The organism is Pseudosulfitobacter pseudonitzschiae (assembly GCF_002222635.1).
Classification (GTDB): Bacteria; Pseudomonadota; Alphaproteobacteria; order Rhodobacterales; family Rhodobacteraceae; genus Pseudosulfitobacter; species Pseudosulfitobacter pseudonitzschiae_A.
This window is the reverse complement of record NZ_CP022415.1, coordinates 2,193,199-2,249,462: the sequence shown is the minus strand read 5'-3', so window position 1 is coordinate 2,249,462 and position 56,264 is coordinate 2,193,199. Positions and strand designations below refer to the sequence as shown.

The window sequence follows — 56,264 nt, the reverse complement described above, 5'->3', positions numbered from 1 at the left end:
GGCGATGGTGATTGCCGCCAGCATTCAGACCATTGTGGCCACGTTGCTGGTTGTGTTCCGTCATCCGCTTGTCGATATGGCGGGGGCCACGGGGGAAACCGCCGACCTTGCGGCGCGGTATCTGGCGATTACGGTTCCGTCGCTGGTGCCGATGGCGGTTTCGCTGGTGGGGTCGGGTGTGCTGCGCGCCGAAGGATATGGTGCCAAAGCCATGTATGTTACGCTGTTCTCGGGCGTTCTGGCGATGTTCATCGATCCGCTTTTGATATTCTACTATGGTATTGACGGGGCGGCGATCGGGCTGGTGGTGTTCCGGATCAGCCTGCTGCTGCTGGCGATTTACTACGCCATCATCCGGATGAAGCTGGTAGAGCGGCCCGACCGTGCGATGGTTCTGCGCATCTTCAAACCCTTTATGCTGGTGGCGCTGCCTGCCATTGCCACCCAGATGAGCACCCCTGCGGGCAACTATTTCCTGACCATGATCATGGCCCGCTTTGGCGACGATGCGGTTGCCGCATGGGCCGTGGTCGGGCGGCTGACCGTGCTGGTCTTTGGCGGTATTTTTGCGCTGTCGGGGGCCATCGGCGGCATCTTTGGCCAGAATTTTGGTGCAGGGTATTATGACCGGCTGCGCAGCACCTATCGCGACGCGCTGGTGTTTTGCGCGATCTATACGCTGGTGGCGTGGGCGCTGCTGTGGACGGCGATCCCTTATGTCAGTCTGATGTTCGGTCTGACCGGACAGGGGGCCGAAGTGCTGCATGCCTTTGCCGGTGTGGGCGTGGGGGCCTTTATGTTTGTGGGGGCGCTGTTCGTGTCGAACGCGGCCTTTAACAATCTGGGCAAGCCGGGACGCTCGACTCTGGTGAACTGGATGAAGGACGGCGTGCTAAGCTGGCCTGCGGCGATCCTGCTTGCGGGCAGCTTTGGCGCGGCGGGTGTGATTTACGGTCAGGCGCTGGCGGGGGCCGTTATGGGGGTGCTGGCGGCAAGTTGGGGCTGGCACTATGTTGCGCGTCTGGGGCCGCAATCGGACATTGACCCCGCGCCGCCGCGCCCCTATCCGAATCTGGACCGCTTTCGGAGACGTTGAATGCCCACATTTACAGCCCTGACCACATTGACCGGAAAAACCGCAGCCGAGGCGCTGGGCGCCGCGATGGAGCGGCTGGAGCCAGAACCCACGGGCATTGGCGTGTTCGAAGTCGAAGACGGCTCGGGCTTGTGGGAAGTGGGCGGCTATTTCTCGGACCGTCCCGATGACACTGCACTGGCCCTGCTGGCCACGGCGATGGACGCGAAACCCTTTGTGATCTCGGAACTGCCCGAAACCGATTGGGTGGCCCATGTGCGCCGCGAACTGGCACCGGTCGAGGCGGGGCGGTTCTTTGTCTTTGGCAGTCATGATGCCGACAAGGTGCCCGAAGGCAGCGTGCCGCTGCTGATCGAGGCGGCGATGGCGTTCGGGACCGGACATCACGGCACCACGCTGGGCTGTTTGCGCGCGCTGGACCGTCTGGCCGCTGCGGGCTGGAGCGCTGCCCGCGTGGCCGACATCGGCTGTGGCACTGCCGTTCTGGCGATGGCTGCGGCGCGGATCTGGCAGGGCGAGGTGATTGCCAGCGACATCGACGAGGTGGCAGTGGACGTGGCCGAGGCCAATCTGGCGGCCAATGACATGGCGGGCGCGGTCAAATGCGTCGAGGCCGCAGGGTTCGACCACCCCGATCTTCGGGCGCTGGCACCCTATGATCTGATCTTTGCGAATATCCTCAAGGGGCCGCTTGTGGCCCTTGCCCCCGATATTGCGGCCAATCTGCGCCCCGAAGGGGTGGCGATTCTGTCGGGTATTCTCAACGAGCAGGCCGACGACGTTCTGGCCCACTATCTCGAATCTGGACACAGTCTTGATCACCGCGAGATGATTGGTGACTGGACGACACTTACTGTCCGTAAAAAGCCGTGAGTTGTGCCGTCTTTTAACCGCATTTGGGCGATTTGCCCAGATTCCGCCACATTTGAGCGGCATATTAAGCGGGCATTTCGGTGGGGGCCGAACCGCTAGAGGCTGCCATGGTTGAGACCAAGCAACACTTTGAATCCCGCCTGCGTCAGGTGACACGCAAGCACCGTCGTATGTCCAACGGATACACCACCCGTCTGCGCGGTGATGGTCTGATTGTGGTCAAGCCCAGACGTCGCAGGATGCAGTTTCCGCTGAGGGGGGCCATGCTGGTTGCGCTGGGCTTTTTCGCCTTCAAGGCATTTATGCTGGTCTCGCTGGGCGAACGCACCTATGCCGACCGTCTGACCGAGTTGCAGGAGGGCACAATCCTTGAGCAGGGCGGCGCATGGGTGATGCAGGCCGATCCGGTCACGCAGGTGATGGTGGATTTTGCCAGAACCAATCTGCTCTGACCTGAAATTTGATTGTTTTTAGAAGTACCAGCCGCTTCGACATATGTCGGAGCGGCATTTTACATTGGGCTGTGGGCCGGGTTGCAAGGCGCAAAAAAACCGCCCACCCGTGACGGGAAGGCGGTTTTTAGTATCCGGACAAGAGCGCCTGATGAGGGAGGGTCAGAGGCGCCCGAAGGCCGGATTAGCGGCGGAAGGATGCCGCGTCGATGTCGCCACGGCTCAGGCCGATGTCTTGCAGTTCACGGTCGCTGAGAGCGGACAGGGCTTTGCGGGTGACGCGTGCGTCATTCCATGCCATGACCGATGCGATGACGTTGAAAATAGTGCGTGTGATGCGGCCTGCAACAATAGCAGAGCCGTAAGTGGTGCGGGTTGTGTCGAAAGCAGACATTGGTGCAGTCCTCTGGTTTGATTTGCGTTGTATCGTCGTTGTGAAGCGCACATAGTCTGCCCAATTTAACGCCACAAGTCGCCAAGTTTGCATGTGTGATATGCGAAATTTACATGGGTCGAAAAATTATGCGGATTTTTCTTGACATGGCGCGACCGGACCCTGCAGGAAGCGTCGCTTTCCTGCTTGGAAGGGGCGGTTTCTGGCAGTTTTGGGTCCAGTCGAGCCAAAACCTTCTTGTGCGTTAGCACTTGGCGGATGTTCGCGTTTCGTGCTACTTGATGTCCAAAGTGGCAAAAACGCTACAACACAGGCCGGGCGGGGCGCGACACATGACACGAATTTTGGGCATCGACCCGGGGCTGCGCAATCTTGGCTGGGGCATAATCGACATGACCGGATCACGTCTGACCCATGTGGCGAACGGCGTGTGCCAGTCGCTTCCGGGTGATCTGGCGGACCGGCTGTTGTCGCTGCACGCGCAACTGACTGCAATTGTCAGGCAATATGCGCCCGATGCAGCAGCGGTCGAGCAGACCTTTGTGAACAAGGACGGTGCCGGCACCCTGAAACTGGGCCAGGCGCGCGGGATCGCGATGCTGGTGCCTGCGCAGGCGGGGTTGAAGGTGGGCGAATATTCCCCCAACACCGTAAAAAAGACCGTCGTAGGCGTGGGCCACGCGGCCAAGGTGCAGGTGTTACACATGGTGCAAATGCAATTGCCCGGCGCGGTGATTGCAGGGCCGGATGCGGCGGACGCACTGGCGATTGCGATTTGTCATGCGCACCACGGCCCCACGGGCGGGCTTGCCGCGGCAGTAGAACGGGCACGCGCATGATCGGCAAAATCACCGGACGGATCGACTATCGCGCACTGGATCATGTGCTGATCGACGTGAACGGCGTGGGCTATCTTGTCTATTGCTCGGACCGGACGTTGGCGGCTTTGCCCGCAACGGGGCAGATCGCGGCGCTGTATACAGACCTTGTAGTGCGCGAAGACCTGATGCAACTGTTCGGCTTTCTGACCTTGGTGGAAAAGGAATGGCACCGCCTGCTGGTGTCGGTGCAAGGCGTGGGGGCCAAGGCCTCGTTGGCCATTCTGGGCGCGCTTGGCCCCGACGGCGTGGGCCGGGCCATTGCCTTGGGCGACTGGAACGCGGTGAAGGCGGCGAAGGGCGTCGGCCCCAAGATCGCGCAGCGCGTGGTGCTGGACCTGAAAGACAAGGCGCCCGGCCTGATGGCCATGGGTGGCAGCGTGGCACAGGCGACGGGTGATGCGATGGTAGAGGTGGCGGGCGAAGCGATCGAAACGCCTGCACGGCCCGTGGCACCTGCACCCACACCCACAGCTCAGGCCGACGCGCTGTCGGCCTTGGGCAACCTTGGCTATGGCCCCGGCGATGCGGCGGGCGCTGTGGCGCAGGCCGCGCGCGATGACCCGCAAGCCGACACACCCACCCTGATCCGTGCCGCGCTGAAGCTGCTGGCACCGAAGGGGTAAGGCATGAGCGATATTGACCCCACTGTGCGGCCTGACCCAATGCCCGAAGACGGCTTTGATCGCGCTCTGCGCCCCCAGATGCTGGACGATTTCGTGGGGCAGGCCGAAGCACGGGCAAATCTTCGGGTGTTCATCCAGTCGGCCCGCCAGCGTGGCGAGGCGATGGATCACACGCTGTTTCACGGCCCCCCCGGGCTGGGCAAAACCACGCTGGCGCAGATCATGTCGCGCGAGTTGGGCGTGAACTTTCGCATGACCTCGGGGCCGGTGCTGGCCAAAGCTGGGGATCTGGCGGCGATCCTGACCAATCTGGAAGCACGCGATGTGCTGTTTATCGACGAAATCCACCGCCTGAATCCGGTCGTCGAAGAAGTGCTGTATCCGGCACTGGAAGATTTCGAGTTGGATCTGGTGATTGGTGAAGGGCCAGCGGCGCGCACCGTGCGGATTGAATTGCAGCCCTTTACGTTGGTGGGGGCCACCACGCGGATGGGCCTGCTGACCACGCCGTTGCGCGACCGCTTTGGCATTCCGACGCGGTTGAATTTCTACACCGAAGACGAGTTGTTCCAGATTGTCACCGGTAACGCCCGCAAGCTGGGCGCCCCGGCAGACGAGGGCGGCGCCCGCGAGATTGCACGCCGCGCGCGCGGCACGCCACGGATCGCGGGGCGGCTGTTGCGGCGGGTCGTGGATTTTGCCGTGGTCGAAGGCGACGGGCGGGTGACCAAGGAACTGGCCGACAGCGCGCTGACGCGGCTGGGTGTGGATCATCTGGGGCTGGACGGGGCCGACCGGCGCTATTTGCGCCTGATCGCTGAAAACTATGGCGGCGGGCCGGTGGGGATTGAAACACTGAGTGCGGCGCTGAGCGAAAGCCGTGACTCACTTGAGGATGTGATCGAACCGTTCATGCTGCAACAGGGGCTGATCCAGCGCACCCCGCGTGGCCGGATGCTGGCCTCCAAGGCTTGGGCGCATCTGGGGCTTGACGCGCCGCGCGGCCCTGATGATTTGTTTGGTTGAGACCGCCCGCCAGACCTTTTATGTCTGTCGCGAGGATATTTGCGGCCAAAAGAACATATGACACCTGACCAGATCGAAGCCTTGTTCACCCGCGCTGACGGATCTTATGCCTTTGCGCGCTGGGGGCGCCCCATCGCGCCGATTGCTTTTGGCGTTCAGGATGAAACCCTAGGCGTGATCAAAGGCGCGATCGAGGCGGTTTGCACGCTTGCGGGCCACGAGACCACGGACATGGACCCCGAGTTGGGCAGCAATTTCATGTGGTTCTTTTTTCGTGACTGGGACGAGCTGCCGCAGGTGCCGGGGCTGGACCGCATGGTGCCGGATCTCGGGCCGCTGGTGGCGCGGTTGAAAGCGGCGGATGCCAATCAGTACCGCGCATTCCGCTTTGATGAGGCGGGCGGCATTCAGGCCTGTTTCGTGTTTTTGCGCATGGACGACGCGCTGGACGCATTGCCTGCTGATACGCTGGTGTTGGGGCAGGTGGCACAGGCGATCGTGCTGTGGTCGGATCTGGCCTTTGTGGCCAGCTCGCCTCTGGCGGTTGTCGGGCAGACCACGGTGTTGCGCCCCGACATCGCCGATGTGATCCGTGCGGCCTATGATCCGGTGATGCCGGTGGCGGCACGCGACCAGACACATGCGCTGCGACTGGCGGCGCGATTGGAGGTTTCGGGTGGCACATGAGTTTTCTGTTACAGTTTATTACGAAGACACCGACATGGCGGGCATCGTTTATTATGCCAACTATCTGCGGTTCATCGAACGCGCGCGGTCGGAAATTGTCGAGCAGTTGGGCGTCGACCAGCGCGCCATGCGCGCCGAAGGCATTGTTTTTGCGGTGACGCGCATCGAGGCGGATTACGTCGGATCGGCCCGTCTGGGTGACCGTTTGACGGTTGTGACCACGCATCAGCCCGTTGGCGCCGTGCGCTGGGTGTTCGATCAGCAGGTGCGTTTGGGTGACAAGACCATTTTTCGCGCCAAGGTCACGGCGGCGTGCATGTCAACCGAGGGGCGTCCGACGCGGCTTCCAGCGAAAATACGCGCATTGGGCGGGGTCTGAGGGCCAGTTGCCGCCATTGTGATAGCTTTCCGCTTGGTCTTTGGATAGATTCCGACCAAAGAAGGCTGAACATAACAGCCGCAAACAAAAGAGCAGGCAGATGGAAGCAGAAACGCTGGCTTTGGCGCAGGGGATAGATTTCTCGCTGTGGAGCCTTTTCGCACGCGCCACATTCGCAGTTAAACTTGTCATGATCATTCTGATCTTCGCGTCGTTCTGGGCGTGGTCGATCATTGTGCAAAAACTGATCCGCTATCGCGCGGCGCGGGCCGAGGCTGCGCGTTTTGACGATAAATTCTGGTCAGGCGAACCGCTGGACGAATTGTTCGACACAATCGGGCCGGAACCGCGTGGCAGTGCCGAGAAGATATTCGCCGCCGGTATGACCGAATGGCGCCGCTCGCACCGCGATGACGGCGGATTGATCGCAGGCGCCACCGCACGGATCGACCGCAGCATGGACGTAGCGATCAACAAAGAGGCTGAAAAGCTGCAAAAGGGCCTGTCGGTGCTGGCCACTGTCGGTTCGACCGCGCCGTTTATCGGCCTGTTCGGGACGGTTGTGGGTATCATGAACTCGTTTATCGAGATTGCAGAGCAACAAAATACCAGCCTTGCCGTTGTGGCACCCGGTATTGCCGAGGCGTTGCTGGCCACCGGTCTGGGCCTGCTGGCTGCGATTCCCGCAGTTATCTTTTACAACAAGCTGTCATCGGACAGCGACCGCATCATTGCAGGCTACGAGGCATTCTCGGACGAGTTTGCAACCATCCTGTCACGCCAGTTGGACAGCTGAGCCATGGGTGCAGGTGTCATGCAAAACGACGGAGGTGGTGGACGGCGGCGCAAGCGCAGCCGCGCGCGTCCCATGGCCGAGATCAACGTCACGCCCTTTGTGGACGTGATGTTGGTGCTTTTGATCATCTTTATGGTGGCGGCCCCCTTGCTGACGGTTGGCGTGCCGGTGGAACTGCCCAAGACCGCCGCAGGCGCGTTGACCGCCGATCAGGAAGAGCCGCTGACCGTGACGATCACCGCCGAAGGGGCGATCCAGATCCAGACCACCGAAACGTCGCGTGATCAACTGGTGGCCAAACTGCGTGCGATTGCAGCTGAGCGTGAAGGCGACCGTGTGTTTTTGCGTGCGGACGGGGCCGTGCCCTATAGCGACGTGATGCAGATCATGGGCGCGCTAAACGCGGGCGGATTCTCCAACATCGGTCTGGTGACGGACACCGGCGGTCCTGCGCTGGACGGCACGGACATATCGGGCGGGTAAGCCACAGTGGACGCAGGGCAAGTCATATCAGGTGCGGGCCATATCGGCCTGATCGGCTGGTTGCTGTTTGGCGGCACCTTCCAGACTGAACCTTTGCCGTTTCAGACGACGGATGTATCGGTGATCTCGACCGAAGCGTACGAGGCTATTGTCGCGGCGCAGCAGCCACCGCAATCGGGCACCGAGGTGGCCCAACCGCAGCCGCCTGCCACCGAAGACACAGCCGCCACGCCGCCACCTGCCGAAACCGAGGTGACGCCGCAGCCTGCGCCCGAAACCACACAAGCACCCGAGCCGGAAACCGTGCCCGAGGTGCCGCAGCCCGCACCACCCGTGGCCGAAGTCGAAGACACAGCTCCTGTGCAGCCCAGCCCGCCCGCAGATGTGGCCGTTGTCGTGCCCGAAATCAGCGACCGCCCCGTGCCGCGCCCCGTCGAACGCGTGGCCCCCGAAGCAGTGGCACCGCCCCCGCCCGAGGCCGAACCCGATCCGGTCCAGCAAGATGCCGTAGAACAGGCCGAGACAGGCGAAACCGTGCAGGAATCGCAGCAGGCCACAGCCCCCGAAGAGGCTGCGACCGAAATTGTGACCGAGGCGGAAAAACCCAGCGCCGCGCCCAACGCGTCGCCGCGACCACCTGCGCGGCCCACGCCGCCGGTGCGCACTGCCACCGCCGAACCGGAACCCGATCCAACACCGGAAACGCCGCCCGCGACCAGCAGCAGCACCAAAGATGCTGTGGATGCAGCCCTTGCCGAAGCGCTTGGCGGCGCCACATCTGAACCAGCGGCCCCCACTGGCCCACCGATGTCCGCGGGCGAAAAAGACGCGCTGCGGGTGGCGGTTTCAAGCTGCTGGAACGTCGGTTCCTTGTCGTCCGAGGCATTGCGCACCACAGTGGTGGTCAGTGTGTCGATGACACCGGATGCGCGGCCTGTCATCTCGTCGATCCGGATGACCAGCAGTTCTGGTGGGTCTGGCGACGCTGCTGCACAGGCCTTTGAGGCGGCGCGCCGTGCGATCGTGCGCTGCGGGGCCAAAGGATATAATCTGCCGCCCGAAAAATACGGGCAGTGGCAAGAGATAGAAATGACGTTCAATCCCGAAAGGATGCGCATCAAATGATTTGGCGAATTCTCGTGTGCATGATGGCCGTTCTGGCCTGGACCGCCCCCACAGTGCAGGCCCAGCAGGGGCCACTGCGGATCGTGATCGACGAAGGTGTGATCGAACCCTTGCCCTTTGCCGTACCGGCCTTTGTGCCGGAAAACGGTGAAAGTGCGCAGATGGGGCAACAGCTGGCGCAACTGGTGGCGGCCGATCTGATCGGCACCGGCCTGTTTCGCGAGGTGCCTGCCAGCGCCTATATCAGCGGGGTCAGCGACTTTAACGCCGCGATCCAATATGCCGACTGGAAGGCCGTGAATGCGCAGGCTCTGGTCACCGGCGCGGTTGCCGTGTCGGGCGATCAGTTGACGGTAAAATTCCGTCTGTATGATGTGTTTTCGGGGGCCGAACTGGGCAACGGATTGCAATTTGCAGGCACCACCGCAGGCTGGCGGCGCATGGGTCACAAGGTGGCCGACGCCGTTTACAGCCGCATCACCGGCGAAAGCGGCTATTTCGACAGCCGCGTGGTGTTTGTTTCGGAAACCGGCGGCAAGGCCGACCGTCAAAAGCGTTTGGCAGTGATGGATTACGATGGTGCCAATGTGCAGTATCTGACCGGCAGCGAAAGCATCGTTCTGGCACCACGGTTCTCAAAGTCCGGCGATCGGGTGCTTTACACCAGCTATGAAACCGGATTTCCGCGGATTTTTGTGCTGGACGTGGGCAGTGTACAGCGTCGGGTTCTGGAAAGTCAGGAAGGCACCATGAGCTTTGCGCCACGCTTTCACCCGAATGGTCAGACGGTGGTTTATTCGCTGAGCCAAGGGGCCAATACCGATATCTATACGTTGGACATAAACTCGGGGCAGAGCACGCGACTGACCTCGGCGCCGTCGATCGAAACCGCCCCCAGCTATTCGCCAGATGGCAGCCAGATCGTATTTGAAAGCGACCGCTCGGGGGCTCCGCAATTGTATGTGATGTCCGCCAGCGGCGGAGAGCCTACACGCATTTCCTTTGGCGAGGGGCGTTATGGCACGCCGGTCTGGTCGCCGCGCGGCGATCTGGTGGCCTTTACCAAGCAGTCCAAGGGGCGTTTTCACATCGGCGTGATGCGGCTGGATGGCAGTGAAGAACGCCTGCTGACCGCGTCGTTTCTTGACGAAGGGCCGACATGGGCGCCCAACGGGCGGGTGATTATGTTCACCCGCGAAACCCAAGGTGAATCAGGGCGTTCGACGTTGTATTCGGTGGATATTACGGGCCGCAACCTGCGTCCTGTGCGCACCCCCGAAGGCGGATCGGACCCCAGTTGGGGGCCGTTGCAGAATTAAGCCGCACGATTCCCCTTTGCGGGTAAGCGTGCTAGACTGAACCGAACGCGAGACATAGAACTCAATTCAAAAGGCTTTAAGCATGAAACTTTCGACGAAAATCGTAATGCTGGTGGGCGCGCTGGTGTTGGCGGCTTGTACAAATCCCGACCGCTTTGGTGCAGATGGTGCCAATGGCATGGGCAACGGCATGGCCGGCGGCGCCGTTCCTGGCAGTGCAAGTGATCCTACCTCGGTGGCATACTTCCAACAGGCGGTCGGTGACCGCGTGTTGTTTATGGTCGATCAGTCGACCCTGACAGCAGAAGGCCGCGCCACATTGGACGGACAGGCCGCATGGCTGAGCCAGAACGGCGATTACACCGCCATCATCGAAGGCCACGCCGACGAACAGGGCACACGCGAATACAACCTTGCATTGGGCGCGCGTCGTGCGGATGCCGCACGTGCCTATCTGGTCAGTCAGGGCGTGCCCTCGGCCCGTCTGCGGACGATCAGCTACGGCAAGGAACGGCCAATTGAAGTGTGCAGCAACGAAGCATGCTATGCAAAGAACCGCCGTGCTGTGACAGTGCTGGCCGGTGGATTGACGGGGTAAGGTGATGCGGCGTTTCGCGGTTCTGGTAACGGTTCTGGTTCTTATGGGGCCAACCACGGGTATGGCGCAGTCGGCAGATGGCAGCACGTTGGCTGATATCCGGCAAGAGCTGACCATATTGAACGTAGAGATCCAGAAGCTGCGGCGCGAGCTTTCGACGACAGGCACGGCTTCGGTGGATGTGGGTCAGGGCAGTACGTTGGAGCGGCTGAACACCATCGAAGCCGAGCTTCAGCGCGTGACCGCCAAGACCGAACAGCTTGAGTTTCGGGTGGGCCGCGTGATCGAAGACGGCACCAACCGGATCGGCGACCTTGAATTCCGTCTGGTCGAACTTGAGGGCGGCGATCTGGGTGCGCTTGGCGATACGCCGGTGCTGGGTGGAGATACGGGCGACAACAGCACGACGCTGCCCGGTCCGGTGACAACACCGCCCCAGAACGAGGCGCAACTGGCAACACAGGAACAGGCTGATTTTACGCGGGCGTCGGAGGCGCTCGCATCCGGTGACTTTCGCAGCGCCGCAGATCAGTTTGCGGCCTTCAATCAGACCTATCCGGGTGGTCCGCTAGCCGCCGCTGCCGAACTGGGCCGCGGCAAGGCGCTGGAAGCCTTGGGTGACACCCGCGAGGCCGCGCGTGCCTATCTTGCGTCCTTCTCGGCGGATCAGACCGGCCAGACAGCGCCCGACGCGCTGTTGCTGTTGGGGGTATCTCTGGGCCGACTGGGCAAATCCGGCGAGGCCTGCGTGACACTGGGCGAAGTTCCGGTGCGTTTTGGCGAAACCGAGGCGGCCACGCGGGCGCAAACCGAGATGAGCGCCCTTGGCTGCAGCTGATCATGGATGATGCAGCGCTGATTGCAGCCATCGAGGCGCAACTGCTGCCAAACCTACCTGAAAAGATCGGCGTCGCTGTGTCTGGCGGCGGCGATTCGATGGCCTTGCTGTCTTTGGTCGCTCGTGTGGCACAGCCGCGGGGCATTCAGGTGCAAGTTGTCAGCGTCAATCATGGCCTGCGGTCTGGCGTGCAAGACGAACTGGCGCTTGTTTCCAACCTGTGTGCCACGCTGGAATTGCCGCATCACGTCGAGAACTGGCAGGGCTGGGGCGGCGCAGGTAACTTGCAGGGCGCCGCCCGCGCCGCTCGTTATGATCTGATCGACCGCTGGGCCGAGGGCGCAGGGCTGGACATTGTCCTGTTGGGCCATACCGCCGATGATCAGGCAGAAACCCTGATGATGCGTCTGGCGCGCGGCGCAGGCGTTGACGGGCTGTCGGCAATGGCGCCACGACGGCAGCGCGGTGGCGTAACCTATGTGCGTCCCTTGCTGGACATCACCCGCGCCGAATTGCGTGCCTATCTCAAGCGTAACAATATTGTCTGGGCAGATGATCCCAGCAATGACGACACCCGCTTTGCGCGCGTGGCAATGCGTCGGGCACTGACGCAACTGGAACCGCTGGGGTTGACGGCCAAGACACTGGCCGGTGTCGCGCGGAACATGCGCCAGGCCCGCGAGGCTTTGGACTGGCAAACCTTTCTGGCAGCCCGCGAGGTTGCTGCCGTGCATCTGGGTGCGGTGCGGCTGGATGTCGGGCGGTTTCACGCCCTGCCGTCGGAAATTTCCCGCAGGTTGCTGGTTCATGCTATACTGTGGATCAACGGAGGTGACTATCCGCCCCGTCGCGGAGGCATAACGGCCGTGCAGGCCGCCATCGCAGAAGGTCGCACCACCACGCTGGACGGCTGTCAGCTGACATTTTCCGGCGATTTCCTGTGGGTTTTTCGCGAGCTGAATGCAGTGCGCGACATCCGCTGCAGTGTCGGAGACCTGTGGGACAATCGCTGGCGCATTTCGGGACCAAAGCACGACCCGATGCTGCAAGTCGGCCCGATGGGCGATGCCGCGTTGGCAGAGCGGCCTGATTGGCGTGATCTGGACCTGCCACGGGGGGCGTTGCTGTCGATGCCCGCTGTCTGGAAGGGGCAGACTTTACTGGCGACACCGGTTTTTGACGACGCTGACGGATGGTCTGCCGAGGTGACCGGGGGGCATGATGCCTTTTTTGCCGCACTTCTATCCCGTCGATGATGCTGTTATCGCATTGAACTGACGGACAGCATGTCTATCTTATGCGGGTGACTATGGCACACTGCCATCTGGTCCCGAGAATTTTTGGGAGAGTATCCTTGGGTAATGCACGCAATATCGCGTTCTGGGTTGTCCTGCTTGTATTGATCGTTTCGCTGTTCAATTTGTTCAGCGGTACAGGCAGCAATTTGCAGAGCCGCGAAATCAGCTATTCCGAATTCGTTCAGTCGGTTGAGACCGGCAAGGTCACCAGCGTGACACTGGACGGAGAGCAGGTACGCTTTCGCGAAGGCGAGATCGACTATGTGACCATCAAACCGGCAGACGCCGAGGTCACGAATTTGTTGATTTCGAACAATGTGCCGGTGAAAGCCGAGCAACAACAGCAATCGGGGCTTCAGTCATTCCTGATGACGCTGCTGCCGTTCCTGCTGCTGATCGGTGTCTGGATTTATTTCATGAACCGGATGCAGGGTGGCGGCAAAGGCGGGGCGATGGGCTTTGGCAAGTCCAAGGCCAAGATGCTGACCGAAAAGTCGGGTCGCGTCACCTTTGACGATGTCGCAGGCATCGACGAGGCCAAGGAAGAACTGGAAGAGATCGTGGAGTTCCTGCGCAACCCGCAGAAATTCAGCCGTTTGGGTGGCAAGATTCCTAAAGGTGCGTTGTTGGTGGGCCCTCCGGGCACGGGTAAAACACTGCTGGCGCGCGCGATTGCGGGCGAGGCGGGTGTGCCGTTCTTCACCATATCCGGTTCGGACTTTGTTGAAATGTTCGTCGGCGTCGGCGCAAGCCGTGTGCGTGACATGTTTGAACAGGCCAAGAAAAACGCGCCTTGCATCGTGTTCATCGACGAAATCGATGCCGTGGGTCGTCATCGTGGTGCCGGTTATGGCGGTGGCAATGACGAACGCGAACAGACGTTGAACCAGTTGCTGGTTGAAATGGACGGTTTCGAGGCGAACGAAGGCGTTATCATTCTGGCCGCGACCAACCGCCGCGACGTGCTGGACCCAGCGCTGCTGCGTCCGGGTCGTTTTGACCGTCAGGTAACCGTGCCCAACCCCGACATCAAAGGTCGCGAGAAAATCCTGAACGTTCATGCGCGCAAGACGCCGCTGGGGCCTGATGTCGATCTGCGTATCATCGCACGCGGCACCCCCGGTTTCTCGGGTGCGGATCTGGCGAACCTTGTGAACGAAGCGGCGCTGATGGCCGCCCGTGTGGGCCGCCGGTTCGTGACCATGATCGATTTCGAATCTGCCAAGGACAAAGTCATGATGGGCCCGGAGCGACGCAGCATGGTGATGACGCCCGAGCAAAAGGAAATGACCGCCTATCACGAGGCCGGTCACGCGCTGGTGGGGATGACCCTGCCCAAGTGCGACCCGGTCTATAAGGCCACGATCATTCCGCGCGGCGGTGCGCTTGGTATGGTGATGAGCCTGCCCGAAATGGACCGTCTGAATATGTTCAAGGACGAGTGCAAACAGCGTCTGGCGATGACAATGGCGGGCAAAGCCGCCGAGATCATCAAATACGGCGAGGAATCGGTGTCGAACGGGCCCGCAGGCGACATTCAGCAGGCCAGTGCGCTGGCCCGTGCGATGGTGCTGCAATGGGGCATGTCGGACAAGGTCGGCAACATCGATTATTCCGAAGCGGCCCAGGGCTACCAAGGTGCAACCGCAGGCTTCTCGGTCTCGGCCAACACCAAGGAAACCGTCGAACAGGAAGTGCGCACGTTCATTCAGGACGGCTATGACTGGGCGGCCAAGATCATCAAGGAAAAGAACGTTGAATTCGAACGTCTGGCCCAAGGTTTGCTGGAATATGAAACGCTGACCGGTGATGAAATCAAACGTGTGATGAACGGTGATCCGCCCGTACCGGGTAGTGATGACGAAGGCGGGTCTGCCGCTGTGGAAGAGAAACCCAGCCTGACCGCCATTCCCAAGGCCAAGGCGAAGAAAAAAACACCTTCGTCCGAGGGTGGCATGGAGCCGGAACCGACCTGATCCAAGACGGTCAGGGCAAGGCAGAACAAAACTTAAGGCCCCGCACCGGCGGGGCTTTTTGCTGTAAGGCGACCGTGGAATTGCGCCAGAACATGACATCAAGGAACCAGACAGATGACGATTACAAAACAGGGCGAACTTGAGGGCCTGAAAGCAATCGGCAGGATCGTCGCTGACACCCTGCAGGCAATGGCAAAGGCGATCGAGCCGGGCATGACAACGCGTGAACTGGATGACATTGGCCGCGTCTTTCTTGAGCACGCGGGGGCCGTATCTGCTCCGCAGGCGTGCTATGACTTTCCGGGAACAACCTGCATCAGCGTGAACGAAGAAATAGCCCACGGTATCCCTTCTGCGCGAGCCATTGCGGCGGGAGATCTGGTTAACATCGACGTGTCGGCATCAAAGAACGGATTTTTTGCGGATACAGGCGCAAGCTTTCAGGTGCCACCTGTCAAAAGTGATCTGACCCGCCTGTGCCGCGACGGCAGGCGCGCCATGCAGATCGGCATTGCGCAAGTGGGCAGCAACAAGCCGCTGGCAGGCATCGGCAACGCCATCGGGCGCTTTGCCTCGGGGCGCGGCTATACGCTGATCCGCAATCTTGCCAGTCACGGCGTGGGCCGGTCCTTGCACGAATACCCCGAAGAGATCGCCACATGGCCCAATCGCCATGACAAACGCCGGATCAACAAGGGGCTTGTACTGACGGTCGAGCCGTTCCTGTCCACTGGCGGCCAGTGGGCCGATGACGGCGACGACGGATGGACGCTTTACAGTGCGCCGCGTGCGCCGGTGGTGCAGTACGAACATACGGTGGTTGCAACTGATCGCGGTGCGATCATCGTGACAATGCCAAGCGGATAAATAGCAACTGACGGGTCTTTTCTTTTGTCCGCTTGCGGGCCAGATTGCGCCCGAACCCGCCAGCCGTCGCCAGCAAAAAGGCCATCCGCTTATGCCCGCGCTTATACCTACGTCGTTCACCGCCCGCATCACATGGTTGGGGCGTAATACAAACCCCGCAGACAGCAGCATTGCAGGGGCCCTACGTTCGGAGCCGCTGGAAAGCGTGGCCGTCACGCTGGAGGGTTTCGAAGGCGAGGTTCACAGCGGCTTTTCCCGCCCGTCATGCAGCCGTGTGACATCGCAGCACCCCAAGGGCACCGAGATTGGCAATGCACGTCAGGTGACGATTCTGTCGGCCGAGGAACTGGCGCAGATCGCGCAAAAGATGGGCGTGGACGCGATTGACCCCGCGCTGCTGGGTGCGTCGATGATCGTCGAAGGCATCCCCGATTTCAGCCATATCCCGCCGTCTTCACGCTTGCAGGGGCCAAGCGGTGCGACGCTGGTGGTGGATATGGAAAACCGCCCCTGCATCCTGCCAGGCCGCGAGATCGAGACGCAGATGCCGGGATTCGGTAAACGGTTCAAACCCGCCGCGCGCAACTTGCGCGGGGTGACAGGTTGGGTCGAGCGTGCAGGTTCCTTTGCGGTGGGTGACACATTGGTGCTGCATATTCCCGACCAGCCGGTCTGGAAGCATCTGGCCGAGGCCCGCCGCTAGGTCTTTGGTTTCCGAAAAGAAACGATTGAGGCGCATCTGGACGGTGCAGGTGCGCAAAATGTCGGAAACGCCCCGTTGCGGGGGCTGGTCCGGCCTGTATGCATTAGGGCAATACCGCAGCACCCGCTGCGTGGTCGCGCTCGGGAGGAGACATTCATGGCCCATAAAACCGACATTCAGATTGCACGCGAGGCCAGCAAACTGAAAATTCAGGAGATTGGCGCCGTTCTGGGCATCCCGCCCGACGATTTGCTGCCCTATGGCCACGACAAGGCAAAGGTCAGCCAAAGTTTTATCGACGGTGTGCAGGACCGCGCCAATGGTAAGCTGATCCTTGTGACCGCGATCAATCCCACGCCAGCGGGCGAGGGCAAGACCACGACGACCGTGGGGCTGGGCGACGGTCTGAACCGCATCGGCAAGAATGCCTGCATCTGCATCCGCGAGGCCTCGCTGGGTCCGAACTTTGGCATGAAGGGCGGGGCGGCAGGCGGCGGCTATGCGCAGATCGTGCCGATGGAAGAGATGAACCTGCATTTCACCGGCGATTTCCATGCCGTCACCAGCGCCCATTCCCTGCTTTCGGCGTTGATTGACAACCATATTTATTGGGGCAACGAGTTGGACATCGACGTGCGCCGCGTGGTCTGGCGGCGTGTGGTGGATATGAACGACCGCGCCCTGCGCCAGATCAACGTCAGCCTTGGCGGCGTCGCCAACGGTTTCCCGCGCGAGGGGGGCTTTGACATTACCGTGGCTTCCGAAGTCATGGCGATCTTGTGTCTGTCCAACGATCTGAATGACCTGCAAAAACGATTGGGTGACATGATCGTGGCCTACCGGCGCGACCGCACGCCGGTGTTTGCCCGCGACCTGAAGGCGGATGGTGCGATGACGGTGCTGCTGAAAGACGCGATGCAGCCCAATCTGGTGCAAACGCTCGAGAATAACCCTGCCTTTGTCCATGGCGGTCCTTTTGCCAATATCGCGCATGGCTGCAATTCGGTCATTGCCACCAAAACGGCACTGAAACTGGCCGATTACGTGGTGACCGAGGCTGGTTTTGGGGCCGATCTGGGGGCCGAGAAGTTCATGAACATCAAGTGCCGCAAAGCGGGGCTGGCGCCATCGGTGGTGGTTTGCGTGGCCACGGTGCGTGCGATGAAGATGAACGGCGGTGTGGCCAAGGCCGATCTGGGCACCGAAAGCGTCGAGGCTGTTGAAAAAGGGTGTTCAAACCTTGGACGACATATCGAAAACCTGAAATCCTTTGGTGTGCCAGTTGTCGTCGCGATCAACCATTTTGTCACGGACACGGACGCCGAAGTGCAGGCGATCAAGGATTTTGTTGCCAGCATGGGTGCCGAGGCGATCCTGTCGCGGCATTGGGAACTGGGCAGCGAAGGCTCGGAGGCGCTGGCGACCCGCGTGGCCGAAATTGCCGATGCGGACACGGCAAATTTTGCCCCGATCTATCCTGATGACATGCCGCTGGCCGAAAAAATCCAGACCATCTGCAAAAAGATATATCGCGCAGACGAGGCGGTGATGAATCAGAAGATTCTGAACCAGTTGAAGGATTGGGAGGACCAGGGCTATGGCAACCTTCCGGTCTGCATGGCAAAGACGCAATATTCGTTCTCGACCGATCCAACGCAGCGCGGTGCGCCCACGGGGCATACGGTGCCGGTGCGTGAGGTGCGGCTGAGCGCGGGGGCCGGTTTTGTGGTGGCGGTCTGCGGTGAAATCATGACCATGCCGGGCCTGCCGCGCAGACCGTCGGCTGAAACGATTATATTGAACGGGGATGGCCAGATCGAAGGGCTGTTCTGAATTCGAAGGGCCGGATCTCGGGGGCATCAAGCCCCCGCTTGGCCCGGTCGCAACCTTGCGGCTGCTCCTGCCTCCGGCGGGGATATTTATGACCAAAAGAAAAGGACGTTCCGATGGCGGCGACTGTAATTGATGGCAAGGCTTTTGCGGCCAGAGTGCGGGGGCAGGTGGCCACCCATGTGGCGGCGCTGAAGAATGATCACGGGATCACGCCGGGACTGGCGGTCGTGCTGGTGGGTGAAGATCCGGCCAGTCAGGTCTATGTGCGCTCCAAGGGAAAGATGACCCTTGAGGTTGGTATGAAAAGTGTCGAGCATAAGCTGGATGTGGACACTGCCGAAGCGGATCTTCTGGCGTTGATCCAGAAGTTGAACAACGATCCGGAAATTCATGGAATCCTTGTGCAATTGCCGCTTCCTGATCATCTGGACGAAGATCTGGTTATCAACAGCATTGACCCCGCCAAGGATGTGGACGGGTTTCATATTTCAAATGTCGGCCTGTTGGGCACCGGACAGGACAGCATGGTGCCCTGTACGCCGCTGGGATGTTTGATGATGTTGCGCGACCACCACGGATCGCTGTCGGGCATGGATGCCGTGGTGATCGGGCGCAGCAACATTGTCGGTAAACCGATGGCGCAGTTGTTGCTGGGTGACAGTTGCACTGTCACGATTGCCCATTCGCGCACCAAAGACCTGCCCGATGTGGTGCGCCGTGCCGATATTGTGGTGGCTGCAGTGGGCCGTGCACAGATGGTGCCCGGTGGCTGGATCAAACCCGGTGCGACGGTGATCGACGTGGGCATCAACCGCATCGACAGGCCCGAGGGGGGCACGCGGTTGGTGGGTGATGTTGATTATGACAGTTGCGCCAAAGTGGCCGGGGCGATCACACCGGTTCCGGGGGGCGTGGGCCCGATGACGATTGCGTGCCTGTTGGCCAATACGGTCACCGCCTGCTGCCGTGCCAACGGGTTGCCAGCCCCCGAGGGGCTGACGGTCTGAAGCCCTTGCCGGTGGCGGGCCGGGGAGGCATCCTTGTCCGCCGTTGGCCTTGTTGCCACACCTTTGGTCGCGCAGAGGTGTGATCGCGTTAGCTGTTGAATATCCGCGCTTTTTCGGTAAAGAGACACGTATAGAGTGAATCTTTGATTAAGTGTGTTGGGCGACTGCCACGTGGGCCATACCATTTCCATATTGCGCAAAAGGGCGGCGTACCTCGCGTCTTCCGAGTCCGGCATTTATGCGATGATTGTTGTTGTCATAGTGCTCATTGCAGCAATGACGGGGCCGTTCGGTACTTATTTTCATGGCGGTTTCCTGACGAGACTGGGGTATTGGAGCGCGGCGATCTGCGGCGGGATTGCTGTGGCACGCACTGTGCGCAGGTTGGCTGCGCGCTGGCTGGGCGACCTGCCTTTTGTTGCACGCGAACCCGTTACTCTGGTGGTCATCACAGCAATTTTTGCGCCGGTCTTGCATGTCTGGACAGAGTCTCTGTTCAGGATGGGAGGGGTTGGAAAGCTTGCCTTTTGGCCAATGGCGGCAAAAATTCTCGCGATCTGTGTGATGGTCAGCATCCTGCGGTTCTGCCTGTCCAAGCTGCCAAAGCACATGCCCGCCGCAGAAGTGCCGCCCTCCGTAGAGGCCCGACTGCTGCGCCGGTTGCCGGACGATGCGGACCATGCTGTGCTGCGGCTGTCGGCGGACGGACACGTGGTGCATGTGGTCACCGCTGACCAGCGGTTCGAACTGCGGATGCGGTTTTCCGATGCGGTCAAGGAAATGGATCTGGTCGAGGGTTATTGCACCCACCGGTCGCATTGGGTTGCGCGGGCGGCGGTTGCCGAGACCCAAGTGCGCAACGGGCGCCCGTCGCTGGTGCTGACCAATGGCGATATGGTGCCGGTCAGCCGCAAATACCAACCCGAGCTTGAGGCCGTTGGCGTTCTATAGACGCGGCATCGGGATGCGCGTGGGCACAGCGCCGGTCAGGATCGCCGAGGCGTCGGGCTGCATCAGGCTGGCTAGAACCCCGTCGTGGCTGCGCAGGCCGCCGGTGTAGGTGCCATAGGCGGGCATGATCAGCCTGTCGTTATCCACAAGAAAAGCAGGCCGCGAGATTCTGCGCCCGCGCGTGGGCAGGGTGACCTTGGGATGGTAGTGCCCCGATATTTCACCGGACGTGCCGTGCGTCGCGATGTGACGAAAGGTCAGCGGTGGGACAAAAAGCTCGGCCAGATGGCTGCCGCCGACGTCGATGGGTCCGGGATCGTGGTTGCCTTCGATCCAGACCCAGTGGCGGCCTGCTTGCAGGCGGGTGATCCACAAACGGTCTTCCTCCAGAAGCGATTGTGCGGCTTGCAGGTCGTCAAAGCTGTCACCCAGACACACCACCGTACGGGCCTGTGTGTGGTCCAGATCCGCCGCCAGACGGGTCAGTGTGTCGCGTGTTTCGTAGGGGGGCAGGTTGGGACCACCACGCCGCGCCATGCGTTCGGATTTGCACAGGTGCAGGTCGGAGACGCACAGCAGGCTTTGGTCTGCCCACCACAGCGCGCCAGAGCCGAGCGTGGTAAGGCGTGCGCCGTGGAGGGTGATTTCGCAACCGTTCATGATTTGTTCATAGCGGGTGATCGGGGCTGGCGAAAGTGGAAATCAGGGTGGCGGCAGGCCAGCGGTTGCCATCAGGCGGGCGGCTTCCTCGGCAAGCAGGCGTTCTTCGGCCATGCCTTGGACGGGTACGCGGCCCGTTTCAAGCATCAGGGGGGCGGCCAGAGGTGTCAGGCGGTCGAGCGTGATCAGGTCGACGCGGGGGCCGATGCGGCGGGCCATGTCTTCGATCCGGCCGAAATCGACAAGGCCGCGCATGGCCTCTTCGCGAGTGATTTGCAGCATCAGATGGTTGGGGTCGTATTTGGCCAGCGTGTCATAGAGGATGTCGGACGAGAATGACGCCTGACGGCCCGATTTGCGGGCGGTTGGCGTGTTTCGGTCGATCAACCCTGCGATGGTGGCCGAGGCGCGGAACGTGCGTTTCATCACTGCGTTGCCGGCCAGCCAGCGATCAAGCCCGTCGCGCAGGGCGTCGATGTCGAACAGCGGCGCGGGGTCGGTGATCGGCTCCAGCCCCCAGATCAGCGTGGCATAGTCGGTCGCCAGAAAACCCAGCGGGTCGAGGCCCAACTCCTCCATCCGTTTGGTCAGCAACAGGCCCAGTGTTTGCATCGCATTGCGACCGGCAAAGCCATAAATTGCGTGATGGGTGCGCCCGTCGTGGGGAAAACACTCGATCAGTAGGCGGTCGGGTTCGGGCAGACGGCTGACCCTGCGTTGCAGGGCGAGCCAGTCGGCGGTGTGCGCGGGAAAGTCGGGCCAAATCTCCTGCTGAAACAAGCGCAGGATGCGCTGGCTAAGCTGGGTGGAGGTGGCGAATTTGGTACCCATGAAGGTGGCGATTTTCGGTTTCTTCGCGGCGTCGCGGGTGACTTGTACAGTCATTTCGCGCAGCGAGTCGTAGCGCACGATGCGGCCGCCGATCAGGAAGGTATCGCCGGGTGTCAGAGTGGCGGCAAAGGCTTCTTCGATCTCGCCCAAAGGTTTGCCTCCGCGCGTGTTCTTCATGCGCACCTTGAGCGTGTCGGTGTCCTGAATGGTGCCGATGTTCATGCGGATGCGCCGGTCGCCGCGCGGGTCGCGCAAGGCCCATGTGCCGTCGGGGGCCTGTTTCAACCGCTGCCACTGGTCGTAACCGCGCAGGGCATAACCGCCGGTAGCCACGAAATCGAGACAGGCGTCGAAACCGGCGCGCGTCAGGGTGCTGTAGGCGCCAACGGTGGTGATCTCGGCAAAGAGTGCATCCGCATCAAAAGAGCCTGCGGCGGCGGTAATCAGGATGTGTTGGCACAGCACATCGCGGGGGCCGGGGCCGCGTGGGTCTCCGTCAAGGTCGCCTGCCAACGCCGCATCGATGGCAGCCACGCATTCGACCACCTCGAAGCGGTTGGCGGGCACAAGGCGGGCCTTGGAGGGTGCGTTGTAGCGGTGGTTGGCACGGCCGATACGCTGGACCAGCCGTTTGACATTCTTGGGCGCGCCGATCTGGATGATCAGGTCGACGTCGCCCCAGTCGATGCCCAGATCCAGCGTGCCAGTGCACACGATGGCGCGCAGTTGCCCCGCGACTATCGCAGCCTCGACCTTTTGCCGCTGGGCGCGGTCAAGTGATCCGTGATGGATGCCGATGGGCAGGCTGTCTTCGTTGGCAAGCCACAGGTTGTGAAAGAAGATCTCGGCCTGCGCGCGGGTGTTGTGAAAGATCAGCGTGGTCTTGTGCTGGCGGACCAGATCAAGCACGGCAGGGATGGCGTATCTGGCGCCGCCACCGGACCACGGCGGCGCGGCGTCGGTGGTCAGCATGGCAATGTCGGGGGCAGGTCCGGGGTCGGCCTGAAGTATTTCGCAAGGGTCGGGATGACAGGCGAGGCTGTGGGCGATGGCGGCAGGGTCTTCAACCGTGGCGGACAGGCCAACACGTTTGAGATCGGGGCACAGGGTTTGCAGCCGCCCCAGCGCCAGCATCAACTGGTCGCCGCGTTTGCTTTCGGCCAGTGCGTGAATCTCGTCGACGATGACCCGCTTTAACCCTTTGAAGATGTGCGGCGCGTCGGGATAGCTGGTCAGCAGGGCCAGCGATTCAGGTGTGGTTAGCAGGATATGGGGCGGATCGGCGCGCTGGCGGCGTTTTTGGGTGGCTGTGGTGTCGCCGGTGCGGTCCTCGATGCGCACAGGCAGGGTCATCTCGGTCACCGGCGTGGTCAAGTTGCGTTTGATGTCGGCGGCCAGCGCCTTGAGCGGAGAAACATAGAGCGTGTGCAGACCCGCGTGCGGCTGGCTGGCCAGATCGACCAGCGTGGGCAGGAACCCTGCCAACGTTTTGCCCCCGCCCGTGGGCGCGATCAGCAGTAGGGCGGGCGCCTCTGCACGGTCTAGCATATCCTGCTGGTGTGGGTGGATTTGCCAGCCTTTGGCGGCGAACCAGTCGGCGAAAAGGGGGGGCAGGTGTGTCATGCCGCGCACTGTAGCGGATGCGGGCGGGGGGGCCAGTGGTGTTGGGGGCTCTGCCCCCGGCCTTTGGCCTTTCCCCGGAGTTTATCTGGCAAGATGAAGGGTTACTTTACGATGACTTCGTCTTTGACGAACATGTTGGACCATGCACGGTCGATCAACTGGGGAGACATTTTGTAAGGGATGCCTTCGAAGTCGCAGATTGCGATCATCTGGTCGATCAGGAACACCGGCTGGTAGTTGGCATAGACATTGCCGATGGTGGGGTATTTCACCTTGAGAAGATGGACCAGCGAAGGCTCGTCCAATGCCATGTTTTTCTTGCGGGCGACCATTGCGAAAATCTTGAGGAAGTTGGCCTGATTGGGACCGTCGATCTTGATCTTGAAGAAAATCCGGCGCAGGGCCGCCTGATCGAAGATTTCGTTGGGGTGGAAGTTGGTCGAAAAGATCACCAGCGTGTCAAAGGGTACTTCGAACTTTTCGCCCGATTGCAATGACAGGATGTCCTTGCTTTCTTCCAGCGGGACGATCCAGCGGTTGACCAGACTTTGCGGTGATTCAGCCTGTCTGCCAAGGTCGTCGACGATGAAGATACCACCGGTAGATTTCAGCTGTAGCGGTGCCTGATAGGTGCGCGCTACGGGGTTGAAGACCAGATCGAGCATATCAAGCGACAGCTCGCCGCCGGTAATCACCGTGGGCCGTTCGCAGCATACATAGCGGCGGTCGAAACGGGTGACGCGGCGCAGGGAATTGGGGTCGTCCACCTGTTCTTCGGCGATAACATGCACGATGGGGTCATAGACGGTGATCACTTGCCCTGCGTATTCGATGGCGCGCGGCACATAGACCCAGTCGCCCAAAGCGTCGCGGATGCCGTTCGAGATCGAGGATTTGCCGTTGCCGGGGGGGCCGTACATCAGGATCGAGCGACCGGCGCTGACGGCGGGGCCCAGATGGTCCAGCAGGCTGTCGGGCAGCACCAGATGGCCCATGGCATTGGTCAACTGGGCGCGGCTGACCATGATGTTGCGGATCGACTGGCGTTCGACCTGTTCGCGGTAGACGGCCAGCGGCACCGGCATCGCGCCGAAATACTCTGACTGCTTGAGCGCATCCAGCGCGCGCGCCTTGCCGGCGTCGGTCAACTGATAGCCCATTTCGCTGCCGTTGTTGGCGTTCAACGTGCCTGTTGCCTCGATCAGGCGCTGGTCGCGGCCCATGTCGATCAGCTCTTGGGTGACGGGAATGGGCAGGCACAGCGCAGGTGCCAGATCGGTGACCATGTCCAGACTTTTGCGGAACATGGTTTTCAACAGGATGTCGCGCATCATGACGACGGGCAATTTCATCTCTTCCAGCCGCTTGGGTGCGGGGGGAGCCATCACGGACGTTTGCTGCATGGTCATCGATCGGTGCCTGTCTGTTATCTGCGTGAGATCTGCAATAACGTGAATTTGGGCCAATAATGTGGCGATACCTTTAAGACGTTATCGGTGCGCGCAATCAGCTGCCAAAAACCGCCCCGAGCCCGAGATAGAAGGCAAGTGTGCCGCCAAGCGCAAAGCCCATCGGGAATTTCTTGCCCTGGTTCCAGCTGATCCAGTGGGGGGCCACGCGTTGCAGGGGGCTGTGCTTGGCCAGACGGTGCGTGGCATAGGCCGCCAGCAGGTTGGCCGCATAGAGCGCGATCACGAAACGCACATCGCCCAAGGCCACAAAAGGCGCTGCAGCGGCAATAAATTTGGAATCGCCTGCGCCCATTACACCCGCTGCATTCAGCGCGATGGTCACCAGCAGGACGCTCACCAGTTGCGCCAGCCGCCACAGGTATTGATCAAAGGGAAGCGCGATCAGGCCGACCAGCAAGAACACCATGACAAGGGCGATAACCGACTGGTTTGTAATGCGCATTTCGCGCATGTCGGTGAACGCCACGTAAAAGCACAATGGCAGTACGAAGGGCAGGAACCACCACGCGGACCAGGCCGAGATTGCCACGGGGCTACCCGTTGGAGACGTTGTTTTCCAACGCCTGCAATGAACGAACGGCGGCCTCGAAGTGCTGGGGATGCGTCTCGATGGCATCGCGGAGCAGGCCCTTGCCTGTTTCAACATCACCTTGTTTGATCGCCGACAAGGCCAGCGTGTGCAGCAGTTGCGCGCGCTCGACCTGATCCATCGGGATCACGGGCAGGCTGTAATCACGTTGCGCACCCCGCGCGAGGATCATGTTGTTCTTGGCGGTGAACAGCGACGGATCCTGACGGATCGCCTCGCCGAACAGCCGCTCGGCGTCGGTGTAGTCGCCGCGTGTAAGCTTGGAATAGCCCCAGTTGTTCATCACTCCGGCAGGCTGCGTCGTCAGGCCCACGGCTATCTCGTAGAAACTGTCGGCCTTTTTCCATTCCTGATTGCTGTCGGCCACCATCGCTTCAAGCCGGTAGCGTTTGAATGTCTCGTGAGTGGGCGCGACGCTATCAAGAACCTTTTCGGCATTGGCCCAGTCACCCGAGCGGATCAGCGCGTCGGCATAATCCACCTGATCGTCGGCTGTGGACCCGTCCATTTTAACCACTTTGCCATAGGCTGTGGCCGCTTCGGTCGTGCGCTTGGCGCGGACCAGAGAACTGGCCAACCCGCGTTGCAGGTCGATGCGGCTGGGGTCACTGGCAGCGCTGCGTTGGAAATAGGCGACCGCCTCGTTGGGGTCGGCCACGGTCAGCATCACGTCGTTCAGGTTGCTTTCATCTACGACGTTTACGTCCTGAAATGCACGTTGCACGGCTGCATCGCCGCTTTTCTGTTCACAAGCGGACAGAACCATTGCGCCTGCAATACAGGCGGAAACAAGGATGGGGTGGCGCATTTATTGCGTCCTTTACTGCTGCCTCGATCATGATGCTGGCCGGATCAGGTAATCACTGCTGCCGCGCCGCACCAATTTATAATTGTTATTTTCTGGCTCTACCGTAACAGAATTTTCCGTTTTTGCGAGTGCTAAGCGCAGATTATCCCTGATGAGTGTGCTTTCTCCGTCATCCAACGCATAGGCTTTGCGGAAAATCTGCTCGGCTTCTGCGGTTTGGCCGCTTTCCATCAGAACAACGCCCAGATTGTTGTAGATTTCAGGCCATGCGTCGTATTCGGCTGTGGCCCTGCGCAATAGCTTTTCTGCCTGTCCCAGACGGCCCAGACCCAGATTGGCGGTGCCCAGACCCGAGAGGATTTCGGCGTTCATGCCTTCGTCCAGTGCGGCGCGGGTAAAGGCCTTGATTGCCAGTTCGAATTCGCCCGCTGCAATCAGACGGTGGCCGACCTCGATCCCGTCGACGGCCTGTTTGCTGGTGTCCACGCCGGGGGCGTAAACGCCGTCCGAAGATGCCGAAAGGCCGCCCGATGAACAGGCGGCCAATCCGTGAGCCATAAGAGCAGCAACAAGGGCCGCTTTGGTGGCTGATCTCATAGGGTTATCTGCTCATGTTGCCCAATTGGGTGATGCCGTGCACCGAAGGACCAACCAGAATGATCAGCAGCGGCGGCACGGTGAGCATCATTGTGGCAAGGGTCATCTTCGTTGGCAACTTGTTTGCGGCTTCTTCGGCGCGCATCACACGTTTGTCCCGCATTTCGGAGGCATAGACCCGCAAGGCTTCGGCGATGGACGTACCGAAGCTGGCAGATTGCACCAACACCGTCGTAAAGCTGGACACATCCTGCACACCACAGCGTTCGCCCATGTCGTTCAGGACTGTTTCCTTGTCCTTGCCGGCCTTCATCTCGTAGGCGACGATTTCGAATTCATCGGCCAGCGCGGGATAAGAGGCGCGCAATTCGCGGGCCACGCGCACGATGGACTGGTCCAGCGATTGACCGGCTTCGACGCAGACCAGCATCATGTCCAGCGCATCGGGAAAGCCGCGTGTGATCTGTTCCTTGCGGGCTTCGACGCGGCGGGTGACCCAGTATTGCGGCAGGTAATACCCGATCCCGCCCGGTCCCAATGTCCACATGGCCATCTTGTTGGTGGTCATCTCGACGTCGGCATTCAGAACGTTGACATAGATCACGCCCAAGATCAGGCCGGTGATCCCCAGCGCAAATTGGGCAAAGTGGAAAATCCGCACCGCATCGCGTGACTGATAGCCCGCTTGCGTCAGCATCAACTGGCGTTTGCTCAGCTCGGCCACGTCTTTTGGTTCAAGAAAGCCTGCAAAGCGGTCAAGCTGTTCGTTGTGCCCGCCCTGTCGCAGTTTTTCGCGCGGGGCGTTGCCACCGGGGGCCCGAACCTGACGTTTCAGTTTGGTCATGGGATCTTCGGGTTGGCGCAGCATCATCACCACGGTGAAGATGACCAGCATCAGACCCAACACACCGGCGATGATGATTGGACCAAGGGGGCCCAGAGTATCGGTGATGGCCGTTTGAATCGGTGTAAACATATCCACGGTATTGCTTCCTTATACCTTGATGTCAGTCAAAGCGCGCATGACAAAAAGGTTGACGGTCAAGAAGATGCCCACGGCAAAGCAGGCGGGAATGAAATAGGGGTGATCGCGCACTTCGTCATAGTAGTGAGGGTCGCCAAGCTGGATCACGACCAACGCCAGAAGGGGGAAGGCGGACAGGAACTTGCCCGACCATTTCGCCTCGGCGGTGATCGCCTTGACGCGGCGGAACAGACGGAAGCGGGCGCGGATCACCTGCGCCAGACCGGCGAGGATTTCGGCAAGGTTACCACCCGATTGCTGTTGAATGGTCACGGCCACGGCGAGAAAGCGCAAATCCTGCATGTCCAGACGTTCGGCCATATCTTTCAACGCCTCGCCCACATCGCGGCCATAGGCGCTTTCGTCTGCGATCACGCCGAATTCCGACGCCAGCGGATCCTTGACCTCTTTTGATACGATCTGGATGGCGGAACTGAAAGGGTGCCCCACGCGCAGCGACCGCACCATCAGTTCAACTGCGTCGGGCAGTTGCTCTTCGATCATGGACAGACGTTTGTTGGCCTTGGTCGAGACCCAGAAATAGACCGCGCCGACGCCGATGACGATAGACAGCAAGATGCGCACGGGTGGCTCGGTTTCGGTGCCGATGGTCAGGCCCATAAAGGCCACAATCGCAAGGCCGGCCATCACCCCGATCAGCTGTTTCGGGCTAAAGGCAATTGCTGCCTTTTGCGCCTTTTCCGCCAGAAGCGAATACAGCGGGATCGATTTGGCGTTCATGTGCTGCTGCATTTCCTTGCGCAATTGGTCCAGCACTTCTTCGCGCCGACCGCCCTTGTTCAACATGTCAAGGCGGCGGTTTACGCGTGAATTCAGCGAAATCGACTTGCCAAAGGCCACGAGATACAGGCCCTCGACCAGAACAAGGACGCCGACAAAGATCAGGCCGTAGATGATGGGTTCTGCGCTCATGTCGTCATTCCTTATTGGGCTGCGATGGGTTCGTAGATGGACGAAGGCAGGTCATAGCCCCACATCCGGAAGCGTTCGGCATAGTGCGAACGCACGCCTGTCGCGGTGAAATGTCCGATGATCTTGTTCTCGGGCGTCAGGCCGACGCGCTGGTAGCGAAAGATTTCCTGCATGGAAATCACGTCGCCTTCCATGCCGGTAATCTCGGTGATTGAGGTCATCCGGCGTGAGCCGTCTTGCAAACGCGAGGCCTGAACGATCAGATTCACAGCCGATGAAATCTGGCTGCGCACGGCCTTGAGGGGCATTTCGATACCTGCCATCGCAATCATGTTTTCCAGGCGCGACACGCCATCGCGCGCGCTGTTGGCGTGGATCGTGGTCATCGAGCCGTCGTGGCCGGTGTTCATGGCCTGCAACATGTCGATCACTTCCTCGCCGCGTGTCTCACCAACGATGATGCGGTCGGGTCGCATCCGAAGGGCGTTTTTCAGACAGTCGCGGGGGGAAACCTCGCCTTTGCCTTCGACGTTGGGCGGGCGGCTTTCCATCCGGCCCACGTGGGTCTGTTGCAGTTGAAGTTCTGCCGTATCCTCGATGGTCAGGATACGTTCGGAATTGTCGATGAAGGACGACAGAGCGTTCAGCGTGGTTGTTTTACCCGAGCCTGTACCACCGGAAACGATGATGTTCAGGCGGGTGGCGACCGCCGCCTGAAGGTAGGCGGCCATCTCTTCGGTGAACGCGCCGAAATCAACCAGATCGTCGATGCCTAGCTTGTCCTTTTTGAATTTCCGGATCGACACCAAACTGCCATCCACCGCGATGGGGGGCACCATCGCGTTAAAGCGCGAGCCGTCTTTCAGACGGGCGTCAACATACGGGTTGCTTTCATCGACGCGCCGACCAACCGCCGAAACGATCTTGTCGATGATACGCAGCAGGTGGCGTTCGTCTTTAAAGGTGACGTCGGTCAGTTGAAGCTTGCCATCGCGTTCGACAAAAATCTGCTGCGGGCCGTTGACCAGAATATCGTTGACAGAGTCGTCTTTCAAAAGTGTTTCGAGCGGGCCGAGCCCTTTGACTTCGTCGTAAAGCTCTTGATTCAGGGTCTGCCGTTCGTCGCGGTTCAAAACGATGCTACGCTCTTGCAAAAATTCTGCGGCGATGGCACCGATTTCGTGGCGCAGATCCTGTTCCGACGCGGTTTCCAGCGCGGCCAGATTCAGGCTGTCCAACAGCGCGCGGTGCAGATCCAGCTTGATCTCGCCCATACGCTCTTTGCGTTTGCGTTCTTTTTCGATGGGGGCCACCGTTGCAGTCACCATATTGGTGCGACGTGCAACGCGGGTCGGGTCAGGCTTGGCTGTGGTCTGTGGTATCCGTGTGACCTTGGCGACTGGCGCCGCTTTGGCAGCGGCTGCTTCGGGCGCGGTCGGCGCAGGTTTTTTATATTTGGAAAACATGGGCTTCCCCCGGTTACAGATCAGGCCGCTTTGGACTCATCGGATTTTGTTTCATGTATAGACGCTGCCAATTTGGCAATTTCACGGCGCAGCGGGTTTTTTGCTGCGGATGTGGCCAACGGCAGGCCATGATCCGCGCCTTGGGTGATCGGTTTGCCGCCATCTGGCAGCGACACTTCAATCGCCACCTCAAGGCTTTCAGCCATGCGTTTCACCCGACCCTTGCCGCTGAGATCGGTAAATTTCGGCGCGCGGTTCAGCACATAACGCAGCTTTTCCGCAGGCAGTTCTTCGGATTGCAGGGCGCGCTTGAAACGCAGCGTGTTTTGCGCCGACCGCATATCCAGTTCGATGGTCGCGAAATAAATATGCGCGGCATGCAAAACCGTTTCGGTCCATTGCACCAGCGTCGAAGGCATATCCACGACCACATAGTCGAAGTGCGTGCGCGCCATTTCAATGACGCGCCCGATGTCCTCGGGCGAGACCAGATCCAGCGGCAGCATGTCCGCAGGGGCGGTGAGAACGTGCAGTTTGTCGTTATATGTTACCAGCGACTGGCCGAATGTTTCGTCGTCCATGTTTTCGGTGTCCGACATCATCTCGTAGACCGCTTCGCGGCGCGCCAGATCCAGATAGGTCGATACCGATCCGAATTGCAGATCCAGATCAAGCAGGCAAACGGACGGTGCCGCCTGTCCTTTTTTATCAAGGATTGCCAGTTCCCATGCCAGATTGGTTGCCAATGTTGTCGCACCCGTGCCACCGGCAAGGCCGTGCACAACGATCACAGCGCCGTCTTTGCTGGCACCTGCGGGCAATGCCGGTGCCGCGGCCTCGACGTTCTCGGGCTCGGGTTCGGTCTGAACGCGCGAGATGGCCAGCTCCAGTTCGTTTTCCGGCAGAGGGTAGGGAACAAACTCGTCCGCGCCCTTGCGCAGCAGAGTGTGCAACGAGGCAGGTGTCATGTCTTCGGCTATCAGGATGACCTTGATTTTGCGGGCCTTGGCCTGCGTGATGATCTCGGCCATCAGCACAAGGTTTTCTTCGTCCTCCTGATCCATCGCCAAAGCAATGAATTCCAACGCTTCGGCCTCGGGTTGACCAAAAAACGCCAGCGCCTCGGCAAAACCCAGATCACCCCAGGATTCGCCCAATGCGCTTTCCATGTCTTCGATCAACAGATCAAAGTTCTGAACGTCACGGCTGACGGTGCAGGCCACAATCGGGGCTGTTTCTGGTTGCGGCATGACGCTGCTCATTACCTATCTTCCTTTTTTCAAGGGTTGGCAGATAGATTGCAGGCGTTATGATGTGCCTTACCCTACCCGACCTCGCTGCATCCGGCGCAAAACGCCGAACACAGTTTTCCCATTGAGGGTAAATTCGCAGCTAATCTGGGCAGGAATGGGGCAAAAACGGCCCTATTGTTAGGAGTTTCCGAACTATAGGCCGTTGTCGCGGTTATTGTTCAGTGCGCAAATCGGAACCGGTAATGCCTTCCAACTGGCTGGGCGGCACGGCCGATGCGATGTAGTCGCGATAGATGATTTCGGCGTATTTGCCGTCGAGAACCTGCGGATGACGGGCAACAAAACCGGACACTTCGGTTACGGTCCGGCGGTTGCGACGTTCGCGGCCTTGGGTCACGATCAGGGGTTGTGTTTCGCCAAAGGAGACAACCGCCTCGAGACGTGACCGCGAGATACCCATTGAGGTCAGATAGCTGACGACTGCATTGGCCCGCGCAAGGCCCAAACGGCGGTTATAGGCGGTCGAACCTACCGCATCGGTGTGACCGAAAACACGGAAACGGATTTCGGGAAACTGGCGGATCCAGTCAGCCTGTTGGCGCAGAACCGCTTGGGCTGTGCCGTCCAACTGTGCGCTGTTGAAACCAAATGTCACGGTCGAGGTAATCTCGGTGGCGAAGCGGTTCGCCAGATCGACGGTGTATTGCCGTTCGCCGTTCATCACCAAAGTGTTGTTGTTTGTCGCCTCACCGAAGGAGCCGTTGTCCGCATGGGCTCCGGCCTCGCGGTAAAATTGCGTATAGACCGGATCGGTTGACGTTGTACATGCGGCGAGGGTGGCCATCAGGGCCAGCGCTGAAACTGATTGTTTTTTCATGATATTCTGGCCTCGCATCGCCTTAATCCATCACATAGCCGTAGGAGCCGCTAAAGTCCTGCTTGGCCACTTCGCCTGCGGCACCTTTTTTCGGTGTCCGCGTTCCGTTGGCCACGCGGCCATGCAGAAACAGGTCTTGCTCGGTCGGTGCCAGAACCCGGTCGGTGGGCAGGGCCAGCGCTTCGCCGCGCGTCGGTGTCACCAGATGTGCTGTGATGATGATCACCAACTCAGTCTGGTTGCGCTGATAAGAGGCCGAGCGGAAGAGGGCGCCCAGCACAGGAACATCACCCAGCCAAGGCAGCTGCGAGTTGTTGTCGGTAAAGTCGTCCTGCAAAAGCCCCGCAATTGCAAAGCTTTCACCGTCGCGCATCTCGACAGTGGTCGATGTTTCGCGGCGGGTGAACGCGTCGATGTCAAAGCCGTTGACCGAAAAGCCGTTGGTCGGGTCAATTGCCGATACCGCAGCCTCAAGTTCCAGATTGATCAGGTCCTTGTCCACCACACGGGGGATAAAATTCAGCTCGATGCCGAAGGGTTTGTATTTGACGGTGACCGTGCCGTTGTCTTGGCTAATTGGCACAGGGTATTCCCCACCAGCAAGAAACTTTGCCTCTTGGCCCGAAAGCGCGACAAGGTTCGGTTCGGCCAGCGTGCGCACAACGCCCTTTGTTTCAAGGGCTTCGAGCAAGATACCGACCTGCGTCGATCCTGCGTTAAAGCCGAACAGGATTGCCCCGGCGTTGCTGTTTGTACCCGGAATGTTGCCACCCAGTGAGTTGGTGACCGCGCCAGACGTGTTGGATGTGCCCGTCCCGCCATTGATCCCCAGATCGCCGCCCAAGGTCGTGCCGTTCAGCGCCAGCGAGGAGCTGAGCGATTTCGAGACCGACCGCTGCATTTCGGCAAAGCGGACTTTCAGCATGACTTGTTGAATGCCGCCTACGCTCATCAGGTTTGAAACGCGGTCAGGGGCATAGCGCGATGCCAGATCCAGCGCCCTTTGCAAGCGTGCAGTTGAGGACACAGTGCCCGACAGCACAATGCCGTCATTGGCGGTGCGTACTTCGATGTTTTCGCCGGGCAGGATCTGCCGCAAGCGTTCCTTGAATTCCGAAATATCGGCGGCGACACGTACATCGACGTTGGTGATCAATTGCCCGGAAGCGTCCAACAGCGTCAGCGTGGTCAGCCCCGGCGATTTGCCCAGAACGTAGATGGTGCGGTCGGACAGCGAAGAGATGTCGGCGATGGCCGGATTGGCGATACTGAGTTCCGAGAACGGTATATCGCTTTCGACCACAACGGCGCGGTTCATGGGCACGTTCAGCGTACTGGCCGTGCCCTTTTTCACCACGCGCAATGTCTCGGCATGTGCATAAGATGTCAGCGCCAACGGTGCAGCCGTCAGCGCAAGGCCCAATAAGGCCACCTTAAAAAATCTAATCAATGTCATTGTGACCTGCCCTTTTGATCACGCCTGTTTAGGGTCTTGGTGCCCTGAATTGGTTCAACCATGCGCCAGTTCGCTTTTTATTGCAAGAATCAATGGTTTCGCGCCTTTGGTTTATGTGGATAAGCGGCAACAGAGCCATAACAGACAAGGCCGCCAGAAAGTGGCGGCCTTGTTCAACCTATTGAAACTGTGATGCTTTGCATTCAGTTCGTGCAGGGGATTGGAATCTCGACAACCTCGGCTCCACGGCGCGTTCTGATCGTGCAAACCTCGGCGGCCTTCACTTCTGCTGCGGCTGCTTTGGTTTCGATGCCCAACAAAGTGCGTTGGTCGATCTCGATTGCGCCGGCCACAGTATCGTCATCCGCACCCACCAGCGACAACGCCAAACGGCCAGTTGCCTGCGCTTGGGCAAGGGCGGCAACCTGCGCCGGTTTCACCGCTACGGTTACGGTTTGGGCAATCACGGCGCCGTCCAGATCACCGGCGGCGGATTGGTCGATGGCAATCAGCTTTACGCCAGCCTCGATCAGCTTGGTCACTTCACCGCTGTCCGAGGACAATTCGCGGCCCACCTGACCGGTCCAATAGACATCGACACGGTCATCGGGGCGCAAAAAGCCTGACACACCGCTGGCCACGTCCACTTTAATCGCAAAGGCGCGCATACCGCGTTCAAGCCGCGAGGTCAGGCCCGCTTCGACGCCCGGCTCGGTGACTTTGACGGCCAGGATAGCCTCGTCTTTTTCCATGGCGCGCAAAACAACGCGCTGGTTCGGCTGACCCTCGGGCCACAGGATGCTGTCGCCGGCAAAAGCCCCCTCGGGGATTGCGTTAACTGGCCACTGAACGGTGCGCACATCGGCATCGGTGATCGCTTCGCCGTACTTCAGGGCGCGATCCGCGACATAAACTTCGACCGTCGGGACAATTTTGGCCCGCGCCTGACGTTCTTTGGCCAATTCGGTCTGATAGGCACCGATGTAGTTCTTGGCCATATAGACAGCGCCGCCTGCAAGGGCGAAACCAACGATCAGGACCAGTCCAAATACAACTCGCATTAGATTACCTCTTGCATGATGTGGGGCGCAACGCTCGGGGGTACGCGAAATTACTTACCGTTGAGTGTATCGCAACAATGTGGCGAAAACTGGGAGGGTAGGTGACCAGGGTATGGAAATTCTGATCAGCAGACGGGCGACACACACGCGCCGCGCCCCGGGGAAAGGCGCGGCGTTTGTCGTATTCGGCGCACACGGGTGCAACGACAGGCGATGAGGTTAGAAAAAGTTGAGCATGAAGGCTTCGACGCCGGCGGAAACGCCGGCTGCCCCACTTTTCAACGCTAAAATCAAAGCAACAGCCAGCCCGACGACGGCGGCGGTCAAAACGACCCAATCCACTGTCACCGCGCCGTTTTCGCAGTTTCGGATGCGGTTGATCATCTTACGCATTGTGTCTGCCTTTACTCAAATACCTGAAACCAAGCCCGGAATGGGCATCTGATAAGGCCGCTTCCTGCGTGCAGGACGCGGCCTTAGAGACTCTTTACCTGAACGGTGCGACCAACTTAGTTGGGGTCTTGTGCCTGCAGGAATGTGTCGGTGTCTGCGGTCAAGGCCGTCGCCCCTGTTTCGATCGAGGAATAGGCTGCAACGGCCAGACCAACAACGGCGGCTGTCAGCACAACCCAGTCAACAGTCACGGCGCCAGCTTCGTCTTTGCGGAAGTTTTTCAGAAATTTTGTCATCGTAGTGTCCCTCCAAAGGATCAGTTTGTTTGTGTTCAACCTTGTCTACACTGTGTGGGCCACTCTCTCACATTGGCCCGTGTCCGACTTGGTATGATGTTATATAGTCGCCGGAATGAGGCGTGAATTGGGCATTAGATTGAAAAGAGTAAGTTTTTATGTGACTTTGGGAAACAGCCGTCCAAGCAGGCAAGGTTTATCATCCGTTAGACAACGAAAGGGATGACAGTCCATGGTTGCGTGGTGTCGGAGCAAGGTTTTGCGCGCGCGTGGATAAGTGAGATAGGGAGGATTCGGCGCTGATGGAAACGTCGACGTATTAGGGCCAGATCCGGCACATCTGCCTGGGCAGAGCCCGCGAGGGGCGATCGACCCGATCCGCCGTATCGCATTCGATTGTTCTGATGAGCTGGCTGGTGTCGCGGTATAGCCCGCGCGCAGGTAAGGTGCCAAACCTTACCATTCGAATAAAAAAGCCGCGTCCTGCAAGTGGGACGCGGCCTTAACAATTTACAACCTGAATAGGAAGTTCGACCAACTTAGTTAGGGTCTTGAGCCTGCAGGAATGTGTCTGTGTCTGCGGTCAAAGCCGTCGCCCCTGTTTCGATCGAGGAATAGGCTGCAACGGCCAGACCAACAACGGCGGCTGTCAGCACGACCCAGTCAACAGTCACGGCGCCAGCTTCGTCTTTGCGGAAGTTTTTCAGAAATTTTGTCATCGTAATGTCCCTCCAAAGGATCAGTTTGTTTATGTTCGACCTTGTCTGCACTGAGGTGGCCGCACTCTCACTCTGGCCCGTGTTCGACTTGGTATGACGTTATATAGACGCCTGATTAGGGCATGAATTTGGCGGGACATTGAAAAGAAAAAGCTTTCAAGAGAGGATTCGAGATAATCTTTTAAGATGCTGAAATAAATGCAATATCTTCCAAAAATTAGCTTGAGGGCGCAACAAACGTGATGAAAATCAAACAGATTGTGGCGGTTTGGCCATGATTGGCGGCTGATTTTCTGGTTTGAAGCAGCGTTTTCTGCGATGCTAAGTGTAATAAAAAAACATTCACGGGCACAGAGCAGGTCCTGATATGCGAATTTTTGTGATTTCCTTGTTGGGGGCCGCTTTGGCCTGCGCGCCTGCTTGGTCCGAGACCCCCGCGCCCTTTCCGGATTTTCAGGCAAAGCGCGTCAAACCGCCTAAGGCGGGTGTAAAAAAGAGGATCACGATCCAGATCGACCCGACAGAAGTGGGGGTGCCCGCCCCAAAACCAACCGCGACGCCCAAAGTAAACGGTGCGACAACTGGCGCTTACGGTTGGTTTTGGGATAAAGTTTCGCCCGATCTGGCGCAGGCGGGGCCGGGGCGGCTGGATGAGGCGATGGCTGCGATCAGTGCGGGCGCTGTGGTGGCCCCCCGTTTGCAGCAGATGCAGGGGATTGCGCAGGTGCAAGGGGTCGAAATCCTGAAATCAACCATCGGTACACGGGTGTCGCCCGCACTGGTGCTGGCGGTGATGACAGTGGAAAGTGCCGGCAAGACAGATGCCGTCAGCCGCGCCGGCGCCCAAGGTTTGATGCAACTGATGCCCGACACCGCCGCCCGTTTCGGTGTGGCCGACAGTCTGGTTGCCGCCGACAACATTCGTGGTGGCGTGCAATATCTGGACTGGTTGATGGGGAAATTTGACCACGATCCGATTTTGGTGTTGGCGGGATATAACGCGGGCGAAGGATCGGTGCAGGCCCACGCAGGTGTTCCACCATTTGCCGAGACACGTGACTACGTGCCCAAGGTGCTGGCGGCCTTTCAGGTGGCCCGTGGCCTGTGCCTGACGCCACCGCAGTTGATCAGCGACGGCTGTGTTTTTGCCGCAATGAACTAGACAGGCATGCAAAAGGGGCCCAGCGGCCCCCTTTACGGTACTATTCAATGCCCGTTCAGACGATCGTGGCTTCGGTCGCTGCGCGCAATTCGTCCTCGGTGACACCCTCGGCGCATTCAACGATTTTCAGACCACCCTCGACCACGTCCAGCACGCCAAGGTTGGTGATGATGCGATCAACCACAGATTTGCCGGTCAGCGGCAGGGTGCAAGCCTTCAGTACCTTAGACTCGCCCGCCTTGTTCTGGTGGTCCATTACCACGATCACACGGCCCACACCTGCAACCAGATCCATCGCACCGCCCATGCCCTTGACCAGCTTGCCCGGGATCATCCAGTTCGCCAGATCGCCGTTTTCGGCCACCTCCATTGCGCCCAGAATCGCCGCAGCAATCTTGCCACCACGGATCATGCCGAACGACGTCGCGCTGTCGAAATAGGCCGTGCGAGACAGTTCGGTGATGGTCTGCTTGCCCGCGTTGATCAGGTCGGCGTCTTCTTCGCCCTCGAACGGGAAGGGGCCCATGCCCAGCATCCCGTTTTCCGATTGCAGGGTGATGTCCTTGTCGCCGACATAGTTGGCCACCAGCGTCGGAATGCCGATGCCAAGGTTCACGTACATGCCGTCTTCAAGCTCTTGTGCCGCGCGTGCGGCCATCTGGTTACGATCCCAAGGCATTACTTTTCCTCCTGCGGGCGTGTCGTGCGTTGTTCGATGCGCTTTTCGTGGTCGCCCTGAATAAGGCGATGCACATAGATGCCGGGCAGGTGGATCGTATCAGGGTCCAGCGACCCGCGTGGTACGATCTCCTCAACCTCCGCGATGCAGACCTTGCCACACATGGCGGCAGGCGGGTTGAAGTTGCGCGCAGTCTTGCGGAACACAAGGTTTCCGGTGTCGTCGGCCTTCCACGCCTTCACGATCGACAGGTCCGCGACGATGCCGCGTTCCAGAATGTAATCCTCTCCGTCGAAGTTCTTCACTTCCTTGCCTTCGGCAATCTGGGTGCCGACGCCGGTTTTCGTATAGAAACCGGGGATGCCCGAACCGCCAGCGCGCATCCGTTCGGCCAGCGTGCCTTGCGGGTTGAACTCCAGCTCAAGCTCGCCGCCCAAATACTGGCGCATGAATTCTTTGTTCTCGCCGACGTAGGACGAGATCATTTTTTTGACCTGCTTGGTTTGCAGCAGAATGCCGATACCGAAATCATCGACACCCGCGTTGTTGGACGCAAAGGTCAGATCCTTGGTGCCGGCCTCTTTGATGGCCTGCAACAGCAGTTCGGGGATGCCGCAGAGGCCAAAACCCCCTGCCGCGATCAACATGCCATCCGAAAGAACGCCTTCCAGCGCCTCGGCGGCCGAGCCATAGACTTTTTTCATGAATATCCCCTTGTGTCAGTGTCCCCAGACTTCTGACCTTAGGTCGCCTTGGTGTCAACATGACCCGTCAGATCGCACTAAGGGCCAGCCGGCACCGGGCGCATTTTGCGCACCGGTGGCCGGAAATACTCAGCTTTCGTCTTTGCCAGCCGTCTTGGCTGCCGGTTTTTTGGCGGCTGCCTTGCTTGCCGCCGGTTTCTTGGCAGCAGCCGTTTTCGCGGCTGGCTTTTTGGCAGCGGGTTTTTTCGTTGCGGCTTTTTTCTTTGGCGCGGCTTTACGCTTGGTCGGAGATTTTGCCAGCTTTTCCTCGATCAGCAAAACAGCGGCGCCCATCGTCAGGTCTTCGGGTTCGACCTCTTTGGGGATTGTGGCGTTGACCTTTTCCCACTTCACATAAGGGCCATACTTGCCCTTCATGATGTTCACGGGGCCGCCCTGATCGGGGTGCTCACCCAACTCGCGGATAGGCTTGGCTGCAGCACCGCGCCCCCCGCGCGAGGCGAACTTTTCGGCCAGCAACTGCACCGCGCGGTTCATGCCCACGGTCCAGACCTCGTCGATCCCTTCAAGATTGGCGTTGGTGCCGCCGCGTTCCGACGTGCTTTCGGCGTGTTTCAGATACGGGCCGTATCGTCCGATGTTGGCCCAGACGCTGACGCCATCCTCGGGGTGGGCGCCGACCAGACGGGGCAGCGACAGCAATTGCAGCGCCTGAGCCAGATCGACATCGGCTGGCGGCCAATCCTTGGGGATCGACTGGCGCGGCGGTTTCTTGTTGTCGTCCGTCACCTCTCCACGCTGCACGTAGGGGCCAAAGCGACCCTTGAACACATAGATTTTGTCGCCCTGATCCTCGCCCAGAATCTTACCCTCGGGGGGGATACCGCCCGTGTCCTCGGCGCCCGGAGGACCAAAGGCGCGGGTATAGCGGCATTCGGGATAGTTCGAACAGCCGATGAATGCGCCGCCCGAACGCGCTGTGCGCATCGACAGGCGGCCATTGCCGCAGTTGGGGCACAGACGCGGATCGGTGCCGTCTTCGGTCGGCGGGAACAGGTGCGGCTCCAGCACTTCGTTGATCTTTTCCAAAACCTCGGTGATCCGAAGATCGGATGTTTCGGCGACCGCCGCCGAGAAATCACGCCAGAATGTCGCAAGTACGGATTTGTAATCACGGTCACCTGCGCTGACATCGTCCAACTCTTCTTCCAGCGATGCGGTGAAATCGTAACCCACATATTTGCGGAAATAGTTTTCAAGAAACGCAATCACCAGCCGCCCCTTGTCCTCGGGGATCAGCCGGTTCTTGTCCTTGCGGACATATTCGCGGTCCTGAATCGTGGTGACGATGCTGGCATAGGTCGAGGGGCGACCGATCCCCAGTTCTTCCATGCGTTTGACCAGCGTCGCCTCGGTGTAGCGGGGCGGGGGCTGGGTAAAATGTTGCTCGGGTGTAACGGCACGTTTGTCCATCTTGTCGCCCTCGCCGATCTGCGGCAGACGCTTGTCGTCATCATCCGTCACATCGTCGTCGCGGCCTTCTTCATAAACCTTGAGGAAACCGTCAAACAGCACGACCTGACCGGTGGCCCGCAGCATAACCTGACCATCCTGACTGCCCACATCCACGGTTGTACGCTCCAGTCGCGCGCTTTCCATCTGGCAGGCCAACGTGCGTTTCCAGATCAGATCATACAGTTTGCGTTGGTCGCCATCGCTGATTTTCAGCGCGTCGACGTCCTGCGTCATCTCGGTCGGGCGGATACATTCGTGCGCTTCTTGCGCATTTTTCGCTTTGTTCTTGTATACACGCGGAGTGCCGGGAACGTATTCGGCGCCATAGCGGTCCTTGATCGCATCGCGGGCCATCTGCACAGCTTCGGGGGCCATGTCGATGCCGTCGGTCCGCATATAGGTAATATAACCAGCTTCATATAAACGCTGCGCCGCACTCATGGTCTGGCGTGCGCCCATGCCAAATTTGCGGCTGGCTTCCTGTTGCAGAGTCGATGTCATGAACGGGGCCGACGGGTTGCGGTTGGCGGGCTTGGCCTCGACCGATTGCACCTTCAGATCACGGCTGGAAATGGCCTGAACGGCCATCTCGGCCTGTGTGCCGTTCTCAAGGTCGTACCGTTCCAGTTTTTTGCCGGCCAATGTGGTCAGCCGCGCTTCGAATTCCTGCCCGCGCGGTGTGGCCAGCAGCGCCTTGACTGTCCAATATTCGCGGGCGCGGAATGCTTCAATCTCCATCTCGCGTTCGGTGATCAGACGCAGGCAGACCGATTGCACGCGCCCCGCTGATTTCGCACCGGGCAGTTTGCGCCACAGCACCGGCGACAGGTTAAAGCCCACCAGATAGTCCAGCGCGCGGCGGGCCAGATAGGCTTCGACCAGCGGCATATCGACCTGACGGGGGTTTTTCATCGCCTCGGTAACGGCGGTTTTGGTGATCGCGTTGAACACCACACGCGAAACCGGCGTGCTTTTGGTGATCGACTTGCGTTTGGTCAGCGCCTCTTGCAGGTGCCAGCTGATCGCCTCGCCTTCGCGATCGGGGTCAGTTGCAAGGATCAACTCGTTGTCGTTTTTTAGGGCGTCGGCGATGGCTTTGACATGCTTTTTACTGTCGCTGCCAATCTCCCAAAGCATCTCGAAATCGTGCTCGGTGTCGACGGATCCGTCTTTTGGAGGCAAATCCCTCACGTGGCCGTAAGAGGCAAGAACGGTGTAGTTGTCACCCAAATATTTGTTAATTGTCTTGGCCTTGGCCGGAGATTCGACGACGACGACTGGCATGTATGATGCACCTCGGGGACAGTAAAACTTGGGCGTCTATGGCGGCGCTAGATGTGGGGTGCAAGCATTGAATGTCAACATGCCATCGCTTGGGGGCCGTTTGACGGGTCTCAATTGGGCCGGGTCAGCAGACCACCGGCCCCCCGTTCGATCTGTCCGTCCAACTCTAGTTCCAGCAGAACTGGGGCCACATCCGACGGTGTGGCGGCGATGTCGCGGATCAACTGGTCTTCGGCCACAGGGGCTGGGCCAAGACGGTTCAGGATCTGACTGTGCAGGGTGGCTGTTTCGCGCAAAGTGCGCCGGTCGTGCGCCGGTTGCGGTGGCGGTGTGTGGGGCAGGTCCATCGGCAAGACGGGCGCGCGCGGAACCATCGGCGTCAGTGCTTCGATCACATCTGCGGCATTGCGGATCAATGTGGCACCGTCACGGATCAGCAAATTGCACCCAGACGCGCGCGCATCCATTGGACTGCCGGGCACGGCCAGCACCTCGCGGCCCTGATCCAGCGCATCACGTGCGGTAATCAGACTGCCTGACTTGGCGGCGGCCTCGACGATGATGGTCGCACGGCCCAGCCCCGACACGATCCGGTTGCGCGGGGGGAAATGCCGCGCAACCGGTTGCAGGCCCATCGGCTGTTCCGACAGCCGCAGCCCGTGCTGTGGGATCGCCAGCGCCAGTTCGGTGTTTTCTGCCGGATACATCATATCCACACCGCCCGCCTGAACGGCCACGGTGCCAGTGTCCAGCGTGGCTGTGTGCGCCGCAGCATCGATGCCCCGCGCAAGGCCGGAGACAATCACATACCCCTCAGCCGCCAGATCGCGGGCCAGTGATTTTGCCATCCTTGTCCCAAGGCTCGATGCGTTCCGTGCGCCGACAATCGAAATCATCGGGCGCTGCAACACCGATAAATCACCGATGGCCCACAAAAACGGGGGCGCATCGGACAGATCGCGCAGCGCCGCTGGATATTGTGGCGCAGAGCGAGAGATAAGTATTGCCCCGGCCGTCCGGCCGGCTTTCAGCTCGGCCTCGATGACGGCAACGGGGCAAGGGGTGTAGTTTTCCACACCAGCCGCGCGTGCCAGTTCCGGCAACGCATCCAGCGCATTTTGCGCCGTGCCGTGTTCGATCAGCAATCTGTTAAAAGTCGAGATGCCAACCCGGCGGGATCGCAACAGGCGGAGACGGATAAACCAATCGTCTTCCGGGGTGGGTGGGAGTGGGGGGTGATTGGAAGAAGGATATGATCCTCGCTCAGTCATCCGTGTCTCCGCCTGTTGCTAAGACCGTTATGTGGGTTCGAGGTTAACAACCTGTGAAAGAATCAGCCATCTTTCGACAAAAACACGCGAATGATTTTGCAGCCGTGCTTAACTACCGCTGCCACCCACGGTCAGCCCGCCGATCAGCAGTGTCGGCTGACCCACGCCCACGGGCACCCACTGGCCTGCCTTGCCGCAGTTGCCCATGCCCGGATCCAGTGCCGGATCATTGCCGATGGCGCGGATCTGTTGCAACGCCGTGGCACCGTCCCCAATCAGCGTCGCGCCTTTGACCGGTGCACCGACCACACCGTTTTGTACGCGATAGGCCTCGGTGCACGAAAACACGAACTTGCCGTTGGTGATGTCCACCTGACCACCGCCAAACCCAACCGCATAGATTCCGTCCTTCAGGTCGGTCACGATGTCGCCCGGAGTCACGTTTCCGCCCAGCATATAGGTGTTGGTCATACGTGGCATCGGCGTGTGCGCATAGCTTTCGCGCCGCCCATTGCCGGTGGGTGCCACGCCCATCAGCCGTGCGTTCTGCCGGTCTTGCATAAAGCCCACCAGAACGCCGTCCTCGATCAGTACATTGCGCGCGCTGGGCGTGCCCTCGTCGTCCACGGTGATCGACCCGCGCCGGTCGGGAATGGTACCGTCGTCTAGAACGGTCACGCCCGGGGCTGCAATGCGCTGCCCCATCAACCCGGCAAAGGCGGATGATCCCTTGCGGTTGAAATCGCCCTCAAGCCCGTGCCCGATCGCTTCGTGCAGCAAGATGCCGGGCCAGCCGGGGCCAAGCACCACGTCCATAACGCCCGCAGGGGCAGGGACCGCGTCCAGATTGACCACGGCCACCCGCAGCGCCTCGCGGGCCTTGGTCTGCCAGTCGGCAGGATCCAGAAAACCATCAAGGCCCACACGCCCGCCACCACCTGCAGTGCCTGATTCGCGCCTTCCGTTCTGTTCGACGATCACCGACACGTTCACCCGCGTCATCGGGCGAATATCGCGCACCGATCCACCCTCGGGTCGCAAAATTTCGACCTCTTGCAACGAGGCGGCAATCGTTGCCGAAACCTGTACCACCCGTTTATCCAAGGCACGTGCAAATGCGTCGATCTCGCGCAATGTGTCCAGCTTGACAGGGAATGCGGCGCCCGCAATCGGGTCTTCATCTGTATACAGACGCGTGTTCGTGGCTTGTGGTGCATCGGCCCAAGTACCGCCACCATCGCCCACAGCCAGACGCGCAGTGTCCGACGCGCGTTTCAACGCGGCGACGGAAAGCTCGGTAGAATGGGCGTATCCGGCCACTTCGCCGCGCACCGCACGCAGGCCAAACCCCTCTGACGCATCGTAACTGGCGGTTTTCAGGCGGCCATCGTCAAACACCAGTGCCTCGGACCGGCGGCGTTCCAGAAAAAGTTCGCCGTCGTCGGCCCCGTCTGTGGCCGCACGCAGCACCTTTAGTGCTTCGTCACGGTCCAGCAGGGTGTCAAACGGGGCGAATGGGGCATCGGTCATTGGGGGTTGATCCTGCTTTTTTGTTGTGAGGGCGTCTCTTTGACGCGGTAAGAATGGCTTTATCTTGTAGTTAGAATATGATTGTAAGCGCGGGTAATACAACGGGAGGCGAAAGCGCAGTGTGCTTTGTCCTTTCCCCGCGCCCAACAGCGATCACAAGATCAGGACGATACATGACCAAGCTTTTCCCGATTAAAGGCCTTGTTTCCGGCCTCTTTGCCGCCACCGCCGCACTGCCAGCGATGGCGCAAGACAACCTTGAAATCATTGGCGCGCCGCGCGATGGTGCGATGGGCTTTCAGCCTGCCGCGACCGAACTGGCGCGTGATTTGCAGTGGCTTGACGGCATGCTGCTGGTTATTATCACGGCGATTTCACTTTTTGTCATCGCCCTGCTGGCGTGGGTTGGCTACCGCTATAACGCGCGCCGCCACCCCGAACCCGCAAGCTTTACCCACAACTCGCCCATCGAAATTGCGTGGACCATCATCCCGATCGTGATTCTGGTGCTGATCGGTGCGTTCTCGCTGCCGATTCTGTTCAAACAGCAGATCATCCCCGATGCCGACATCACCATCAAAGTGACCGGCTACCAGTGGTACTGGGATTATGCCTATGTGGACGAAGGGTTTGAATTCTCCAGCTATATGATCGGCGCTCCGGCGACAGGAGGTCAGAACATGATGACCCCCGAGGTTGAACAGCAACTGGTCGACGCTGGCTATTCCAAGGACGAGTTCCTGCTGGCCACAGACAACGCCGTTGTTGTGCCCGTTGGTAAAACCATCGTGATGCAGGTGACCGGTGCAGACGTCATTCACTCGTGGGCGATGCCGGCATTCGGCGTCAAACAGGATGGCGTGCCCGGACGTCTGGCGGAACTGTGGTTCACCGCCGAAAGTGAAGGCATCTACTTTGGTCAGTGTTCGGAACTGTGCGGCATCAATCACGCCTACATGCCCATCACCGTCAAGGTTGTCTCGGAAGAGGCCTATGCCGCATGGCTGGCAACAGCGCGCGAAGAATTTGCAGGCTTGCCACAAAGCTTTCAAGTCGCGTCCAACTAAACAAAGCGGGCGGAGGCATTTTTCTCCGCCTGTTCCCGATTTCACATGATGCGTGAGACACCAATGACTGACATCAGCAGCCAGCCACAGGTCTTTGAGGCCGAAGCGTCTTTTGGCGACTATTTCGCGTTGATGAAGCCGCGCGTCATGCAGCTTGTGGTGTTCACCGCTTTGGTGGGCATGTTGGCGGCACCGACGGGTGTGAACCCTGTGGTTGGTTTTGCGTCGATCCTATTCATCGCAATCGGGGCAGGGGCCTCGGGGGCGCTGAACATGTGGTGGGATGCCGACATTGACCACATCATGAAACGCACTGCCAACCGCCCGATCCCTGCGGGCAAGGTCGAGCCGGGCGAGGCGCTGAGCATTGGCGTGGCGCTGTCGGGCCTGTCTGTGATGATGCTGGCACTGTCGGCTAATTTTCTGGCGGCGGGCCTGCTGGCCTTTACCATCTTCTTTTATGCTGTCGTCTATTCGATGTGGCTGAAGCGCTCTACACCGCAGAATATCGTGATCGGTGGCGCGGCGGGTGCCTTTCCGCCTGTGATCGGCTGGGTCGTGGCCACGGGCACCATGTCGGTCGAGGCATGGCTGATGTTCGCGCTGATCTTCGTCTGGACGCCGCCGCATTTCTGGGCGTTGGCGCTGTTCATGAAGTCGGATTATGACGACGCAGGCGTGCCGATGCTGACCGTGACGCACGGGCGCAAATCGACCCGCAAACATATTCTGGCCTATACTGTCCTTCTGGCAGTTTTGGCAGTGGGCACCGCGTTCACCTCGATTGGCGGTCTGATCTATCTGACCACCGCAGTGATCCTCAATGCCCTGTTCCTCAAAGGTGCCTTTGCAATCTGGCTCCGTGACGAGGCACAAGCAGAAGCCGACAGTTACGCTGTAGAAAAGTCGTTCTTCAAGCTGTCGTTGCTGTATCTGTTTCTGCACTTCGGTGCGATTATGGCCGAGGCGCTGCTGCGCAGTTCGGGACTGGGAGGCTGGGGATGGCTTTGAAAGCTGAACACGAAATTCACGGCCGCCGTCGTGGCCGCAATTTGGGCGTCGGCCTGTTGCTGGCGGGGTTTGTGGTGCTGGTTCTGGCGCTGACGGTTGCCAAAGTCACCAGCGGTGATTTCGAAGTGCCACGCGGGGAGACGCTGAAATGAAGCGGTTGCAAGGGCCACAGCGCACGGTTGTCCAACTGGTCGGCGTCGTGCTGGTCATGGGCGCCTTGTCGTGGGCTTCGGTGCCGTTTTACGACTGGTTCTGCCGTGTGACAGGCTTTGGTGGCACACCGGGCCGCGCCGCCGAGGGCGTCGACCACGTCCTCGACCGCGAGATTACGGTCCGCTTTGACGCTTCTGTTGACAGCAAAATGCCGTGGCAGTTCAAACCGGTCCAAACCAAGATGACATTGCGCATCGGTGAAACCGGACTGGCCTTTTTCGAGGCATATAACCCCACCGACCACCCCATCGCCGGATCGGCCAGCTATAACGTCGCGCCCTATTCGGCTGGCGGCTATTTCAACAAGATCCAGTGTTTCTGCTTTGAGGAACAGGTTCTGGCACCAGGGGAGCGCGTGCAAATGCCCGTAACTTTCTTTGTGGACCCCGAAATTGTCGATGACCGCGATGCAAAATACGTGCATACGATCACGCTGAGCTATACATTCTACGAAATCGATCTGCCCGAGGGCTATGCCGCCCTTGACGCAGAGAGCAACGATACCAACCTGAACTGAGGGACTGAACATGGCCCATGCCAAGAACCATGACTATCACATTCTGGCTCCGTCGATCGAGCCGCTGCTGGCCGCGGTAGCCGCCTTTGCCATGCTGTTTGGCGGCGTGCTGTGGATGCACGACGTTACACCTTATCTGTTTCTCGTGGGCTTTGCCGGCGTCCTTTATGTGATGTTTGCTTGGTGGTCCAAAGTAATCGACGAAAGCCACATTGGCGATCACACGCCGGTTGTGCAGATCGGCCTGCGTTACGGCTTTATCCTGTTTATCATGTCCGAGGTTATGTTCTTCTCGGCATGGTTCTGGTCGTTCTTCAAACACGCCATCTACCCGATGGAAGATTACGCCGGTTCGCTTTACGTGGCACCCGAAATCGTTCCGGTTGATGCGCTGCACCTGCCGCTGATCAACACGCTGATCTTGCTGCTGTCGGGCTGTGCCGTGACTTGGGCGCATCACGCGCTGGTCCACGAAAATAACCGCAAGGATCTGATCACAGGTCTGGCGCTGTCGATCATTCTGGGCGTCGCGTTCACCGCGCTGCAAGCCTATGAATACGCACATCTGCTGCACGAAGGCTGGGTATTCGGCGGCGACGAGTTTTATTCCAACTTTTTCATGGCCACAGGTTTCCACGGCTTCCACGTCGTCATCGGCACCATCTTTCTGCTGGTCTGCCTGATCCGCGCGATGAAAGGGCACTTTACCCCCGAACGCCACGTCGGTTTCGAAGCGGCCGCATGGTACTGGCACTTTGTTGACGTTGTCTGGCTGTTCCTGTTCTTCGCCGTTTACATGTGGGGCGTGCCCAGCCCGTAAGATCGAGGCCGGTTGCACATTGCCAGCAAATCCCTAAAACCCGAAAGGCGCGTGGTGTTCCCCGCGCCTTTTGTCATTCTGACGCGCAGCAAAAGACGGGATTGAAGGACAGGTATGGGACGCATTCTGTTTCTGATCAGCATCGGGTTGGGCGGCGCGGCTGTCCTGATCTCGCTTGGCGTCTGGCAGGTCCAGCGGTTAAGTTGGAAACAGGCGGTGCTGGCTGACATCACCACCCGTATTGCCGCAGCACCTGTTGAACTTCCAAGCCAGGCCGATCCGGTGGCCATGAAATACCTGCCTGTCGCCGTAACCGGCACCTTTGACGACCAAGTGATCTATGTGCTGGTCAGCCAGAAACAGATCGGTGCGGGCTACCGTGTGATTTCCCCTATGGTGACGGACGCAGGCCGCCGCGTGCTGATCGATCGTGGCTTTGTGCGCGTAGATGAACGTGATGCGGTGACGACCCCGACAGGTGCTGCATCCGTGACTGGCAACCTGCACTGGCCAGAGGAAATCGACAGCTTTACACCGCAGCCGGATCTGAATGCCAACATCTGGTTCGCCCGCGACCTGCCTGCGATGTCAAAGACACTGAACACCGAACCGCTGTTGATCATTGCACGCGAAACGTCGCTGCCGGACGGCCCCGTGACGCCGTTGCCTGTGGACACTGCGGGCATTCCCAACAATCACTTGCAATACGCCATCACATGGTTTTCGCTGGCCCTGATCTGGGTCGGGATGACATTAGTTTTTGCCCTGCGCGGCAGCCGCCGCCGACCAGAAAGGCCCAATTTGTGAAATATATCTCGACCCGTGGCAAAGCGCCCGAGCTGACATTCGAAGACACCATGCTGACCGGTCTGGCCCGTGACGGTGGCCTGTATGTGCCATCGGAAATTCCGACGCTGTCGCAGGCCGACATCGCCGCGATGGAAGGGCAAAGTTATGAAGAGATCGCCTTTCGTGTGATGCGCCCCTTTGTCGGTGACACGTTCAGCGACGCAGAATTTCGCGGCTGTATCGACCGCGCCTATGCAGGCTTTGGCCACACCGCGCGCGCGCCCTTGGTGCAACTGGATCAGGGGCATTTTCTGCTGGAACTGTTTCACGGACCCACACTGGCGTTCAAAGACTTTGCCATGCAGTTGATCGGCCAGCTGTTCCAGACCGCCCTGACCCGACGCGGCGAACGGGTCACTATCGTTGGCGCCACCAGCGGCGACACAGGCTCGGCCGCCATCGAGGCGTTTCGCGGGTTGGACAACGTCGATGTGTTCGTCCTCTATCCGCATGGTCGCATTTCCGAAGTGCAGCGCCGGCAGATGACCACACCCACCGAAAGCAACGTACATGCGTTGGCTGTGGACGGCGATTTTGACGACTGTCAGGCGCGTCTAAAGGATATGTTCAACGACTTTGAATTTCGCGACGCGGTCAAACTGGCAGGCGTCAACAGCATCAATTGGGGTCGTGTTCTGGCGCAGGTGGTTTATTATTTCTCCTCCGCCGTCTCTGTCGGGGCCCCCCACCGCAAGGTCAGCTTCACGGTGCCCACAGGCAATTTTGGTGACATTTTTGCCGGTTACATTGCCAAACGCATGGGGCTGCCCATTGACCGTCTGGTGGTGGCGACCAACCAGAACGATATTCTCGACCGGTGCCTGAAGGGGCAGGGCTATCACAAAGGTGACACCGTGCCGTCGATCAGCCCGTCGATGGACATTCAGGTATCCTCCAATTTCGAACGTGCGTTGTTCGACGCCTACGGGCGCGACAGCACGGCCGTAGCGCAGTTGATGGACGAGCTTAAAGACGGCGGTTTCGACGTCAGTCAGGGTGCGATGGAAACCCTGCAAGAGCATTACGACAGTGGCCGCGCCTCCGAAGCCGAAACAGAAGCCACCATTGCCACCACCCTGAAAAACACCACCGAACTGCTGTGCCCGCATTCTGCTGTGGGTGTGAAAGTGGCCGGAGACCACCGTATTACAGGCACGCCGATGATAACGCTGGCCACCGCCCATCCGGCGAAATTCCCTGATGCGGTCAAGAAAGCCAGCGGTATTCACCCCCCCCTTCCCCCGCGCATGGAAGACCTCTATGAACGCGCGGAACGGGTGACGCGGGTGGCCAATGACCTCGCTGCGCTCAAGGACCATATCAAGGGACATATCGCACAGTGAGCTTGCAACAGCACCGCCTTGCCAACGGCTTTCGCATCGTGACAGAACACATGCCGGGGCTGGCCTCGGCGTCTATCGGGATTTGGGTCAATGCCGGTGGCCGACACGAAACGCCAAAACAAAACGGCATCGCACACTTTCTCGAACACATGGCCTTCAAGGGCACCGCTAAGCGCAGCGCCCTGCAAATCGCTGAGGCGATAGAGGACGTGGGCGGCTATATCAACGCCTATACCAGCCGCGAGGTCACAGCCTATTACGCGCGGGTGCTTGAGGTGGATGTGCCGCTGGCGCTGGACGTGATCGGGGATATTCTGCTGAACCCGTCCTTTGACAAGAACGAGATCGAGATCGAGCGCGGCGTGATCCTGCAAGAGATCGGGCAGGCGCTGGATACTCCCGACGACGTAATCTTTGACTGGTTGCAGGCACAGGCCTATCCCGAACAGCCAATCGGACGCACGATTCTGGGCCCGATCGAGCGGATCGAAGCATTCTCGCGCAAGGATCTGTCCAAATTCGTGGCCCAGCACTACGGCCCCGAGGAAATGATCCTGTCGGCGGCGGGTGCGGTGGACCACGATTCCATCGTGAAACTGGCCGAAGAGATGTTCGGTGGCATGGTTCCGACTCCGGCGTTCAAACTGGCCCCTGCAAGGTTTCGGGGTGGTGAAGTGCGTCAGGTCAAGGATCTGGAACAGGCGCATTTCGCCCTGGCCTTCGAAAGCCCCGGTTACCGCGATGAAGAGATTTATGTGGCGCAGATCTATGCCAGTGCTCTGGGCGGCGGTATGTCCTCGCGGCTGTTCCAGGAGGTCCGTGAAAATCGCGGTCTGTGCTATTCGATCTTTGCGCAGGCAGGTGCCTATGATGACACTGGTATGATGACCATATATGCTGGCACCAGTGGCGATCAGGTCGCCGCACTGTCGCAGATCACCATCGACGAAATGAAGCGCGCAGCCACCGACATGAACCCCGCCGAAGTGGCCCGCGCACGGGCGCAGATGAAGGCGGGGCTGCTGATGGGGCTGGAAAGCCCGTCCAATCGCGCCGAACGTCTGGCGCGTCTGGTCCAGATCTGGGATCGTGTCCCACCGCTGGAAGAAACCGTGGCGCGGATTGATGCGGTCACCACAGGTGACGTGCGCGAGTTTGCCGAAAATATCGCCGCTGCAGCGCCGGCAGCGCTGGCGCTTTACGGCCCTGTCGACACGGCCCCCACGCTGGAAGCTTTGCAGGAGCGCCGGGTCGCCTGATGTTGCTGTCCAAGCGGAAACTGCGGATCGAAACCGAGCGCCTGACGCTGCGGCCCCCGACCCATGCAGATTTCCGGCCTTGGGCGGCACTGCGCGCACATTCCAAAGACTACCTCAGCCGGTGGGAACCCAGTTGGGCCGAAGATCACCTGTCGCGCAAATCCTTCACCAACCGCGTGTATTGGGCGCAACGGTCGATCGCCAACGGCTCGGCCCTGCCGCTGTTCCTGATCCGCCGCAGTGACGAGGTGCTGGTGGGCGCGATCACGCTGGACAACATCCGGCGCGGACCCTCGCAGGCGGGAACGCTGGGCTATTGGACGGGCCAGATGTTCGCGCGCAAAGGCTATATGCGCGAGGCCATCGAGGCCGTGGTGCATTATGCCTTCACCCGTCAGGATCTTAGCCGGATCGAGGCCGCCTGCCTGCCCGAAAACATCGCCTCGCGCGGGTTGCTGGAAAAGTCTGGCTTCAAATATGAAGGCGTCGCGCAGTCCTACCTGCAAATCGACGGGCGTTGGCGAACGCATGTTCTTTACGCATCCTTGCACCACGACAGGCGCGGACGTACCGATGCAGGATGACTTTGGCGGCTGATGCGCTATCGTGATTTTCAGGAGGGTGTGCCCGATGTTGATCCGACTGCTGACAGCTTTTTCTCTGATAACAGGCGCGACACAGGCCGTGGCCCAGACACCGCCGCGCACGCCCAGCCATTGCATCGCGCTGGCGGGTGAAATCGACGGCGCCGCTTTTGTCCACCGCGCCAGCTATGACACCGAGGTGGCGCCCGAGACGGTCTTGATTCACTACATCGACCACGCCAGCTTTTTGATCCGCAGTCATGGTGGGCTGAACATGGTCACGGATTTCACCGGATATATCGGCAACGTCCCCATGATTCCCGATGTGGTCACGATGAACCACGCCCATGAAACCCACTGGACCGCCTTTCCCGATCCCGCGATCAGCCACGCGCTGAATGGCTGGGGGCCGCTGGGCCAAGGGATCACCCATCATCTGGATCTGGGCGAAGTGCTGGTGCGCAATGTCTCGACCGACATCCGCAGCCAGTACGGTGCGACCGAGGCCAAGGGAAATTCGATCTTCGTGTTTGAAATGGCAGGTCTGTGCATCGGCCATCTGGGGCACCTGCACCACGAGCCGGACGCCGCACAATATGCAGCCATCGGGCGTCTGGATGTGGTCATGGCACCGATTGACGGGGGGATGACACTGGACCTGCCAACGATGACCCGCGTGCTGAAACGGCTGAAGTCATCCGTGGTGCTGCCGATGCACTGGTTTTCCGACTATACGCTGGATGCCTTTCTGACGGGCATGGAGGATACTTTCGCGGTGGTCGAAGTGGGTGGGCCGTCCTTGCAGGTGTCACGCGACCGCCTGCCGTCACGTCCGACGATCATGGTGTTGCGTCCCGAATGGCTGAAGCGCTAGGGCCAGCATTCTACAGTTGCCTTTGCCGTGCTGTGGCAGGATGTTGCAGCCATGACCTTGACTTCACTGACCCCCGAGACCGAACCGCTGCTGACCGCAGTCTTGCCCGCCGACCGCTTTCGCCGCGCCGAAGACCGCTATCTGGAAGAACCGCGCGGGCGCTTTCGTGGCCAAAGCGGCCTTGTGGCGCTGCCGCGCAGTGCGGATGAGGTTGCCACGCTGGTGCGGCTTTGCGCGCGGCACCGTATCGGCATTATTCCCTATGGCGGCGGTACCGGACTGGTGGGCGGGCAGATCATCGAAACAGGCCCCGTGCCGCTGATCCTGTCGCTGGAACGCATGAACGCTGTGCGCGCTGTCTATCCGGATGAAAACGTGGCCATTGTCGAGGCAGGCGTCATATTGGCCGACGTGCAAGAGGCCGCTTTGCAGGCGGGGCGGCTGTTCCCGTTGTCACTGGCTGCCGAAGGCACGGCCCGGATCGGTGGCAACCTGAGCACCAATGCAGGCGGCACCGGCGTGTTACGCTATGGCAATGCGCGCGATCTGTGTTTGGGGCTCGAAGCCGTGCTGCCCGATGGCAGCATCTGGCACGGGCTAAGCCGTCTGCGCAAGGACAACACCGGATACGACCTGCGGCACCTGCTGATCGGGGCCGAGGGTACACTGGGCATCATCACGGCGGCAGCGTTGAAGCTGTCACCACGCCCCGCCTACAGTGGCACGGCGATGCTGGTGGTCGAAAGCCCGGCCGCCGCGCTCAAACTGCTGACGTTGGGCCGTGATCTGCTGGGTGACAGCATCAGCGCGTTCGAACTGATGCACCGTCAGGGGATGGAATTTCTGGCCGAAAAGCTGCCCGACATCCGCCGCCCGTGGGACAACCCGCCGGAATGGTGCGTGCTGGTCGAGGTTGGCGTCACTGCTGGACAGAACCCGACCGACGCGCTGGAACGGCTGTTTGTTGCAGGTGCCGAGGCCGAACTGGTCAGCGATGGCATTATCGCGCAATCCCAAGGCCAGTCGGACGATTTCTGGACCGTGCGCGAACACATTCCCGAAGCCAACCGCCGCGTGGGTTCGGTCAGCAGCCATGACATTTCGGTGCCACTGGGGGCGTTGGCCGAGTTTATCACCAAAGCCAACGCGCGGATTAATGACATCGGCGATTTCCGGATCAATTGTTTTGGCCATGTGGGCGATGGTAATTTGCACTACAATGTTTTCCCGATGCCGGGCAAAACCAAGGCCGACCATTTGGCAGTGCGCGAACAGATCAAGCGATCGGTGCATGATCTGGTGCACGAGTTGGGTGGATCGGTCAGTGCCGAACACGGCATCGGGCGGTTGAAGGTGGGCGATCTGGAACGCTATGGCGACCCTGCAAAGCTGGCGGCGATGCGTGCAATCAAGGGGGCGCTGGACCCTGCGGGGATCATGAACCCTGGCGCGGTGCTGCGCGGGTAGTGGGGCAAAGGAAGGGGCGCTGCCCCTCGGCGCTGGCGCGCCTCACCCCGGAGTTTATCTGGCAAGATGAAGCAGCGGTTCAATCGCCCGCGTAGGCGCACAGGGCCTGCACATCCATGCCCATCCCTTCAAGTCTGGCGCGGCCACCTAGATCGGGCAGATCAATGATAAAGCTGCACGAGGCGATCTTGCCGCCCAGACGTTCGATCAGCTTGATGCCGGCCTGGGCGGTGCCGCCGGTTGCCAGCAGGTCATCAACCACCAGTATGGTTTCGCCCGCCTGAATGGCGTCATCGTGAATTTCGACCACGGCCTCGCCGTACTCCAACGTGTAGGCCTGGGCGATCGTGGCACCGGGCAGCTTGCCCTTTTTGCGGATCGGCACAAATCCTTTGGACAGTTGGTGCGCGATGGCACCGCCAAGAATAAAGCCGCGCGCCTCTAGCCCCACGACCTTGTCGATTTGCAAGCCCGCGTAGGGGTGCAGCATCTGGTCGATAGCCATACGAAAGCCGCGCGCGTCAGCGAACAGCGTGGTCACATCACGGAACATGATCCCCTCGTGCGGAAAGTCGGGGATGGTGCGTATGTAATCTTGGACAGTTTTCATAGAGATTTCCGGATTTCAGGGACGCGCGCGGTCAGCCCCAGAGTGGCGGTCTGTGGACCATAAGCCAGAAGATAGCGACCAGCGCAAGGAAGGCAGGCCAGCCAAGGGCAAACCAGATGCGAAAGGCGCGACGGGCTGCGGCGGGGACGGATGTGGCCTTGGCCGTCAGGTTGCGGATGCGGATTTGCAGGCCGACCACGGGCACCCATGCAACGAAGGCCACGGCATAAAGTGTATAGGTCAGCAGCAACCACGGCTCGGTCAGCGGATAGCCTTGCAGGTGGATCAACCACAGGCCGGTGGCGGGCTGGATCAGCCCTGCGGGCGTGGTGAACAGCCAGTCGGCCACCACCACGCCCGAGGCGGTGCGGTGGATGATTGCGGGATTGTTGCTGCGCATGGCCCAGACCATCTGGAACGCGGTGCCTATTCCCGTTCCGAACAGGACGGTGGACGACAGGATGTGCAGCCATTTGGCTGTCAGATAGGCGTCCATCAGCGTTCTCTTTCCAAAATGGCGGTGATGGCGATCAGGGCCAGCAGCGGGACGTTCTTAAGCAGCCCGCCTAGCGGGAGCAACCACAACGCCGGATTCAGTGCGGTGAACGCGATGGTATAGGTGGCGATCATGAACAGTTGTACACCTGCCATCAGGCGCGGGCGCCATCCGCGCAACAGGGCGGCGGCAATGCCGAGGTCGGCAATGCCACCCGCCCGCGCCATTACGATCAGCAGCGTGTCGGGCAGCGTGTCTGACACCAGCGGCAGAAAATCAGCGGCAGGCAGGGTCAGGCCCAGCACCCCCGAAGCCAGCCACAAGAACGCCAGCACCAGCCGCAACAGGGGCCGCATCAGATACAGGCGTGCGTGCCACAGATCTTGGGTGCCGCTGGGCTGAGCGTGCAGGATAGCGGTGAAAGCGCGCGGCTGTGGTCCGTCCGGCAGGGCGTGGGGGGCGTGGACACCGTGCGACAGTTGGTCGACGGCGACCCGCGAGATCGGGCCAAGACGCATGGCATCGCCCAGCGTGCCCAGCACGCGGGCCAGCGGGCGGGGCAGGGGCACCGTCAATGCCGGGCGCAGGCCCATCCAGCCGCGCATTGCTTGTAGCATTTGCTTTTGGGTCACGGTTTCGGGGCCGCCCACTACATGCGGACCAGTGGCGGGGGGCTGTTCCAGACTGTGCAGCGCGATGGCGGCCAGATCATCGGTGTGGATCGGATTGAAGGGCTGGTCGCCTCT

General features: G+C 60.0%; 58 protein-coding genes (2 of these 58 only partly in view). 33 read left to right on the top strand and 25 right to left on the bottom strand.

What is annotated here, in order from left to right:
* The 3 genes from SULPSESMR1_RS10925 to SULPSESMR1_RS10915 form a co-directional block, all read left to right on the top strand.
* Positions 1-1,096: the 3' portion of an MATE family efflux transporter gene (locus SULPSESMR1_RS10925; RefSeq protein ID WP_250161458.1), read on the top strand. 233 nt of this gene lie to the left of the window's left edge; only the last 1,096 of its 1,329 coding nucleotides appear in the window; its start codon lies off the left edge, out of view; it ends in the stop codon at positions 1,094-1,096.
* Complete coding sequence (locus tag SULPSESMR1_RS10920; protein WP_089420847.1) at positions 1,097-1,969, top strand: 50S ribosomal protein L11 methyltransferase; 873 nt, start codon at positions 1,097-1,099, stop codon at positions 1,967-1,969.
* Between the two features lie 107 nt (positions 1,970-2,076).
* Complete coding sequence (locus SULPSESMR1_RS10915; protein WP_089422282.1) at positions 2,077-2,421, top strand: hypothetical protein; 345 nt, start codon at positions 2,077-2,079, stop codon at positions 2,419-2,421.
* Between the two features lie 184 nt (positions 2,422-2,605).
* On the opposite strand, the gene SULPSESMR1_RS10910 is transcribed toward SULPSESMR1_RS10915, so the two are convergent.
* Positions 2,606-2,815 (bottom strand): DUF1127 domain-containing protein, encoded by a 210-nt coding sequence (locus SULPSESMR1_RS10910; protein WP_089420846.1) that lies wholly within the window; start codon positions 2,813-2,815, stop codon positions 2,606-2,608.
* Between the two features lie 332 nt (positions 2,816-3,147).
* Here SULPSESMR1_RS10910 and ruvC point away from each other — a divergent pair, with 332 nt between their 5' ends.
* From ruvC to SULPSESMR1_RS10820, 18 genes are all read left to right on the top strand, one after another.
* Complete coding sequence (gene ruvC, locus SULPSESMR1_RS10905) at positions 3,148-3,654, top strand: crossover junction endodeoxyribonuclease RuvC (protein ID WP_089420845.1); 507 nt, start codon at positions 3,148-3,150, stop codon at positions 3,652-3,654.
* The gene (gene ruvA, locus SULPSESMR1_RS10900) at positions 3,651-4,319 is read left to right on the top strand and encodes a Holliday junction branch migration protein RuvA (RefSeq protein ID WP_089420844.1); all 669 of its coding nucleotides are present in this window, start codon (positions 3,651-3,653) and stop codon (positions 4,317-4,319) included. Before ruvC ends, ruvA begins: the two co-directional genes overlap by 4 nt.
* 3 nt (positions 4,320-4,322) lie before the next feature.
* On the top strand, positions 4,323-5,345 hold the full coding sequence (gene ruvB, locus SULPSESMR1_RS10895) for a Holliday junction branch migration DNA helicase RuvB (RefSeq protein ID WP_089420843.1): 1,023 nt from the start codon (positions 4,323-4,325) through the stop codon (positions 5,343-5,345).
* A 57-nt stretch (positions 5,346-5,402) separates the two neighbouring features.
* Positions 5,403-6,032, top strand: coding sequence for a hypothetical protein (locus SULPSESMR1_RS10890; protein ID WP_089420842.1), 630 nt, complete (start codon positions 5,403-5,405; stop codon positions 6,030-6,032).
* Positions 6,022-6,411 (top strand): YbgC/FadM family acyl-CoA thioesterase, encoded by a 390-nt coding sequence (locus SULPSESMR1_RS10885; protein WP_089420841.1) that lies wholly within the window; start codon positions 6,022-6,024, stop codon positions 6,409-6,411. Before SULPSESMR1_RS10890 ends, SULPSESMR1_RS10885 begins: the two co-directional genes overlap by 11 nt.
* A gap of 100 nt (positions 6,412-6,511) precedes the next feature.
* A complete protein-coding gene (gene tolQ, locus SULPSESMR1_RS10880) occupies positions 6,512-7,207 on the top strand; it encodes a protein TolQ (protein ID WP_089420840.1) in 696 nt (231 codons plus the stop codon).
* A gap of 3 nt (positions 7,208-7,210) precedes the next feature.
* Complete coding sequence (tolR, locus tag SULPSESMR1_RS10875) at positions 7,211-7,690, top strand: protein TolR (RefSeq protein WP_089420839.1); 480 nt, start codon at positions 7,211-7,213, stop codon at positions 7,688-7,690.
* Between the two features lie 6 nt (positions 7,691-7,696).
* On the top strand, positions 7,697-8,815 hold the full coding sequence (locus SULPSESMR1_RS10870; protein WP_089420838.1) for an energy transducer TonB: 1,119 nt from the start codon (positions 7,697-7,699) through the stop codon (positions 8,813-8,815).
* Positions 8,812-10,134, top strand: a complete 1,323-nt coding sequence (tolB, locus tag SULPSESMR1_RS10865; RefSeq protein ID WP_089420837.1) for a Tol-Pal system beta propeller repeat protein TolB — start codon at positions 8,812-8,814, stop codon at positions 10,132-10,134. Before SULPSESMR1_RS10870 ends, tolB begins: the two co-directional genes overlap by 4 nt.
* A gap of 82 nt (positions 10,135-10,216) precedes the next feature.
* Complete coding sequence (gene pal / locus SULPSESMR1_RS10860) at positions 10,217-10,732, top strand: peptidoglycan-associated lipoprotein Pal (RefSeq protein ID WP_089420836.1); 516 nt, start codon at positions 10,217-10,219, stop codon at positions 10,730-10,732.
* Positions 10,733-10,736: 4 nt separating this feature from the next.
* Positions 10,737-11,570, top strand: coding sequence for a tol-pal system protein YbgF (gene ybgF / locus SULPSESMR1_RS10855; RefSeq protein ID WP_089420835.1), 834 nt, complete (start codon positions 10,737-10,739; stop codon positions 11,568-11,570).
* Between the two features lie 2 nt (positions 11,571-11,572).
* A complete protein-coding gene (gene tilS, locus SULPSESMR1_RS10850; protein WP_089420834.1) occupies positions 11,573-12,826 on the top strand; it encodes a tRNA lysidine(34) synthetase TilS in 1,254 nt (417 codons plus the stop codon).
* 98 nt (positions 12,827-12,924) lie between these two features.
* Complete coding sequence (ftsH, locus tag SULPSESMR1_RS10845; RefSeq protein WP_089420833.1) at positions 12,925-14,844, top strand: ATP-dependent zinc metalloprotease FtsH; 1,920 nt, start codon at positions 12,925-12,927, stop codon at positions 14,842-14,844.
* Positions 14,845-14,958: 114 nt separating this feature from the next.
* Entirely contained in the window at positions 14,959-15,711 is a 753-nt protein-coding gene (gene map / locus SULPSESMR1_RS10840; protein ID WP_089420832.1) for a type I methionyl aminopeptidase, read from the top strand.
* A gap of 91 nt (positions 15,712-15,802) precedes the next feature.
* The gene (locus SULPSESMR1_RS10835; RefSeq protein WP_089420831.1) at positions 15,803-16,414 is read left to right on the top strand and encodes an MOSC domain-containing protein; all 612 of its coding nucleotides are present in this window, start codon (positions 15,803-15,805) and stop codon (positions 16,412-16,414) included.
* 156 nt (positions 16,415-16,570) lie between these two features.
* Positions 16,571-18,247, top strand: a complete 1,677-nt coding sequence (locus tag SULPSESMR1_RS10830) for a formate--tetrahydrofolate ligase (RefSeq protein WP_089420830.1) — start codon at positions 16,571-16,573, stop codon at positions 18,245-18,247.
* A 113-nt stretch (positions 18,248-18,360) separates the two neighbouring features.
* Positions 18,361-19,254, top strand: a complete 894-nt coding sequence (folD, locus tag SULPSESMR1_RS10825) for a bifunctional methylenetetrahydrofolate dehydrogenase/methenyltetrahydrofolate cyclohydrolase FolD (RefSeq protein WP_089420829.1) — start codon at positions 18,361-18,363, stop codon at positions 19,252-19,254.
* A 243-nt stretch (positions 19,255-19,497) separates the two neighbouring features.
* Entirely contained in the window at positions 19,498-20,205 is a 708-nt protein-coding gene (locus SULPSESMR1_RS10820; RefSeq protein ID WP_089420828.1) for a LytTR family DNA-binding domain-containing protein, read from the top strand.
* Here SULPSESMR1_RS10820 and pdeM read toward each other — a convergent pair.
* The 16 genes from pdeM to SULPSESMR1_RS10745 form a co-directional block, all read right to left on the bottom strand.
* The gene (gene pdeM, locus SULPSESMR1_RS10815; RefSeq protein ID WP_089420827.1) at positions 20,200-20,865 is read right to left on the bottom strand and encodes a ligase-associated DNA damage response endonuclease PdeM; all 666 of its coding nucleotides are present in this window, start codon (positions 20,863-20,865) and stop codon (positions 20,200-20,202) included. The genes SULPSESMR1_RS10820 and pdeM overlap by 6 nt on opposite strands.
* A 42-nt stretch (positions 20,866-20,907) precedes the next feature.
* Positions 20,908-23,319, bottom strand: a complete 2,412-nt coding sequence (locus SULPSESMR1_RS10810; protein WP_089420826.1) for a ligase-associated DNA damage response DEXH box helicase — start codon at positions 23,317-23,319, stop codon at positions 20,908-20,910.
* Between the two features lie 101 nt (positions 23,320-23,420).
* The gene (locus SULPSESMR1_RS10805; protein ID WP_089420825.1) at positions 23,421-24,728 is read right to left on the bottom strand and encodes an ATP-binding protein; all 1,308 of its coding nucleotides are present in this window, start codon (positions 24,726-24,728) and stop codon (positions 23,421-23,423) included.
* Positions 24,729-24,825: 97 nt separating this feature from the next.
* Entirely contained in the window at positions 24,826-25,320 is a 495-nt protein-coding gene (locus SULPSESMR1_RS10800) for a prepilin peptidase (protein ID WP_089420824.1), read from the bottom strand.
* Between the two features lie 4 nt (positions 25,321-25,324).
* Positions 25,325-26,188 carry a tetratricopeptide repeat protein gene (locus tag SULPSESMR1_RS10795; RefSeq protein ID WP_089420823.1) on the bottom strand — a complete coding sequence of 288 codons (864 nt, stop codon included), beginning with the start codon at positions 26,186-26,188 and terminating at the stop codon, positions 25,325-25,327.
* Between the two features lie 27 nt (positions 26,189-26,215).
* Positions 26,216-26,785 (bottom strand): tetratricopeptide repeat protein, encoded by a 570-nt coding sequence (locus SULPSESMR1_RS10790; RefSeq protein WP_089420822.1) that lies wholly within the window; start codon positions 26,783-26,785, stop codon positions 26,216-26,218.
* A gap of 4 nt (positions 26,786-26,789) precedes the next feature.
* Positions 26,790-27,767, bottom strand: a complete 978-nt coding sequence (locus tag SULPSESMR1_RS10785; RefSeq protein WP_421086490.1) for a type II secretion system F family protein — start codon at positions 27,765-27,767, stop codon at positions 26,790-26,792.
* Between the two features lie 12 nt (positions 27,768-27,779).
* On the bottom strand, positions 27,780-28,742 hold the full coding sequence (locus SULPSESMR1_RS10780; RefSeq protein WP_089420820.1) for a type II secretion system F family protein: 963 nt from the start codon (positions 28,740-28,742) through the stop codon (positions 27,780-27,782).
* 11 nt (positions 28,743-28,753) lie between these two features.
* On the bottom strand, positions 28,754-30,208 hold the full coding sequence (locus tag SULPSESMR1_RS10775; protein ID WP_089420819.1) for a CpaF family protein: 1,455 nt from the start codon (positions 30,206-30,208) through the stop codon (positions 28,754-28,756).
* A gap of 20 nt (positions 30,209-30,228) precedes the next feature.
* Positions 30,229-31,470 (bottom strand): AAA family ATPase, encoded by a 1,242-nt coding sequence (locus tag SULPSESMR1_RS10770; protein ID WP_089420818.1) that lies wholly within the window; start codon positions 31,468-31,470, stop codon positions 30,229-30,231.
* 202 nt (positions 31,471-31,672) lie between these two features.
* Entirely contained in the window at positions 31,673-32,338 is a 666-nt protein-coding gene (locus SULPSESMR1_RS10765; protein WP_240311470.1) for an OmpA family protein, read from the bottom strand.
* A 22-nt stretch (positions 32,339-32,360) separates the two neighbouring features.
* Positions 32,361-33,794, bottom strand: coding sequence for a type II and III secretion system protein family protein (locus tag SULPSESMR1_RS10760; RefSeq protein WP_089420816.1), 1,434 nt, complete (start codon positions 33,792-33,794; stop codon positions 32,361-32,363).
* Positions 33,795-33,997: 203 nt separating this feature from the next.
* Positions 33,998-34,855, bottom strand: coding sequence for a Flp pilus assembly protein CpaB (gene cpaB, locus SULPSESMR1_RS10755; RefSeq protein ID WP_089420815.1), 858 nt, complete (start codon positions 34,853-34,855; stop codon positions 33,998-34,000).
* Between the two features lie 219 nt (positions 34,856-35,074).
* Positions 35,075-35,248, bottom strand: a complete 174-nt coding sequence (locus SULPSESMR1_RS25235) for a hypothetical protein (protein WP_198362782.1) — start codon at positions 35,246-35,248, stop codon at positions 35,075-35,077.
* A 116-nt stretch (positions 35,249-35,364) separates the two neighbouring features.
* Entirely contained in the window at positions 35,365-35,544 is a 180-nt protein-coding gene (locus SULPSESMR1_RS10750; RefSeq protein WP_089420814.1) for a hypothetical protein, read from the bottom strand.
* Positions 35,545-36,083: 539 nt separating this feature from the next.
* Positions 36,084-36,263, bottom strand: a complete 180-nt coding sequence (locus SULPSESMR1_RS10745) for a hypothetical protein (RefSeq protein WP_089420814.1) — start codon at positions 36,261-36,263, stop codon at positions 36,084-36,086.
* Positions 36,264-36,630: 367 nt separating this feature from the next.
* On the opposite strand from SULPSESMR1_RS10745, the gene SULPSESMR1_RS10740 reads away from it, so the two are divergent.
* On the top strand, positions 36,631-37,425 hold the full coding sequence (locus SULPSESMR1_RS10740) for a lytic transglycosylase domain-containing protein (protein WP_089420813.1): 795 nt from the start codon (positions 36,631-36,633) through the stop codon (positions 37,423-37,425).
* A gap of 55 nt (positions 37,426-37,480) precedes the next feature.
* On the opposite strand, the gene SULPSESMR1_RS10735 is transcribed toward SULPSESMR1_RS10740, so the two are convergent.
* The 5 genes from SULPSESMR1_RS10735 to tldD all read right to left on the bottom strand — a co-directional run bounded on the left by SULPSESMR1_RS10735 (position 37,481) and on the right by tldD (position 44,408).
* A complete protein-coding gene (locus SULPSESMR1_RS10735; protein WP_089420812.1) occupies positions 37,481-38,104 on the bottom strand; it encodes a CoA transferase subunit B in 624 nt (207 codons plus the stop codon).
* The gene (locus SULPSESMR1_RS10730) at positions 38,104-38,808 is read right to left on the bottom strand and encodes a CoA transferase subunit A (protein WP_089420811.1); all 705 of its coding nucleotides are present in this window, start codon (positions 38,806-38,808) and stop codon (positions 38,104-38,106) included. The genes SULPSESMR1_RS10735 and SULPSESMR1_RS10730 overlap by 1 nt, the downstream gene beginning before the upstream one ends.
* Positions 38,809-38,937: 129 nt before the next feature.
* Positions 38,938-41,607, bottom strand: coding sequence for a type I DNA topoisomerase (gene topA / locus SULPSESMR1_RS10725; RefSeq protein WP_089420810.1), 2,670 nt, complete (start codon positions 41,605-41,607; stop codon positions 38,938-38,940).
* A gap of 110 nt (positions 41,608-41,717) precedes the next feature.
* Complete coding sequence (gene dprA, locus SULPSESMR1_RS10720) at positions 41,718-42,878, bottom strand: DNA-processing protein DprA (protein ID WP_089420809.1); 1,161 nt, start codon at positions 42,876-42,878, stop codon at positions 41,718-41,720.
* 108 nt (positions 42,879-42,986) lie between these two features.
* Positions 42,987-44,408: a metalloprotease TldD gene (gene tldD, locus SULPSESMR1_RS10715; RefSeq protein WP_089420808.1), complete on the bottom strand. Its 1,422-nt coding sequence runs from the start codon at positions 44,406-44,408 to the stop codon at positions 42,987-42,989.
* Between the two features lie 173 nt (positions 44,409-44,581).
* Between tldD and coxB the strand changes: the two genes are divergently transcribed.
* From coxB to SULPSESMR1_RS10660, 11 genes are all read left to right on the top strand, one after another.
* Positions 44,582-45,475, top strand: a complete 894-nt coding sequence (coxB, locus tag SULPSESMR1_RS10710) for a cytochrome c oxidase subunit II (protein ID WP_089420807.1) — start codon at positions 44,582-44,584, stop codon at positions 45,473-45,475.
* A gap of 63 nt (positions 45,476-45,538) precedes the next feature.
* On the top strand, positions 45,539-46,486 hold the full coding sequence (cyoE, locus tag SULPSESMR1_RS10705; RefSeq protein WP_089420806.1) for a heme o synthase: 948 nt from the start codon (positions 45,539-45,541) through the stop codon (positions 46,484-46,486).
* Positions 46,477-46,638 carry a cytochrome C oxidase assembly protein gene (locus tag SULPSESMR1_RS10700; RefSeq protein ID WP_089420805.1) on the top strand — a complete coding sequence of 54 codons (162 nt, stop codon included), beginning with the start codon at positions 46,477-46,479 and terminating at the stop codon, positions 46,636-46,638. Before cyoE ends, SULPSESMR1_RS10700 begins: the two co-directional genes overlap by 10 nt.
* On the top strand, positions 46,635-47,216 hold the full coding sequence (locus SULPSESMR1_RS10695; RefSeq protein WP_089420804.1) for a cytochrome c oxidase assembly protein: 582 nt from the start codon (positions 46,635-46,637) through the stop codon (positions 47,214-47,216). The genes SULPSESMR1_RS10700 and SULPSESMR1_RS10695 overlap by 4 nt, the downstream gene beginning before the upstream one ends.
* A 10-nt stretch (positions 47,217-47,226) precedes the next feature.
* Entirely contained in the window at positions 47,227-48,036 is an 810-nt protein-coding gene (locus SULPSESMR1_RS10690; RefSeq protein ID WP_089420803.1) for a cytochrome c oxidase subunit 3, read from the top strand.
* Positions 48,037-48,150: 114 nt separating this feature from the next.
* Complete coding sequence (locus SULPSESMR1_RS10685) at positions 48,151-48,843, top strand: SURF1 family protein (RefSeq protein WP_089420802.1); 693 nt, start codon at positions 48,151-48,153, stop codon at positions 48,841-48,843.
* The gene (gene thrC, locus SULPSESMR1_RS10680) at positions 48,840-50,228 is read left to right on the top strand and encodes a threonine synthase (RefSeq protein ID WP_089420801.1); all 1,389 of its coding nucleotides are present in this window, start codon (positions 48,840-48,842) and stop codon (positions 50,226-50,228) included. The genes SULPSESMR1_RS10685 and thrC overlap by 4 nt, the downstream gene beginning before the upstream one ends.
* A complete protein-coding gene (locus SULPSESMR1_RS10675) occupies positions 50,225-51,487 on the top strand; it encodes a M16 family metallopeptidase (protein ID WP_089420800.1) in 1,263 nt (420 codons plus the stop codon). The genes thrC and SULPSESMR1_RS10675 overlap by 4 nt, the downstream gene beginning before the upstream one ends.
* Positions 51,487-52,071, top strand: coding sequence for a GNAT family N-acetyltransferase (locus tag SULPSESMR1_RS10670; RefSeq protein WP_089420799.1), 585 nt, complete (start codon positions 51,487-51,489; stop codon positions 52,069-52,071). Before SULPSESMR1_RS10675 ends, SULPSESMR1_RS10670 begins: the two co-directional genes overlap by 1 nt.
* Positions 52,072-52,117: 46 nt before the next feature.
* Complete coding sequence (locus tag SULPSESMR1_RS10665; protein ID WP_089420798.1) at positions 52,118-52,945, top strand: MBL fold metallo-hydrolase; 828 nt, start codon at positions 52,118-52,120, stop codon at positions 52,943-52,945.
* Positions 52,946-52,996: 51 nt separating this feature from the next.
* On the top strand, positions 52,997-54,412 hold the full coding sequence (locus tag SULPSESMR1_RS10660; protein WP_089422281.1) for an FAD-binding oxidoreductase: 1,416 nt from the start codon (positions 52,997-52,999) through the stop codon (positions 54,410-54,412).
* Between the two features lie 79 nt (positions 54,413-54,491).
* On the opposite strand, the gene SULPSESMR1_RS10655 is transcribed toward SULPSESMR1_RS10660, so the two are convergent.
* The 3 genes in view from SULPSESMR1_RS10655 to SULPSESMR1_RS10645 are tightly spaced (at most 31 nt apart) and all read right to left on the bottom strand, a layout consistent with a single transcriptional unit that may run on beyond the window.
* Positions 54,492-55,022 (bottom strand): adenine phosphoribosyltransferase, encoded by a 531-nt coding sequence (locus SULPSESMR1_RS10655; protein WP_089420797.1) that lies wholly within the window; start codon positions 55,020-55,022, stop codon positions 54,492-54,494.
* 31 nt (positions 55,023-55,053) lie between these two features.
* Positions 55,054-55,518: a DUF2269 family protein gene (locus SULPSESMR1_RS10650; protein WP_089420796.1), complete on the bottom strand. Its 465-nt coding sequence runs from the start codon at positions 55,516-55,518 to the stop codon at positions 55,054-55,056.
* Positions 55,518-56,264: the 3' portion of an SDR family oxidoreductase gene (locus tag SULPSESMR1_RS10645; RefSeq protein ID WP_089420795.1), read on the bottom strand. 510 nt of this gene lie beyond the right edge of the window; only the last 747 of its 1,257 coding nucleotides appear in the window; its start codon lies beyond the right edge, outside the window — the gene reads right to left on this strand; the stop codon is at positions 55,518-55,520. The genes SULPSESMR1_RS10650 and SULPSESMR1_RS10645 overlap by 1 nt, the downstream gene beginning before the upstream one ends.

Excerpts from the sequence above, each read along its gene's own strand:
- SULPSESMR1_RS10920 (WP_089420847.1), top strand. The coding sequence starts at position 1,097 with ATGCCCACATTTACAGCCCTGACCACATTGACCGGAAAAACCGCAGCC.
- SULPSESMR1_RS10915 (WP_089422282.1), top strand. The coding sequence starts at position 2,077 with ATGGTTGAGACCAAGCAACACTTTGAATCCCGCCTGCGTCAGGTGACA.
- SULPSESMR1_RS10910 (WP_089420846.1), bottom strand. The coding sequence starts at position 2,815 with ATGTCTGCTTTCGACACAACCCGCACCACTTACGGCTCTGCTATTGTT.
- ruvC (WP_089420845.1), top strand. The coding sequence starts at position 3,148 with ATGACACGAATTTTGGGCATCGACCCGGGGCTGCGCAATCTTGGCTGG.
- ruvA (WP_089420844.1), top strand. The coding sequence starts at position 3,651 with ATGATCGGCAAAATCACCGGACGGATCGACTATCGCGCACTGGATCAT.
- ruvB (WP_089420843.1), top strand. The coding sequence starts at position 4,323 with ATGAGCGATATTGACCCCACTGTGCGGCCTGACCCAATGCCCGAAGAC.
- SULPSESMR1_RS10890 (WP_089420842.1), top strand. The coding sequence starts at position 5,403 with ATGACACCTGACCAGATCGAAGCCTTGTTCACCCGCGCTGACGGATCT.
- tolQ (WP_089420840.1), top strand. The coding sequence starts at position 6,512 with ATGGAAGCAGAAACGCTGGCTTTGGCGCAGGGGATAGATTTCTCGCTG.
- tolR (WP_089420839.1), top strand. The coding sequence starts at position 7,211 with ATGGGTGCAGGTGTCATGCAAAACGACGGAGGTGGTGGACGGCGGCGC.
- tolB (WP_089420837.1), top strand. The coding sequence starts at position 8,812 with ATGATTTGGCGAATTCTCGTGTGCATGATGGCCGTTCTGGCCTGGACC.
- pal (WP_089420836.1), top strand. The coding sequence starts at position 10,217 with ATGAAACTTTCGACGAAAATCGTAATGCTGGTGGGCGCGCTGGTGTTG.
- ybgF (WP_089420835.1), top strand. The coding sequence starts at position 10,737 with ATGCGGCGTTTCGCGGTTCTGGTAACGGTTCTGGTTCTTATGGGGCCA.
- tilS (WP_089420834.1), top strand. The coding sequence starts at position 11,573 with ATGGATGATGCAGCGCTGATTGCAGCCATCGAGGCGCAACTGCTGCCA.
- map (WP_089420832.1), top strand. The coding sequence starts at position 14,959 with ATGACGATTACAAAACAGGGCGAACTTGAGGGCCTGAAAGCAATCGGC.
- SULPSESMR1_RS10835 (WP_089420831.1), top strand. The coding sequence starts at position 15,803 with ATGCCCGCGCTTATACCTACGTCGTTCACCGCCCGCATCACATGGTTG.
- SULPSESMR1_RS10830 (WP_089420830.1), top strand. The coding sequence starts at position 16,571 with ATGGCCCATAAAACCGACATTCAGATTGCACGCGAGGCCAGCAAACTG.
- folD (WP_089420829.1), top strand. The coding sequence starts at position 18,361 with ATGGCGGCGACTGTAATTGATGGCAAGGCTTTTGCGGCCAGAGTGCGG.
- SULPSESMR1_RS10820 (WP_089420828.1), top strand. The coding sequence starts at position 19,498 with ATGATTGTTGTTGTCATAGTGCTCATTGCAGCAATGACGGGGCCGTTC.
- pdeM (WP_089420827.1), bottom strand. The coding sequence starts at position 20,865 with ATGAACGGTTGCGAAATCACCCTCCACGGCGCACGCCTTACCACGCTC.
- SULPSESMR1_RS10810 (WP_089420826.1), bottom strand. The coding sequence starts at position 23,319 with ATGACACACCTGCCCCCCCTTTTCGCCGACTGGTTCGCCGCCAAAGGC.
- SULPSESMR1_RS10805 (WP_089420825.1), bottom strand. The coding sequence starts at position 24,728 with ATGACCATGCAGCAAACGTCCGTGATGGCTCCCCCCGCACCCAAGCGG.
- SULPSESMR1_RS10795 (WP_089420823.1), bottom strand. The coding sequence starts at position 26,188 with ATGCGCCACCCCATCCTTGTTTCCGCCTGTATTGCAGGCGCAATGGTT.
- SULPSESMR1_RS10790 (WP_089420822.1), bottom strand. The coding sequence starts at position 26,785 with ATGAGATCAGCCACCAAAGCGGCCCTTGTTGCTGCTCTTATGGCTCAC.
- SULPSESMR1_RS10780 (WP_089420820.1), bottom strand. The coding sequence starts at position 28,742 with ATGAGCGCAGAACCCATCATCTACGGCCTGATCTTTGTCGGCGTCCTT.
- SULPSESMR1_RS10775 (WP_089420819.1), bottom strand. The coding sequence starts at position 30,208 with ATGTTTTCCAAATATAAAAAACCTGCGCCGACCGCGCCCGAAGCAGCC.
- SULPSESMR1_RS10770 (WP_089420818.1), bottom strand. The coding sequence starts at position 31,470 with ATGAGCAGCGTCATGCCGCAACCAGAAACAGCCCCGATTGTGGCCTGC.
- SULPSESMR1_RS10765 (WP_240311470.1), bottom strand. The coding sequence starts at position 32,338 with ATGAAAAAACAATCAGTTTCAGCGCTGGCCCTGATGGCCACCCTCGCC.
- SULPSESMR1_RS10760 (WP_089420816.1), bottom strand. The coding sequence starts at position 33,794 with ATGACATTGATTAGATTTTTTAAGGTGGCCTTATTGGGCCTTGCGCTG.
- cpaB (WP_089420815.1), bottom strand. The coding sequence starts at position 34,855 with ATGCGAGTTGTATTTGGACTGGTCCTGATCGTTGGTTTCGCCCTTGCA.
- SULPSESMR1_RS25235 (WP_198362782.1), bottom strand. The coding sequence starts at position 35,248 with ATGCGTAAGATGATCAACCGCATCCGAAACTGCGAAAACGGCGCGGTG.
- SULPSESMR1_RS10750 (WP_089420814.1), bottom strand. The coding sequence starts at position 35,544 with ATGACAAAATTTCTGAAAAACTTCCGCAAAGACGAAGCTGGCGCCGTG.
- SULPSESMR1_RS10745 (WP_089420814.1), bottom strand. The coding sequence starts at position 36,263 with ATGACAAAATTTCTGAAAAACTTCCGCAAAGACGAAGCTGGCGCCGTG.
- SULPSESMR1_RS10740 (WP_089420813.1), top strand. The coding sequence starts at position 36,631 with ATGCGAATTTTTGTGATTTCCTTGTTGGGGGCCGCTTTGGCCTGCGCG.
- SULPSESMR1_RS10735 (WP_089420812.1), bottom strand. The coding sequence starts at position 38,104 with ATGCCTTGGGATCGTAACCAGATGGCCGCACGCGCGGCACAAGAGCTT.
- SULPSESMR1_RS10730 (WP_089420811.1), bottom strand. The coding sequence starts at position 38,808 with ATGAAAAAAGTCTATGGCTCGGCCGCCGAGGCGCTGGAAGGCGTTCTT.
- topA (WP_089420810.1), bottom strand. The coding sequence starts at position 41,607 with ATGCCAGTCGTCGTCGTCGAATCTCCGGCCAAGGCCAAGACAATTAAC.
- dprA (WP_089420809.1), bottom strand. The coding sequence starts at position 42,878 with ATGACTGAGCGAGGATCATATCCTTCTTCCAATCACCCCCCACTCCCA.
- tldD (WP_089420808.1), bottom strand. The coding sequence starts at position 44,408 with ATGACCGATGCCCCATTCGCCCCGTTTGACACCCTGCTGGACCGTGAC.
- coxB (WP_089420807.1), top strand. The coding sequence starts at position 44,582 with ATGACCAAGCTTTTCCCGATTAAAGGCCTTGTTTCCGGCCTCTTTGCC.
- cyoE (WP_089420806.1), top strand. The coding sequence starts at position 45,539 with ATGACTGACATCAGCAGCCAGCCACAGGTCTTTGAGGCCGAAGCGTCT.
- SULPSESMR1_RS10700 (WP_089420805.1), top strand. The coding sequence starts at position 46,477 with ATGGCTTTGAAAGCTGAACACGAAATTCACGGCCGCCGTCGTGGCCGC.
- SULPSESMR1_RS10695 (WP_089420804.1), top strand. The coding sequence starts at position 46,635 with ATGAAGCGGTTGCAAGGGCCACAGCGCACGGTTGTCCAACTGGTCGGC.
- SULPSESMR1_RS10690 (WP_089420803.1), top strand. The coding sequence starts at position 47,227 with ATGGCCCATGCCAAGAACCATGACTATCACATTCTGGCTCCGTCGATC.
- SULPSESMR1_RS10685 (WP_089420802.1), top strand. The coding sequence starts at position 48,151 with ATGGGACGCATTCTGTTTCTGATCAGCATCGGGTTGGGCGGCGCGGCT.
- SULPSESMR1_RS10670 (WP_089420799.1), top strand. The coding sequence starts at position 51,487 with ATGTTGCTGTCCAAGCGGAAACTGCGGATCGAAACCGAGCGCCTGACG.
- SULPSESMR1_RS10665 (WP_089420798.1), top strand. The coding sequence starts at position 52,118 with ATGTTGATCCGACTGCTGACAGCTTTTTCTCTGATAACAGGCGCGACA.
- SULPSESMR1_RS10660 (WP_089422281.1), top strand. The coding sequence starts at position 52,997 with ATGACCTTGACTTCACTGACCCCCGAGACCGAACCGCTGCTGACCGCA.
- SULPSESMR1_RS10655 (WP_089420797.1), bottom strand. The coding sequence starts at position 55,022 with ATGAAAACTGTCCAAGATTACATACGCACCATCCCCGACTTTCCGCAC.
- SULPSESMR1_RS10650 (WP_089420796.1), bottom strand. The coding sequence starts at position 55,518 with ATGGACGCCTATCTGACAGCCAAATGGCTGCACATCCTGTCGTCCACC.